The following is a 57,671-nucleotide window of genomic DNA, read 5'->3' on the forward strand; positions in this document are numbered from 1 at the left end:
ATCAGTACGCGGTGATCGAACTCGGCGCCAACCACCAGGGCGAAATCGCCTGGACCGTCAGCCTGACGCGTCCGGAAGCGGCGCTGGTCAACAACCTTGCTGCGGCGCACCTGGAAGGTTTCGGTTCGCTGGCGGGCGTGGCGAAGGCGAAGGGCGAAATCTATACCGGTCTGCCGGAAAATGGCATCGCCATCCTCAATGCCGACAATAACGACTGGCTGAACTGGCAGGCGGTGATTGGCGATCGCAAAGTGTGGCGCTTCTCGCCGAACGCGGCGAACAGCGATTTCACGGCGACCAACGTGCAGATCACCAGCCACGGCACCGAATTTACGCTGCAGACCCCAACCGGCAACGTTGACGTACTGCTGCCGCTGCCGGGACGCCACAACATCGCTAATGCGCTGGCCGCCACTTCGCTGGCGATGGCGGTAGGCGCCGATTTGGCGGCGGTGAAAGCCGGACTGGCGCAGCTGCAGGCCGTTCCGGGACGTCTGTTCCCGATCCGGCTGACCGAGAGCCAGCTGCTGCTGGATGATTCCTATAACGCTAACGTTGGTTCGATGACCGCGGCGGTGCAGGTGCTGTCAGAGATGCCCGGCTTTCGCACGATGGTGGTCGGCGATATGGCAGAGCTTGGCGCGGAGAGCGCGGCCTGCCATCGCGAAGTCGGCGAAGCGGCGAAAGCGGCGGGTCTGGATTGCGTCCTCAGCGTCGGCGCCTTGAGCGCGGATATCAGCCGCGCCAGCGGCGTGGGCGAACATTTTAACGATAAAGCCGCCGTGGTGGCTCGCCTGCGCGAGCTGCTGGCGGAGCACAAAATAATGACCATTTTAGTGAAGGGTTCACGTAGTGCCGCCATGGAAGAGGTAGTACGCGCATTACAGGAGACTGGGACATGTTAGTATGGCTGGCCGAACACTTGGTCAAATATTATTCCGGCTTTAACGTCTTTTCATATCTGACGTTTCGCGCCATCGTCAGCCTGCTGACCGCGCTGTTCATCTCGTTGTGGATGGGCCCGCGCATGATCGCCCGTCTGCAAAAACTCGCCTTTGGCCAGGTCGTACGTAACGACGGCCCGGAGTCTCATTTCAGTAAACGCGGTACTCCGACCATGGGCGGGATCATGATCCTTACCGCGATCACCGTTTCCGTTCTGCTGTGGGCCTATCCATCTAACCCGTACGTCTGGTGCGTACTGACGGTATTAATCGGCTACGGCATCATCGGTTTCGTTGATGATTACCGTAAAGTCGTGCGCAAAGATACCAAAGGCCTGATCGCCCGCTGGAAGTATTTCTGGATGTCGGTGATCGCCCTGGGCGTGGCCTTCGCGCTGTATCTGGCGGGGAAAGATACCCCGGCAACCGAGCTGGTGGTGCCGTTCTTTAAAGACGTAATGCCGCAGCTGGGGCTGTTCTATATCTTGCTGGCCTACTTCGTTATCGTCGGTACCGGCAACGCCGTCAACCTGACCGACGGCCTCGACGGCCTGGCGATTATGCCGACCGTTTTCGTCGCGGCAGGCTTTGCGCTGGTGGCATGGGCCACCGGCAACATGAATTTCGCCAACTACCTGCATATCCCGTATCTGCGCCACGCCGGCGAGCTGGTGATCGTCTGTACGGCGATTGTCGGGGCGGGGCTGGGCTTCCTGTGGTTCAACACCTACCCGGCGCAAGTCTTTATGGGCGACGTCGGTTCACTGGCGCTCGGCGGCGCGTTGGGCATTATCGCCGTGCTGCTGCGTCAGGAGTTCCTGCTGGTGATCATGGGCGGGGTTTTCGTGGTGGAAACGCTGTCGGTTATTCTGCAGGTCGGCTCCTTTAAGCTGCGCGGTCAGCGCATCTTCCGCATGGCGCCGATCCACCACCACTATGAACTGAAAGGCTGGCCGGAGCCGCGCGTTATCGTGCGCTTCTGGATTATTTCGCTGATGCTGGTGCTGATTGGCCTGGCGACGCTGAAGGTACGTTAATCATGGCAGATTATCAGGGTAAAAAAGTCGTCATAATTGGGCTGGGCATGACCGGCCTGTCATGCGTGGACTTTTTCATGGCGCGCGGCGTAACCCCGCGCGTGATGGACACCCGCGTCGCGCCTCCGGGGCTGGATAAATTACCCGAATCGGTCGAATGCCATGTCGGCGGACTCAATGATACCTGGCTGCTGGCGGCGGACCTGATTGTCGCCAGTCCGGGGATTGCGCTGGCCCATCCTTCGCTCAGCGCAGCGGCCGACGCTGGCGTAGAGATCGTTGGCGATATCGAACTGTTCTGCCGCGAAGCGCAGGCGCCGATTATCGCCATTACCGGTTCTAACGGCAAAAGCACTGTTACTACCCTGGTGGGCGAGATGGCGAAAGCCGCTGGAGTTAACGTCGGCGTGGGCGGCAATATCGGCCTGCCGGCGCTGATGTTGCTGGACACCGATCGAGAGCTGTATGTGCTGGAGCTCTCCAGCTTCCAGCTGGAAACCACCTCCAGCCTGCAGGCGGTGGCGGCAACCATCCTCAACGTGACTGAGGACCATATGGACCGCTACCCGCTGGGGCTGCAGCAGTATCGCGCGGCGAAGCTGCGGATTTACGAGAATGCGAAGACCTGCGTGGTGAATGCGGACGATGCGCTCACCATGCCGGTACGCGGGGCGGACGAACGCTGCATTAGCTTTGGCGTCGATGTCGGTGACTACCACCTTAACCGCCAGCAGGGCGAAACCTGGCTGCGCGTTAAAGGTGAGAAAGTCCTCAATGTGAAAGAGATGCCTCTCACCGGTCAGCATAACTACAGCAACGCCCTGGCGGCGCTGGCGCTGGCCGATGCCGCAGGTCTGCCGCGGGCCAGCAGCCTGAAGGCGCTGACCACCTTTACCGGTCTGGCGCACCGTTTCCAGTTGGTGCTGGAACACAACGGCGTACGCTGGATTAACGACTCGAAGGCGACCAACGTCGGCAGCACCGAGGCGGCGCTGAACGGCCTGCAGCTGGACGGCACGCTCTATCTGCTGCTGGGCGGCGACGGCAAGTCCGCTGATTTTACCCCGCTGAAGCGCTACCTCGGCGGCGATCGTATTCGCCTGTACTGCTTTGGTCGCGATGGCGCCGAGCTCGCTGAGCTGCGTCCTGAGGTGGCGGTACAAACTGAGACTATGGAACAGGCGATGCGTCAGATTGCTCCCCTGGTGAAAGCGGGGGACATGGTGCTCCTGTCGCCGGCCTGCGCCAGCCTGGATCAGTTTAAGAACTTTGAACAACGGGGCGAGATGTTTGCCCGTCTGGCGAAGGAGTTAGGTTGATGCGTTTCTCTCTCCCACGCCTGAGAATGCCGCAGCTGAGCCTGCCTCGGCTGAGACTGCCGCGATTGCCGGGGATGTTTATTTTCGCCTGGCTATTCGCTGCGCTGAAAGGCTGGGTGATGGGCTCGCGCCCGAAAGATAACGACAGTCTGGTGATGTATGACCGGATGCTGCTATGGCTGACCTTCGGCCTGGCGGCGATCGGCTTTATTATGGTGACCTCGGCGTCGATGCCGGTCGGACAGCGCCTGGCGAACGATCCTTTCCTCTTCGCCAAGCGTGACGGCCTGTACATTGTGCTGGCCTTCGCGCTGGCGATGATTACGCTACGTCTGCCGATGGATTTCTGGCAGCGCCACAGTACCGCGATGCTGATCGCCTCGATCGTCATGCTGCTGATCGTACTGGTAGTAGGCAGCTCGGTAAACGGCGCATCGCGCTGGATAGCCCTTGGTCCGCTGCGTATTCAGCCGGCGGAGTTCACCAAGCTGTCGCTGTTCTGCTACATCGCCAACTATCTGGTGCGTAAAGCCGACGAAGTGCGTAACAACCTGCGCGGCTTCTTAAAACCGATGGGCGTGATTTTCGTACTGGCCATCCTGCTGCTGGCGCAGCCTGACCTCGGTACCGTGGTGGTCCTGTTCGTCACCACGCTGGCGATGCTGTTTCTCGCCGGCGCGAAGCTGTGGCAGTTCATCGCCATTATCGGCATGGGTATTTCGGCGGTGGTCCTGCTGATCCTCGCCGAACCATACCGTATTCGCCGCGTGACCTCCTTCTGGAACCCGTGGGAAGACCCGTTCGGCAGCGGCTACCAGCTGACCCAGTCGCTGATGGCTTTCGGCCGCGGCGAGATGTGGGGACAGGGCCTCGGCAACTCGGTGCAAAAACTGGAGTATTTACCGGAAGCGCACACTGACTTTATCTTCGCCATTATCGGCGAAGAACTCGGTTATATCGGTGTGGTACTGGCGCTTTTAATGGTATTCTTCGTCGCTTTCCGCGCCATGTCGATTGGCCGTAAAGCGCTGGAGATCGATCATCGCTTTTCCGGCTTCCTCGCCTGTGCGATTGGTATCTGGTTTAGCTTCCAGGCGTTAGTTAACGTCGGCGCGGCGGCGGGGATGCTGCCGACGAAAGGTCTGACGCTGCCGCTGATCAGTTATGGTGGTTCCAGTCTGTTGATTATGTCGACGGCCATTATGTTGTTGTTGCGAATTGATTATGAAACGCGTCTGGAAAAAGCCCAGGCGTTTACACGGGGTGTGCGATGAGCGGTCAGGAAAAGCGGTTGATGGTGATGGCGGGCGGTACCGGCGGGCATGTGTTCCCGGGACTGGCGGTCGCGCACCATTTAATGGACCAGGGCTGGCAGGTTCGCTGGCTGGGTACCGCCGATCGTATGGAAGCGGATTTAGTGCCGAAAAACGGCATCGAAATTGATTTTATCCGCATCTCCGGCCTGCGTGGCAAAGGTATCAAAGCGCAGCTACTGGCGCCGGTGCGTATCTTTAACGCCTGGCGTCAGGCGCGGGCGATCATGAAGCGTTTCCAGCCGGACGTGGTGCTGGGCATGGGCGGCTATGTTTCCGGGCCTGGCGGTCTGGCGGCGTGGTCGCTGGGGATCCCGGTGGTTCTCCACGAGCAAAACGGCATTGCCGGCCTGACTAACAAGTGGCTGGCGAAGATTGCGAAGAAAGTGATGCAGGCGTTTCCCGGCGCGTTCCCGCATGCGGACGTCGTTGGGAACCCGGTGCGCACCGATGTACTGGCGCTGCCGCTGCCAGGTCAGCGTCTGGTTGGCCGTCAGGGGCCGATTCGCGTGCTGGTGGTCGGTGGCTCTCAGGGCGCGCGCGTCCTGAACCAGACGATGCCGCAGGTGGCGGCGAAGCTCGGCGCTACGGTGACCATCTGGCATCAAAGCGGCAAAGGCGGCCAGCAAACCGTGCAGCAGGCCTATGCCGCCGCCGGACAGCCGCAGCATAAAGTGACGGAATTTATTGATGACATGGCCGCGGCGTATGCCTGGGCAGATGTTGTGGTTTGCCGTTCCGGCGCGCTGACGGTTAGCGAAATCGCGGCCGCAGGTTTACCAGCGCTGTTTGTCCCGTTCCAGCACAAAGATCGTCAGCAGTACTGGAATGCGCTGCCGCTGGAGAAAGCCGGCGCGGCGAAAATTCTTGAACAGCCTGAGTTCACGGTAGAGGCGGTTGCCTCTACCCTGGCGAGCTGGGATCGGGAAACCTTGCTGGATATGGCGGAACGAGCGCGTGGCGCTTCGATTCCGGACGCTACCGAGCGGGTAGCAGAAGAGGTCAGCGCCGTAGCTTTGGCGCGCTAATTGCGGTGATTTTCACCGCCCGAATACAGAAGTTGATGGCGTAAAGAATGAATACACAAGATTTGGCAAAACTGCGTTCCATAGTGCCCGAGATGCGTCGCGTTCGGCACATTCACTTTGTCGGCATCGGCGGTGCCGGTATGGGCGGTATTGCCGAAGTGTTGGCTAACGAAGGTTACCAGATCAGCGGCTCCGACCTGGCGCCGAATCCGGTGACCCAGCAGCTGTCGCAGCTTGGCGCCACCATTTATTTCAACCATCGCCCGGAAAACGTGCGTGATGCCAGCGTGGTTGTCGTTTCCAGCGCGATTTCGGCAGATAACCCGGAAATCGTTGCCGCGCATGAGGCGCGTATCCCGGTGATCCGTCGTGCCGAAATGCTGGCGGAACTTATGCGCTTTCGCCACGGGATCGCCATTGCCGGGACCCACGGCAAAACCACCACCACCGCGATGGTATCCAGCATTTACGCCGAGGCCGGGCTGGACCCGACCTTCGTCAACGGCGGACTGGTAAAAGCGGCGGGCGTACATGCCCGTCTTGGCCATAGCCGTTACCTGATCGCGGAAGCGGATGAGAGCGACGCGTCGTTTCTGCATCTGCAGCCGATGGTGGCCATTGTCACCAACATCGAAGCCGATCACATGGATACCTACCATGGCGACTTTGAGAATCTGAAGCAGACCTTTATCAACTTCCTGCACAACCTGCCGTTCTACGGACGCGCGGTGATGTGCGTGGACGATCCGGTGATCCGGGAATTGCTGCCGCGCGTTGGCCGGCAGATCACCACCTATGGTTTTAGCGACGACGCCGACGTGCGCGTCGAGGACTATCGTCAGGTTGGGGCGCAGGGGCATTTCCGCCTGGTACGCCAGGATAAAGCGATCCTGCAGGTGACGCTCAATGCCCCGGGACGCCATAACGCGCTGAACGCGGCGGCGGCCGTCGCCGTGGCGACGGAAGAGGGGATTGACGATCGGGCTATTCTGCGCGCACTGGAGAGCTTCCAGGGAACAGGACGCCGCTTTGATTTTCTTGGCGAGTTTCCGCTGGCCGAAGTCAACGGCAAACCGGGCAGCGCGATGCTGATCGATGATTACGGTCACCACCCGACGGAAGTGGACGCCACCATTAAAGCAGCGCGCGCCGGCTGGCCGGATAAAAACCTGGTGATGGTATTCCAGCCGCACCGTTATACCCGTACCCGCGATCTGTATGATGATTTTGCCAACGTGCTGACCCAGGTGGATGCCCTGCTGATGCTGGACGTATATCCGGCGGGCGAAGCGCCGATCCCGGGCGCCGACAGCCGCTCGCTGTGCCGCACCATTCGAGGTCGCGGGAAAGTGGATCCGATCCTGGTGCCCGATTCGGCCCAGGCCGCGGAGATGCTGGCGTCAGTCCTGACCGGCAACGATTTAGTACTGGTGCAGGGCGCCGGTAACATCGGTAAAATCGCCCGCCACCTGGCTGAAATCAAACTGATCCCGCAAAAAACGGAGGAGGAGCGCCATGGCTGATAAAATCGCGGTGCTTTTCGGTGGAACCTCCGCTGAACGTGAAGTGTCGCTGAATTCAGGCGCGGCGGTGCTGGCCGGGCTGCGTGAAGGCGGGGTGGACGCCCATCCGGTCGACCCGCGCGATGTTGATATTACCCAGCTAAAAAAGCAGGGCTTTAAGAAAGCGTTTATTGCCCTCCACGGCCGCGGCGGGGAAGATGGCACTCTGCAGGGGCTGCTGGAGTTAATCCAGCTGCCTTATACCGGCAGCGGCGTGATGGCTTCGGCGATTTCAATGGATAAACTGCGCAGCAAGTGGCTGTGGCAGGGCGCCGGATTACCGGTCGCGCCGTGGGTGGCGCTGACCCGCGCCCAGTTTGCCGCCGGGCTGTCTACTGACGTCGAACAGCAAATTGCGGCGCTGGGTCTGCCGGTCATCATCAAGCCGAGCCGTGAAGGCTCCAGCGTCGGGATGTCGAAAGTCAGCGAAAGTTGTGATTTAGCAAGTGCATTGGCGTTGGCTTTTCAGCATGATGATGAAGTTTTGGTCGAAAAATGGCTCAGTGGACCGGAATTTACCGTCGCCATAGTCGGTGAAGAAATTTTACCGTCAATACGTATCCAGGCCGCGGGAACCTTCTATGATTATGAGGCGAAGTATCTCTCTGATGAGACGCAATATTTCTGCCCAGGATTTGAAGATCCCGCGCGTGAGTCAGCTATTCAGAACCTGGTGCTTAAAGCCTGGAATGTTCTGGGTTGCAAAGGCTGGGGCCGTATTGACGTGATGCTGGACAGCGATGGCCAGTTTTATCTGCTGGAAGCGAATACTTCCCCGGGCATGACCAGCCATAGCCTTGTGCCAATGGCGGCGCGTCAGGCAGGAATGAGCTTCTCCCAGCTTGTTGTACGAATTCTGGACCTGGCGGGGTGATATGTCGCAGGCTGCGCTGAATACGCGGAACCATGAAGAAGAGGCTTCTTCTTCGCGTCGGAGTAATGGAACGCGGCTGGCAGGGATCGTTTTCCTGCTGGCGGTGCTGTTTACCGTGCTGGTCAGCGGGTGGATGGTTCTTGGCTGGATGGAAGATGCGCAGCGCTTACCGCTGTCGAAGATGGTGGTGACCGGCGAGCGTCACTATACGCGCAATGATGACATCCGTCAGGCGATCCTGGCGCTGGGTTCGCCGGGTACCTTTATGACTCAGGATGTGAACATCATCCAGAGCCAGATTGAACGTCTGCCGTGGATTAAGCAGGCGAGCGTCCGAAAGCAGTGGCCCGATGAATTGAAGATTCATCTGGTTGAATATGTGCCGATTGCGCGCTGGAATGATCAACATATGGTGGATGCAGAAGGAAATGCCTTCAGCGTGCCGGCGGATCGCACCAGCAAACAGAATTTACCGATGTTATACGGTCCCGAAGGCAGCGAGAACGAAGTGCTGCAGGGGTATCGTGACATGGGGCAGGTGCTGGCAAAGGATAAATTCACGTTGAAAGTGGCGGCGATGACCGCCCGTCGCTCCTGGCAGTTGACGCTTAATAATGACATCAAGCTCAACCTTGGCCGTGGCGATACCATGAAACGGCTTCAGCGCTTTATGGAACTCTACCCGGTTCTTCAGCAGCAGGCGCAGACCGACGGCAAACGGATTAGCTACGTTGATTTGCGTTATGACTCGGGTGCGGCAGTGGGCTGGGTACCTGCTCCCGCAGAGGAAACTAATCAACAACAGAATCAGGCACAGGCAGAACAACAATGATCAAGGCGACGGACAGAAAACTGGTAGTTGGACTGGAGATTGGCACCGCCAAGGTGGCCGCTTTAGTAGGGGAAGTTCTGCCCGACGGCATGATCAATATCATCGGCGTGGGCAGTTGCCCATCGCGTGGTATGGATAAAGGCGGTGTGAACGACCTCGAGTCGGTGGTGAAATGCGTACAGCGCGCCATCGACCAGGCTGAACTGATGGCCGATTGCCAGATTTCATCAGTTTATTTGGCACTTTCGGGTAAACATATAAGCTGTCAGAATGAAATCGGGATGGTACCGATTTCGGAAGAAGAAGTGACGCAGGACGACGTCGAGAACGTGGTCCACACCGCGAAGTCGGTTCGCGTTCGCGATGAACATCGTGTCCTGCACGTGATTCCGCAGGAATATGCTATCGACTACCAGGAAGGGATTAAAAACCCGGTAGGGCTGTCCGGCGTGCGTATGCAGGCGAAGGTGCATCTGATCACCTGCCATAACGATATGGCAAAAAACATTGTTAAAGCAGTGGAACGTTGTGGTCTGAAAGTTGACCAACTTATTTTCGCCGGGTTAGCGGCCAGTTATTCGGTATTAACAGAAGACGAACGTGAGCTGGGCGTCTGCGTTGTGGATATCGGCGGTGGTACAATGGATATCGCCGTCTACACCGGCGGCGCATTGCGTCACACCAAAGTGATCCCGTATGCCGGCAACGTGGTGACCAGCGATATCGCCTATGCCTTCGGTACGCCGCCGAGCGATGCCGAAGCGATTAAGGTTCGTCACGGATGCGCATTGGGTTCCATCGTCGGTAAAGACGAAAACGTCGAAGTACCGAGCGTCGGTGGACGTCCTCCGCGTAGCCTGCAGCGTCAGACGTTGGCAGAGGTGATTGAACCGCGCTATACCGAGCTGCTTAACCTGGTCAATGAAGAGATCCTGCAGCTGCAGGAACAGCTCCGCCAGCAGGGTGTTAAACATCATCTGGCGGCAGGGATTGTGTTAACCGGCGGCGCGGCGCAAATTGAAGGTCTGGCGGCCTGTGCGCAGCGCGTGTTCCATACTCAGGTGCGCATTGGCGCGCCGCTGAACATCACCGGTTTAACCGACTATGCCCAGGAGCCGTATTATTCAACGGCGGTGGGGCTGCTGCACTACGGAAAAGAGTCACATCTCAGTGGTGAAGCGGAAGTAGAAAAACGCGTGACGGCCTCAGTGGGCTCGTGGATTAAGCGACTCAACAGCTGGCTGCGAAAAGAGTTTTAATTTTTTAAGAGAACGCAGACAATTAGCGTTCTCAGGCGACAGGCACAAGACGGAGAGAAACTATGTTTGAACCTATGGAACTGACCAACGACGCGGTGATTAAAGTCATCGGCGTCGGTGGCGGCGGCGGTAACGCCGTTGAACACATGGTGCGCGAGCGCATTGAGGGTGTTGAATTCTTCGCGGTAAACACCGATGCGCAGGCGCTGCGTAAGACGGCGGTTGGCCAGACTATCCAGATCGGTAGCGGTATTACCAAAGGTCTGGGCGCGGGCGCGAACCCGGAAGTCGGCCGTAACGCGGCTGATGAAGACCGTGAAGCGCTGCGCGCAGCCCTTGATGGCGCAGACATGGTGTTCATCGCGGCAGGCATGGGCGGCGGTACCGGTACCGGCGCGGCGCCCGTAGTCGCGGAAGTGGCGAAGGATCTGGGGATCCTCACCGTTGCGGTGGTCACTAAGCCGTTTAATTTTGAAGGTAAGAAGCGCATGGCGTTCGCTGAGCAGGGGATCACCGAGCTGTCCAAGCACGTTGACTCACTGATCACCATCCCGAACGACAAGCTGCTGAAGGTCCTGGGTCGTGGAATTTCCCTGCTCGACGCATTCGGCGCGGCAAACGACGTCCTGAAAGGCGCGGTGCAGGGTATCGCCGAACTGATCACCCGTCCGGGTCTGATGAACGTCGACTTCGCGGACGTCCGTACCGTGATGTCTGAAATGGGCTACGCGATGATGGGCTCCGGTGTGGCGAGCGGTGAAGACCGTGCGGAAGAAGCGGCTGAAATGGCTATCTCTTCTCCGCTGCTGGAAGATATCGACCTGTCAGGCGCGCGCGGCGTGCTGGTCAACATTACTGCGGGCTTCGACCTGCGTCTGGACGAGTTCGAAACTGTGGGTAACACCATCCGTGCTTTTGCCTCGGATAATGCGACCGTGGTTATCGGTACCTCTCTGGACCCGGATATGAACGACGAGCTGCGCGTGACCGTAGTGGCGACCGGTATTGGCATGGATAAGCGTCCGGAAATCACCCTGGTAACCAACAAGCAGGTTCAGCAGCCGGTGATGGATCGTTACCAGCAGCATGGTATGTCGCCGCTGACGCAAGAGCAGAAGCCGGCAGCCAAAGTGGTGAACGACAATACGCCGCAAACCGCGAAAGAGCCGGATTATCTGGATATCCCAGCCTTCCTGCGTAAGCAAGCCGATTAAGAATCGACTGGAAGTTGGGCATCTGCGCTCTTTGTGCTAAACTGGCCTCCCGATAGTGGTGTACACTTCGGTTGGATAGGTAAATTGGCGAGATTATACGATGATCAAACAAAGGACTCTTAAACGTATCGTTCAGGCGACTGGCGTCGGTTTGCATACCGGCAAGAAAGTCACTCTGACGTTACGCCCTGCGCCGGCAAATACCGGGGTCATCTATCGTCGCACCGACTTGAATCCACCGGTAGATTTTCCGGCTGATGCCAAATCTGTGCGTGATACCATGCTCTGTACTTGCCTGGTTAATGAGCATGACGTGCGGATTTCTACGGTTGAACACCTGAACGCCGCATTGGCTGGCCTGGGTATCGACAACATTATTGTTGAAGTCGATGCGCCGGAAATCCCGATTATGGACGGCAGTGCGGCTCCGTTCGTTTATCTGTTGCTGGATGCCGGCATTGATGAACTGAACTGCGCCAAGAAATTTGTACGTATCAAAGAGACGGTTCGCGTCGAAGATGGCGACAAATGGGCTGAATTCAAACCGTACAATGGTTTTTCGCTGGACTTCACCATCGATTTTAACCATCCAGCGATTGATGCCAGCACCCAGCGCTATACGCTGAACTTCTCGGTCGATGCGTTCATGCGTCAGATTAGCCGTGCGCGTACCTTCGGTTTTATGCGCGATATCGAATATCTGCAGTCCCGCGGCCTGTGCCTGGGCGGCAGCTTCGATTGTGCCATCGTTGTTGACGATTATCGCGTACTGAACGAAGACGGTCTGCGCTTTGAAGACGAATTTGTTCGCCACAAAATGCTGGATGCGATCGGTGACCTGTTTATGTGTGGTCACAACATTATCGGCGCATTCACGGCGTACAAATCGGGTCACGCGTTGAACAACAAACTGCTGCAGGCGGTTCTGGCAAAACAGGAAGCCTGGGAGTATGTGACCTTCGAAGACGACGCAAAACTGCCAATGGCGTTCCGCGCACCGTCGATGGTTCTGGCGTAAGCCTGACCATTCAGTAAATTCGACTGGTAACCTGGTACTCTCTCCGACCAGGGAGCCAGTCGTTTTTCTTTTATAGCACCCTCCAGTTATTTTCGCTGCGATCCCTGGATAATAATTAGCGTGCGTTCGCTGCTTTATTAAGCGTTTTCGCCGGGCAATCGCCTTCATTCATGCTGCCTCAGGCCGGTATTAATGTTAGTATTTGAGCGCAAAATTATTTCTCAGGGTTGCTTTACCCCGTGGACATCAGGTTGTCCTGCGAAAAACATCAATAAAGAGACAGCCTGAACGACGACGGGTCTAGCAAAGAAAGGTAATGAACGTGAGTGGATTACTGACGCGCTGGCGACAGTTTGGCAGACGGTATTTTTGGCCGCATCTCCTGTTGGGGATGGTCGCGGCCAGCCTCGGCCTGCCTGCGCTAAGCAACGGTCACGAGACCGCGGCGCCAGCGAAGGCGACCGCCAGCAATCACAATCCGAGCAAGGTTAATTTCTCTCAGCTGGCGCTTCTGGAGACGAATCGCCGGCCCAGCTTTACCGTCGACTACTGGCATCAGCACGCTATTCGCACCGTTATTCGTCATCTCTCCTTCGCCATGGCGCCGCAGGCGCTGCCGGTCGCGGAAGAAACTTCCCCGCTGCAGGCTCAGCATCTGGCGCTGCTCGACACCCTCAGCGCGCTGCTGACGCAGGACAGCACGCCGCCGGTGGTGATCCGCCAGGCGGGTTACATCCCTTCTTCATATTCTGCCTTCCGCGTCAGCGCCTGGATAAGCCAGGTGGCGGGGATCCGCGCAGGGCCTCAACGTCTCAGCTGAAAATAACCACGGACCATCCTATTTTTTGTGACTCCGCACCGCGGGGCGTTTGAGATTTTATTATGCTTATCAAAATGTTAACCAAGGTTTTCGGCAGCCGTAACGACCGTACGCTGCGTCGTATGCGCAAAGTCGTCAATATCATCAACGGCATGGAACCGGCGATGGAAAAACTCTCTGATGACGAGCTGAAAGCGAAAACCGCTGAATTCCGCGCGCGCCTGGAAAAAGGCGAAACGCTGGAAAGCCTGATCCCTGAAGCTTTCGCCGTCGTTCGCGAAGCCAGTAAGCGCGTATTCGGCATGCGCCACTTCGACGTCCAGCTGCTGGGTGGTATGGTGCTTAACGATCGCTGCATCGCCGAGATGCGTACCGGTGAAGGTAAAACCCTGACCGCGACCCTGCCGGCGTACCTCAACGCGCTAACCGGCAAAGGCGTTCACGTAGTGACCGTCAACGACTATCTGGCCCAGCGTGACGCCGAAAATAACCGCCCGCTGTTTGAATTCCTGGGCATGACAGTTGGCATCAACATGTCCGGCCTGCCGGCGCCGGCGAAGCGTGAAGCTTACGCTGCCGATATCACCTATGGCACCAACAACGAATACGGCTTCGACTACCTGCGCGACAACATGGCCTTCAGCCCGGAAGAGCGCGTTCAGCGTAAACTGCACTATGCGCTGGTGGATGAGGTGGACTCCATCCTGATCGATGAGGCGCGTACGCCGCTGATCATTTCCGGCCCGGCGGAAGACAGCTCTGAAATGTACCGCAAGGTAAACAAAATCATCCCGCATCTGATCCGCCAGGAAAAAGAGGATTCGGATACTTTCACTGGCGAAGGCCACTTCTCGGTGGATGAAAAAGCGCGTCAGGTTAACCTGACCGAACGTGGTCTGGTGCTGATTGAAGAGCTGCTGGTACAGGAAGGCATTATGGATGAAGGTGAGTCCCTGTACTCTCCAACCAACATTATGCTGATGCACCACGTTACCGCCGCGCTGCGCGCCCATGCGCTGTTCACCCGCGACGTTGACTACATTGTCAAAGATGGCGAAGTTATCATCGTCGATGAGCACACTGGCCGTACGATGCAGGGCCGCCGCTGGTCCGATGGTCTGCACCAGGCCGTTGAGGCCAAAGAGGGCGTGGAGATCCAAAACGAGAACCAGACTCTGGCCTCTATCACCTTCCAGAACTACTTCCGTCTGTACGAGAAGCTGGCGGGGATGACCGGTACAGCCGATACCGAAGCCTTTGAATTCAGCTCTATCTATAAGCTGGATACCGTGGTTGTACCGACCAACCGTCCGATGATCCGTAAAGACATGGCGGATCTGGTCTATATGACCGAAGCGGAAAAAATTCAGGCAATTATCGAAGATATCAAAACTCGTACCGCTGCCGGTCAGCCGGTGCTGGTGGGGACTATCTCGATCGAAAAATCTGAAGTGGTTTCCCGTGAACTGACTAAAGCCGGCATCAAGCACAACGTCCTGAACGCCAAATTCCACGCCAGCGAGGCGGATATCGTCGCCCAGGCGGGCTACCCTTCCGCGGTGACCATCGCCACCAACATGGCGGGTCGTGGTACCGATATTATGCTCGGCGGTAGCTGGCAGGCGGAAGTCGCTGCGCTGGAAAACCCAACGCCAGAGCAGATTGAGAAAATCAAAGCCGACTGGCAGGTACGCCACGATGCGGTACTGGCCGCAGGCGGTCTGCACATCATCGGTACCGAGCGTCATGAATCTCGCCGTATCGATAACCAGCTGCGCGGCCGTGCTGGTCGTCAGGGGGATGCCGGTTCTTCCCGCTTCTACCTGTCAATGGAAGATGCCCTGATGCGTATCTTCGCCTCCGATCGCGTGTCTGGCATGATGCGTAAACTGGGAATGAAACCGGGTGAGGCGATTGAGCACCCGTGGGTCACCAAGGCGATCGCCAACGCCCAGCGTAAAGTGGAAAGCCGTAACTTCGATATCCGTAAGCAGCTGCTGGAATATGATGATGTGGCCAACGACCAGCGCCGGGCGATCTACACCCAGCGTAACGAGCTGCTGGACGTGTCTGACGTCAGCGAAACCATCAACAGCATCCGCGAAGACGTCTTTAAGGCGACGATCGATGCCCATATTCCGCCGCAGTCGCTGGAGGAGATGTGGGATATCGAAGGTCTGCAGGAGCGTCTGAAAAACGACTTCGACCTCGACCTGCCAATCAAAGAGTGGCTGGATAAAGAGCCGGAGCTGCATGAAGAGACCCTGCGCGAACGTATTCTGCAGAGCGCGGTAGAAACCTACCAGCGTAAAGAAGAAGTGGTCGGCGCCGAGATGATGCGCCACTTCGAGAAAGGCGTGATGCTGCAGACTCTGGATTCGCTGTGGAAAGAGCACCTGGCGGCGATGGATTACCTGCGCCAGGGTATCCACCTGCGCGGCTATGCGCAGAAAGATCCGAAGCAGGAGTACAAGCGCGAATCGTTCTCAATGTTTGCCGCGATGCTGGAGTCACTGAAGTATGAAGTGATCAGCACCCTGAGCAAAGTCCAGGTGCGGATGCCGGAAGAAGTCGAGGCGATGGAACAGCAGCGTCGTGAAGAGGCCGAGCGCCTGGCGCAGATGCAGCAGCTCAGCCATCAGAGCGATGATGAAGCCGCAGCCCAGGATCTGGCGGCGCAAACCGGCGAACGTAAAGTGGGCCGTAACGATCCGTGCCCGTGCGGCTCCGGCAAAAAGTACAAACAGTGCCACGGCCGTCTGAGCTAAGGTCTGATAAAACAAACAAAGGCGCAGAGTTCTGCGCCTTTTTTATGGAGCGCATTCAATGAAAAAACTGCAAATCGCCGTCGGGATAATTCGCAATCCGCAAGGCGAAATCTTTATTACCCAGCGCGCCGCCGATGCCCATATGGCGAATAAGCTGGAGTTCCCGGGCGGGAAAATTGAATCTGATGAGACGCCTGAGCAGGCGCTAATCCGCGAACTGCAGGAGGAGGTTGGGATTACGGTCACCGCCTCTTCGCTCTTTGATAAGCTGGAGTATCAGTTCCCCGATCGCCATATTACGCTGTGGTTTTTCCTCGTGGAAAGTTGGCAAGGCGAGCCGTGGGGTAAAGAAGGGCAGCCGGGTCGGTGGATGGCGGGACCAACGTTGGATCCGGCGGCGTTTCCTCCGGCGAATGAACCGGTTATCAGCAAACTTATCGCCCAGGGCTGAGCCCCGGGTCGCGAGGCTAACCCGCCAGGCGCCGGGTTAGCTTGCCATCAAATCAGGGTTGCTGCTCGCTCCAGTCATCGCTATCGGAGAGATCCCCCGCGCTGGGGATGCGCTTCTCTTCCGCAGCCCATTCTCCCAGATCGATCAGTTGGCAGCGCTTGCTACAGAACGGACGAAACGGACTCTGCTCGCCCCACACCACAGTTTTGCCGCAGGTCGGGCAGTTGACGATAGTCTCTTCTGACATGTTATCTCCTTAACAGCAGGCCAGTTCAAAATCAAAGCGCTCCGGCACGATCCCATATTCACTGTCCAGCGCCAGGAAACGGATGGCGAAACGGCTCTTATGGCCGGAAATTTGCGGATAAAGCTGGTGAGCCAGATCGAGACGCAGGCGCAGCAGATCGGCATCTTCGCCATTATCCTGATAAAAGCCGTTGAGGCTGGTCTGTTTGCGGAACAGCGCGGAGTTGCGGATAAGATCGAGGATCAGGCTCAGGGACTGGACCAGCGGATCGAGGCTGGCAAGCCAGCTGGCCACCTGCTCATCGCGATGCGCCTGTGGCATATGGAGCCAGATATGCAGGGTCGGTAAATCGAAGCTGCAGCAGCCGCCAGGAATACTCAGGCGCTGACGCACCAGCGCAATCAGGCGATCTTCACGCAGAAACTGACCAATGCGCGGCGCGGCCATCAGGGTGCTGGAGGACTGCTTCAACTGGTGGCGCAGCTCGTTAATGCGCTCCTGATCGACGCCCGGCACTTCTGCCCATGACTGGAGCTTACGCTGCTGGCGTTCCAGCTCTTTAACCAGGTCAGTGCGCACCTCGCCGCGCTCCAGGACATCCAGCAGATCGCCGGCGTTACGGAAAAAATGGAGCGCATCGGCATGGCTGGCAATCTGCGGACGGAAAGCCATCTGCTGGATCAGAAATTCGATGCGCAGCCAGGTGCGCATTTTCTCATTAAGAGGATGTTCAAACAGAACGGGGGTATGCATTACGAGTTTTCCTGTGAGGCGGCCTGCGATGCCAGCGTTAAATACTTTTCGTGCAGGCGGGCAACATCCGATGCCACTGCATCCGGCGTGCCAGTGTTTTCAATAACATCGTCCGCGACGGCCAGGCGCTGCTGGCGCGTGGCCTGGGCGGCAAGAATATGTTCAGCATGTTCGCGGCTGACCTTATCGCGCAGCATGGTGCGTTCGATTTGCGTCTCTTTCGGCACATCGACGACCAGTACGCGATCGGCCTGGCCGGACAGGCGGTTTTCGACCAGCAAAGGTACGACCCAGAGGAGATAAGGGGAGGTGGCGGCCTGCATCTGGCGGCGCGTTTCCTGCTGAATCAGCGGGTGCAACAGCGCATTGAGCCAGGCTTTTTCCTCCACGTGAGCAAAAATTTTTTCCCGCAGCAGGCGGCGGTTCAGCGTGCCGTCGGGGGCAATCATCTGTGGTCCAAAGTGGCCGACAATGGCCTGGAGCGCCGGGGTACCGGGCTCGACCACCTGACGGGCGATAACATCGGCATCGATAACCTTAACCCCAAGCTGCGCGAAGGCGTCGGCGACCGTACTTTTACCGCTGCCGATCCCGCCTGTTAACGCGACTGTGTACCCCATATCTTCTGACCCTGAAACGGATTGCTCGTATTTTTTGCAGGCAGACAGCGATGACTGGCAGCGCGCCGGGGAGGCGACAGTGAGCATGTCGTGAGGACCCCGCGCCAACCGGGATCGCCGTCCGCTATACTGTTTGTTTTAATCAAGCAAATCAAATGGTTAAAAACAATACTCCGGCAGGGGAAGGCATAGGCGCCTTTTTCTCCATTCACCAGGTAAATTTATACGATTGTAGCGTAAAAAAAGTGAAAATCGCAGTCTTGCGCGGGCCTGATTCGCGCGTATGATAACGTCACTGGAGTTGTGCTCTCACATTCATGCCATTAACCCCAGGAATTCGCACATGCGTATTGAAGAAGATCTGAAGCTTGGTTTCAAAGACGTTCTTATCCGCCCGAAACGCTCTACCCTCAAAAGCCGTTCTGATGTTGAGCTGGAACGTGAATTCACCTTTAAACATTCAGGCCTGACCTGGTCCGGCGTGCCGATTATTGCGGCTAACATGGATACCGTCGGCACCTTCAGCATGGCTAAAGCGCTGGCCACTTTTGGTATTCTGACCGCGGTACATAAGCACTACACCGCTGAAGAATGGCTGGCGTTTACCCAGGGCGCATCCGCAGACGTACTCAAGCATGTGATGGTTTCCACCGGCACGTCCGATGCGGATTTCGAAAAAACCCAGCAGATCCTCTCTCAGAACCCACAGCTGAATTTTGTGTGTATCGACGTCGCCAACGGCTACTCCGAGCACTTTGTACAGTTCGTGGCGAAGGCGCGCGAAGCCTGGCCGCAAAAAACTATCATCGCCGGGAACGTGGTCACCGGTGAAATGTGCGAAGAGCTGATCCTCTCCGGCGCCGATATCGTCAAAGTTGGCATCGGCCCGGGATCCGTCTGCACCACCCGCGTTAAGACCGGGGTCGGCTATCCGCAGCTCTCCGCCGTGATTGAGTGTGCCGATGCGGCGCACGGCCTTGGCGGCCAGATCATCAGCGACGGCGGTTGCACCATGCCGGGCGATGTGGCGAAAGCCTTCGGCGGCGGCGCTGATTTCGTGATGCTTGGCGGCATGCTGGCGGGCCATGAAGAGAGCGGCGGAACCATCGTTGAAGAAAACGGAGAGAAATTCATGCTGTTCTACGGCATGAGCTCCGAGTCGGCGATGACCCGCCATGTGGGCGGTGTCGCGAAATACCGCGCGGCGGAAGGCAAAACCGTTAAGCTGCCTTTGCGTGGACCAGTGGAGAATACCGCACGTGATATTCTCGGCGGCCTGCGTTCTGCCTGCACCTACGTTGGCGCCTCGCGTCTGAAAGAGCTGACCAAGCGTACGACCTTTATCCGCGTTCAGGAACAAGAGAACCGGGTATTCAATAGCCTGTAATCGGCTGCACTGGCGCCTGCGTGGCGCCAGTGTTTCTCATCCTCCCACCCCGCCAATGGCATCGCCCAGGTGAAAAACGGGCAAATACATTGCCACCACCAGAATCCCGACCAGCGAGCCGGTTATCACCAGCATCATGGGTTCAAGATGCGCAGCCAGACTATCGGCTCGCTGATAGGTTTGCTCGCGATGATGATGCGCCAGGTTTTCCAGCATCTGATCCAGCGCTCCCGCGCTTTCCCCCGTGCGGATGAGCTGCAGGCACAGCGGTGTAAAACCGCCGCAGCGGCTTAACGCCTGCCAAATCGGCTCCCCCTGAACGATCAGCGCGCGGGCCTGTGCCAGACGCTGGCGCCATAGCGGGCACGACAGGGACTCTTCAACGCTTTGCAGCCCCTGCAGAAAGCTAATACCGGCGCTTTGGGTTAACGCCAGGATGGTGAAGATCAGGCTCAGCTGTTGTCCGCCGATCAGGGAGCCAATGAGAGGGAGCGCGTTAAGCAACCGCTGGCGGCGCAGCAACCAGTCGCTGCGCCGCCGGATCAGCTGGTTGAGCAGCAGCGGGCTCAGCAGCGAGGCCAGCAGCAGCGGCCAGCCGCGACTTAGCATGTCGCCTGCCGCAACGACCATCCGCGTCAACAGCGGTAACGGCGTACTGAACGTCTGGTAGATGGCGGTGAACTCGGGCAGGACAAAATAGAGCATCCCCAGCACCACCAACAGCGCCAGAGAGAGCACGATCAGCGGGTAGCGCAGCGCTTTTTTGACTTTGCTGGCGAGCCGCTGCTGCTCCTGCTGCTGATTCGCCAACTGCAGGCAGCAGATATCGAGCTTGCCCGTCAGTTCGCCGGTGCTAATCATCGCCAGATATAGTGGCGGAAAAGCCTGGGGCCACTGCGCCAGCGCGGCAGAGAACGCCACGCCCTGGGCCAGCTCGCGGCCTAGCGCCTCAAGCAGCGCCTGCCACTGGGCATGCGACTGCTGCTGCGCCAGCAGCGATAACCCTTCCGCCAGCGGCAGGCCGGCCTGCAGCAGGGTCGCCAGCTGGCGGATCGTTTCGCAACTGTAGCGCGGGTGCCAGAGGCTCTGCTTCACCGCACAGCGGCGTACGGCCAGCGGTATGACTCGCTGCTGTTGAAGGTGCTGCAGGACCTCCAGACGCTTGGTTTGCCATAGCATCCCCTGACAGGGGGCGCCCTGCACATCAATACCGCGCCAGCGCCAGAGACGCTTAGTCGCCATGGGGGATCCCCAGCACCCGCACCACCTCTTCGAGGCTGGTCAATCCCTGTTCGATAGCCTGACAGCCGCTTTCAAAAAGCGTCATCATCCCTGTGGCTCGCGCCAGAGATTCAATCTCAATGGCGTTAAGTCCCTGGACTATCCCCTGGCGTAGCCCGGGGGTAACAGGCAGCACTTCGAACAGCGCCAGCCGGCCGTAATATCCGTGGTAACAATGTTCGCAGCCCGCTGCCTGCCAGCGTGGCAGCGGGCGGGGCCACAGGCTGTGCGGCAGGTCGGCGGCGCTGCCGGCATTACGCCGACAGTGGGGACACAGCTTGCGGACCAGACGCTGGGCGATGACCAGCGAGAGCGCAGAGGAAATCATCCAGCGGGCGATGCCCATTTGCTGCAGGCGGGTCAGGGTTTCACTGGTGGAATTGGTGTGCAGGGTGGATAGCACCAGATGACCGGTCTGGGCGGCTTTGAGCGCGATTTCAGCGGTCTCGGCATCGCGGATCTCGCCCACCATGACAATATCCGGATCCTGGCGTAACAGGGCGCGCAGCACACTGTGAAAAGTGAGTCCGGCGCGGGGATTGATTTGCGTCTGGTTCATCCCGGCGATGGGGATCTCCAGTGGATCCTCCACGCTACAGATATTCACTTGCTCACGGTTTCTGGCCTGCAGGGCGCTGTAGAGGGTCACCGTTTTCCCGCTTCCGGTTGGGCCGGTGACCAGCAGCAGACCCTGCGGCTGGTTCAGCGCCTGGCGAAAGGCCGCCAGCTGGGAGGATGAGAGTCCGAGTGCTTCCAGATCCAGCGCCTGGTCAACCTGATGGAGAAGGCGCAGGACAATCTTTTCGCCATAGCGGCAGGGCAGAGTGGCGATGCGAAAAGAGAGCGGTCGTCCCGCAAGATTCAGCGCGAACTGGCCATCCTGCGGTAAACGGTGCTCGGCGATATCGAGACTGGCCAGGACCTTGAGTCGCGCGATAACCGGTGCGGCCAGTTCGGTAGCCAGCAACGGTAGGGCGTGAAGGACGCCATCGACCCGCAGGCGGATGCGTAAGTGCGTTTCCGTGGGCTCGATATGAATATCAGACGCCCGCTGACGCAGGGCCTGTTCGAGGATCTGGTTGACCCGTTCGGCGATATTTTCCGGCCCGTCGTTCTGCGCCAGTTGCGCCTGCTTTTCCTGGGCCTGCAGACGCTTATCCATCTGCTCCTGGCTCCAGCATTCAATGTCGATCCGCTTTTGCGTCGCGAAGCGTAGCGCCTCCATTAACTCCGCCGGCGGGGTATTAACCACCGCAATAGAGATTGTCTGTTCATCGCTATGCAGCAGCATGGCGTGGTAGCGACGGCAGAGAGGGATCAGCTGTTCTGTTTTCATGCATTCGCCCTCACTTCACCCGGAAAACGTCTTCGCAGGCCTGCTGAAGCGCGCTATTGCCGGTGATGGTGCAGACGCGCTGCCAGCCGGTGACGCCCTCGGCATTGTCCCAGGTCGGCGTCAGGGTGACCCCCAGTCCGTTCAGACTCTCCTGACCGGTGAGGGTGACGACCCCTTTGGCCACGCTCATGGCGGAGAGGTAGCGCGTGGTTGTCGGCGAGGGAATGCCGTTGCTGCCGCCGTCGCATGGCGTTAGGCCGCCATGATCGAGCGCGCAAAGTTCGATGGCTGTCCGGTAAGGGACAAAGGTCTGCAGCAGGTCGGTGAGGGCGGCTTTACGCAGGTAGTTCTGGTAGGCCGGGATGCCGATGGCGCTAAGAATGGCGATGATTCCGATAACCACCATCAGTTCAATCAGGGTAAAACCTCGTTGTTTATCCATAAGTCGCTCCTTGTTGTGACAGGAGCACTGTGAAGGGATTGAGGGGCGCAGGCGAGGGGGCGAAAACGATCCGGGAAAGCGGGTTCCAGGGTTTTTATCTGGATTTCATGGTGAGCACGGGCGACTGCGAGGCGGGCCGCAAATTCAGGCCTTCACGCCCGGAAGCGTGAAGGCCTGTTGCTCAGCGGAAGCGCATCGACAGGTCGAGCGCCTGCACATGTTTGGTCAGGGCGCCGACGGAAATATAGTCGACGCCGGTATCGGCGAATTCGCGGATGGTGTCAAAGGTAACGTTGCCGGAGACCTCCAGCGCCGCCTGGCCTGCGGTAATTTTCACCGCCTCGCGCATCAGGTCGGTGGTGAAGTTATCGAGCATAATGATATCGGCCCCGGCTTTTAACGCCTGCTCCAGTTCATCCAGGGTTTCCACTTCCACTTCCACCGGCACATCAGGATGCAGCCAGAACGCCTTTTCCACTGCCTGACGGATCGATCCGGAGGCGATAATGTGGTTTTCTTTAATCAGGAACGCGTCGAACAGGCCCAGTCGATGGTTGGCGCCGCCGCCGCAGAGTACCGCGTATTTCAGCGCGGTACGCAGCCCTGGCAGCGTTTTGCGCGTATCCAGCAGTTGGGTTTTGGTGCCGGCGAGCAGGTCGACATAGCGACGGACGACGCTGGCGACGCCGGAGAGGGTTTGCACAAAGTTCAGCGCCGTGCGTTCGCCGGTGAGCAGAATACGCGACGGGCCTTCCAATTCGAACAGCGGCTGGTCGGCTTTGACCGCATCGCCGTCGGCCACGTGCCAGGTGATATTCACGTCGTCACCGGCGAGCTGAATAAAGACCTCTTCCACCCAGCGTTTGCCACAGAAGACGCCATCTTCACGAGTAATGACCACCGCATGGGAGCGTGCATCCTGCGGCAATAATTGCGCGCTAATATCGTTGTTGGCGTCGACTTCGCCGCCCAGATCTTCCCGCAGGGAGTGTGCGACAGCATCGGTAATATCGAGATTAATACGTTCCAGCAGCACGTCACGGCGGCGGTCGGGGTTGTAACGACGAGGCGACATGATAAAGCTCCAGATAGATAAGATTCAGAAGTGGGAAACATGCTAACCTGAACGACGTTTCAGTACCATACACACTTCATCCTTTGGGCCGGCGTGTGGCCCGGAAGCATGAGTTCGCGAAAGGAGATCCCGCATGCAGTTGAACGAGGGGTGGTTGGTCGGCGCGCGTCGGGTTCCCTCGCCGCACCATGACTGCCGTCCGGATGAAGAGACCCCTTCCTTACTGGTGGTGCATAACATTAGCCTGCCACCGGGGGAATTTGGTGGTCCGTGGATTGATGCGCTGTTCACTGGTACCCTGGATCCGCACGCGCATCCTTTCTTTGCCGAGATTGCTCATCTGCGCGTTTCGGCGCATTGTCTGATTCGCCGTGATGGCGAAATCGTGCAGTATGTGCCTTTCGATAAGCGGGCGTGGCATGCGGGCGTCTCCTGTTATCAGGGACGCGAACGCTGCAATGACTTTTCCATCGGCATAGAGCTGGAAGGCACCGATACTCTGGCGTATACCGACGCGCAGTACCGGCAGCTGGCGGCGGTGACGGATCTGCTGATCGCGCTTTATCCGGCTATCGCCGAAAACATTGCGGGCCACAGCGATATCGCGCCCGTGCGGAAAACCGATCCAGGACCGGCCTTTGACTGGATAAAATACCGTGCGCTGCTCAGCGCCCCGTCAGAAAAGGAGACCTCATGACGCTGTTTACGACGCTGTTGGTGCTTATCGCCGAACGGCTGTTTAAGCTGGGCGAACACTGGCAGCTTGATCATCGGCTGGAGGTGGCGTTTCGCCGGATAAAACATTTCTCGTTACCGGGCACGCTGCTGATGACGCTGGTGGCTGTCGCGGTCGTGTATATCATTCAGCGTCTGCTGCAGGGGCAGCTGTTTAACATACCGCTGCTGGTGTTCTGGATTTTACTGGGCCTGCTATGCATTGGCGCCGGCAAAGTTCGGCTGCACTACCATGCCTATCTGAAAGCGGCGTCGCGCAATGACAGTCGCGCCTGCGATGCCATGGCCAGCGAGCTGACGCTGATTCACGGCGTGCCGCCGGGCTGTGATGAGCGTGAGTACCTTAGCGAACTGCAAAATGCGCTGCTGTGGATTAACTATCGATACTATCTGGCGCCGCTTTTCTGGTTTGTCGTGGGGGGTGCCTGGGGCCCGCTGACGCTTATCGCCTACAGCGTACTGCGCGCCTGGCAGACATGGCTGGCGCGCTACCAGACGCCGCACCACCGGTTGCAGTCCGGGATCGATGGTATCCTGCATATTGTGGACTGGCTGCCGGTGCGTCTGGTGGGGGTGGTCTATGCCCTGGTGGGCCATGGTGAAAAAGCGCTCCCGGCGTGGTTTGCTTCGCTGGGCGACCGCCATTCGTCGCAGTATCAGGTGTTGACCCGCCTGGCGCAGTATTCCCTGGCCCGTGAGCCGCACGTGGATAAAGTAGCGACGCCGAAGGCTGCGGTATCGATGGCTAAGAAGACTTCGCTGGTGGTAGTGGTGATTATGGCGCTGCTGACGATTTACGGTACCCTGGTTTAACGGCCTGAGCCCGCGCGCTGCCTGCCACGATGTACGTACCTGCGGGGCTTTTGTTGCCTGATGGCGGCTTCGCCTGACCCGGCCTGGAGAACCCGCGCCAGCGGGTAACATTCCGAACCGCTACAGCGTATCCGCCGGTGGAATACCGAAGTCGGGCATCCCGTCTTCCCGCCAGCTGACCAGCTTTAACCGCGTATGGCGATTGGGATCATACAGCGGGTCGCCTTCTATCTCGGTGTAATTCCGCGCGTGATACACCAGCACATCTTCCCCTTCCGGCGTTTGGGTAAAACTATTATGACCTGGGCCATACTGGCGGTTTTCATAGCTGGTGCGGAACACCGGCTGCGGAGCTTTATGCCAGTTTCCCGGCTGCAGCGGATCGGCCTGCCGGTCGATCCATAACAACCCCATGCAGTAGTTTTCATCGGTGGCGCTGGCGGAATAGCTGATAAATAGCTTATCGCCATGCATCAGTACCGCAGGCCCTTCGTTGACCTTAAATCCCCGGCACTCCCAGTCGAACTCCGGCTTGCTCAGCATGACCGGCTCGCCTTTTAACGTCCACGGGTTAGCCATTTCGGCGAGATACAGGTTTGAGTTGCCTTCGATATGCGGGGATTTTTGCGCCCACAGATACCAGCGTTTCCCCTGATGGGTAAAAGTGGTGGCATCGAGGGCGAAGGTATCGAAAGGCGTGACCACCTGGCCTTTTTCCTGCCAGCGGCCGGTCAGCGGATCGCTGTCAGCGCACTCGAGAACGAACATGCGATGCTGGAACATCCCCAGCGCATCCAGATCGTGAGTATGGGTGGCGGCAAAATAGATATACCACTTACCGTCTATTTCATGCAGCTCCGGCGCCCAAATCAGTTGGCTCATCGGCCCGCTTTGCGGCGCGCGCCAAACCACGACCGGCTCAGCATCGCGTAATCCTTCAAGGGTTACCGCGCGCCGGATCTCCAGCCGGTCGTATTCCGGCACCGAGGCAATAAAGTAGTAGTGGCTAAGATGGCGCAGGATAAAGGGGTCTGCACGCTGTTCAATAAAGGGGTTTGGCCAGTTGTTCATCAGGCTTTCCTTACGTGTTCACTGGTTTTCAGTTCCTGGTATTCGTTCAGCTCGCTGTAGTTGCTGCGGCGCTTCTCCAGATCGCTCTGAATCTGGCGCATCAGGGTACGGTCAACCTTCAGCAGGCGCACCACGCCGGCGGTGATCAGATAGCCGACGCCGGGAATGACTGAGAATAGCAGCACGATACCGTTCAGCGCGGAGGCGCTTTGCGCTTTCGCGCCGGCGTCGTAGCCGTACCATGACAGCAGGAAACCGACCATTGCCCCGGCGACCGCCAGGCCGACCTTCAGGAAGAACAGATTACCGGAGAAGCTGATACCGGTGATGCGCTTGCCGGTTTTCCATTCGCCGTAGTCATCAACGTCGGACATTAGCGACCAGTGTAGCGGGGAAGGGATTTGATGCAGAATGTTGAGCAGGAAGTAGAGCACCATAATCAGCGTGGTGGCGTGTGGATTAAAGAAATAGAAGGCGCAGGAGAACACGGCCAGCACGATATTGGTCCAGAAGAAAACCTGCAGTTTGCACCAGCGGTCGGTCAGGACTTTCGCCAGCATGCTGCCAATCATCATCCCAACTACGCCGAGGCTGATAAACAGGGTGGCAAAATGGGTGCTTTGTCCCATCACCCAGGTGACGTAGTACATGGTGGCGGCCATGCGGATAAAGCCCGGACAGACGTTGCACAGCGTGAGCAGCAGGATGCGCACCCACTGGTCATTTTTCCAGACGTCTTTCAGATCTTTTTTCAGTTCGTCATTCGTCTGCACCGCCGGGCGGATACGTTCGCGCACGGTGGCGAAGCAGAACAGGAACATACACATACCGATAAAGGCCAGCACGGTCATCGCCATCTGGTAGCCCTTCGCTTTATCGGCGCCGCCGAACCAGTCGGCCATTGGCAGCAGCGTCAATGACAGCAGGAGCGTGGCGATACCCACCATGACGAAACGATAAGACTGGCAGGCAACACGCTCTTTCGGATCGGCGGTCATCACCGTTCCCAGCGAGCAGTAGGGAATATTAATCGCGGTATAGGTAATCGACAGCAGAAAGTAGGTCACAAACGCATAGATGACTTTGCTATTGTAGGTCCACTCAGGAGTGGTGAACATCAGGACGCTGAACAGGGCGTAGGGGAAGGCGATCCACAGCAGCCATGGACGAAAGCGACCATATTTACTACGGGTGCGGTCGGCAAGAGCGCCCATGATAGGGTCGGTTACCGCATCGATGACTCGCACCGAGAGCAGAAGTACGCCGACCAGCGCCGGCGCCAGTCCGAATATATCAGTGTAAAAATAGTTCACAAACAGCATGATGGCGCCAAAGATAATATTGCATCCGGCATCACCCATCCCGTAACCAATCTTTTCTCTTATTGAAAGCGTGTTCTCTGCCATGTGCGGTCTCTCCGTTGCAGTATGGAGAGAATTATTGGCTGCGGTTGGCAGAAATACGTTGCAGGAACTCGTTGACGATATGGATAAATAAGCTATGGAGGGGAAAGTGTGAAGCAGATAACAATGCTCTGCACCCATTATTCAGGGGAGGGCGCAGAGCAAAGTGAAGTATTGATGAGATGTATTATTGTGCTTTTATGGTGGCGGCGGCTTTCTCTTTAAACAGGTAGCCCACGCCCAGCACCGCAATCCATACCGGGATCAGCCAGACGGAAATCGCCATCCCCGGGGTCATCAGCATAATCACCAGCACCGCCGCCATAAACAGCAGGCACAGCCAGTTGCCCAGCGGATAGAAGAGGGCCGGGAAACGCGTGACCACGCCCTGCTGCTTTTTGGCGCGACGGAATTTCATATGCGCGAGGCTGATCATCGCCCAGTTGATGACCAGGGCTGAGACCACCAGCGCCATCAGCAGACCGAAAGCAGATTCAGGCGCCAGGTAGTTGATCAGCACGCACAGCGCAGTGACCAGGGCCGAGACGAGAATGGTATTCACCGGCACGCCGCGTTTGTCGACGCTGAGCAGCGCTTTTGGCGCGTTGCCCTGCTGAGCAAGGCCGAACAGCATACGGCTGTTGCAGTACACGCAGCTGTTATAAACCGACAGCGCTGCCGTCAGCACCACCACGTTCAGAGCGTTTGCCACCAGCGTATCGCCAAGTTCATGGAAGATCAGGACGAACGGACTGGTGTCCGCGGTGACGCGGGTCCACGGCAGCAGGGAGAGCAGCACCGCCAGCGAACCAACATAGAAGATCAGAATACGGTAAATAACCTGATTGGTGGCTTTAGGAATGCTTTGCTCCGGATTATCCGCTTCCGCGGCGGTGATCCCCACCAGCTCCAGGCCGCCAAAGGAGAACATGATGATCGCCATCATCATCACCAGCCCGTAAAAGCCGTGCGGCAGGAAGCCCCCCTGGTCCCACAGGTTACGTACCGTCGCCTGCGGGCCGCCGTTGCCGCTGAACAGCAGCCAGCCGCCGAACAAAATCATCGCTACTACGGCGACCACTTTGATAATCGCGAACCAGAATTCCATTTCACCGAACACTTTGACATTGGTCAGGTTAATGGCGTTGATTGCGATGAAGAAGACCGCCGCCGAGGCCCAGGTAGGGATTTCCGGCCACCAGAACTGGATATATTTGCCAACGGCGGTCAGTTCCGCCATGGCCACCAGGACATACAGTACCCAGTAGTTCCAGCCGGAGGCGAAGCCGGCAAAACCGCCCCAGTATTTGTAAGCAAAGTGGCTAAATGAGCCGGCCACCGGCTCTTCCACCACCATTTCGCCCAGCTGACGCATGATCAGGAAAGCGATAAAACCGGCGATAGCGTAACCAAGAATGATACCCGGGCCGGCGGACTGAATGACGGACGCGCTCCCCAGAAACAGGCCGGTGCCGATAGCCCCGCCCAGCGCGATGAGCTGAATGTGACGGTTTTTCAGGCCGCGCTTCAGCCGATCGCCGTGCTGTTGACCTTCCATATGAAACCTCGTGTGTGGTTATTTTTTGTGTACGTCATCCGTCAGGTTGCTGCTTCACTGCTGTCCCTGCCTGAAAGCATAGCCAGCGAAAATTTGGGCGAAGTGGCCCACTTTTTACCTGAGTGATGGCGCGCACATATTGTTGTGTTTGTGTATTTTGGAACTTCCGTTTCTGTATTGTTTTGTTTACGGAAGGCTGTGTGGTAATTCCGAAAAAGGCCTTTCGTCTCCGGCAGAATAGTGGTAAGCGCGTTTGAATGCACCTGCTTTATGAAGGGATGATGACGATGTGTCTAAAAAGACATCAATAGTCACAATCTGTCGTATTTTGATGCATGCTGCTTTGTCATTTTTTATTCACTGTAAATGACTCTATATTCATTTATTGCAGCGTTGAATCGGTTCAGAAAGCGTTATTTTTCGTTTCTATAAAGTTAAGGCTACCTCTTTGTGAGTAAACGTAACATTTGTGCAAGGTTACATTTCTGAAATGTTATTTCTGTAAGGTTGTTAAAATGTCCCGGGTTTACTGATTTCAATCAAAACCTGTATGGACAGAAGGTGAATACTTTGTTACTTTAGCGCTACGAACTTTAAATTGGTAAGACCAATTGACTCCGGGCTAATGGCAGAGACAGGGAATATGGCCTACAGCAAAATCCGCCAACCAAAATTATCCGATGTGATAGAGCAGCAGCTGGAGTTTCTGATTCTTGAGGGGACCTTGCGCCCCGGTGAAAAACTCCCGCCAGAACGCGAACTGGCTAAACAGTTCGACGTTTCCCGCCCCTCGCTGCGTGAGGCGATTCAACGCCTCGAAGCCAAGGGCTTGTTGCTTCGTCGTCAGGGAGGTGGAACGTTTGTTCAGAGCCGCCTGTGGCAGAGCTTCAGCGATCCGCTGGTTGAGCTGCTGTCCGATCACCCTGAATCCCAATTCGATTTGCTTGAGACCCGTCACGCGCTGGAAGGCATCGCGGCCTATTACGCGGCGCTGCGCAGCAATGATGAGGATCGCGACCGTATCCGTGAGCTGCATCAGGCTATTGAACGCGCTCAGCAGTCGGGCGATTTGGACGCTGAGTCCGGCGCCGTCGTCCAGTATCAAATCGCCGTCACCGAGGCGGCACACAATGTGGTGTTGCTTCATCTGCTAAGGTGTATGGAGCCGATGTTGGCGCAAAACGTGCGTCAGAACTTTGAATTGCTGTATGCCCGGCGGGAAATGCTCCCGTTGGTCAGCAACCATCGCACTCGCATTTTCGAGGCGATAATGGCCGGGGAGCCGGAGCAGGCGCGTGAAGCGTCGCACCGTCACCTGGCGTTCATTGAGGAAATTTTGCTGGATCGTAGTCGTGAGCAGAGCCGTCGAGAGCGCTCACTGCGTCGTTTACAGCAACGAAAGGACGAGAACTCCGGTTCTTAAGCGCCATTTTTAGAGCGCGGCAACTAAACGCAGAACCTGTCTTATTGAATTTTTGGTTGTTCCAGCGTGAAGAACGAAGAGTTCAATGGGACAGGTTCCAGATTAATCAACGATTAGATAGATAAGGAATACCCCCATGTCAGAACGTTTACACAATGACGTGGATCCGATCGAAACTCGCGACTGGCTACAGGCGATCGAATCGGTCATCCGTGAAGAAGGTGTTGAGCGCGCTCAGTATCTGATTGACCAACTCCTTTCTGAAGCCCGTAAAGGCGGAGTGAAGGTTGCTGCAGGCGCTTCCGCCGGCAACTACGTCAACACTATTGCCGTTGAAGATGAGCCGGAATACCCGGGCAATCTGGATCTGGAACGTCGTATTCGTTCTGCGATTCGCTGGAACGCCATCATGACCGTTCTGCGCGCGTCGAAAAAAGATCTCGAACTGGGCGGCCACATGGCGTCCTATCAGTCTTCCGCGACCTTCTACGAAGTCTGTTTCAACCACTTCTTCCGTGCGCGCACTGAGAAAGATGGCGGCGATCTGGTGTACTTCCAGGGTCACATCTCTCCGGGCGTATATGCACGTGCGTTCCTGGAAGGCCGTCTGACCGAAGAGCAGATGGACAACTTCCGCCAGGAAGTTCACGGCAAGGGTCTGTCCTCTTATCCGCACCCGAAACTGATGCCGGAATTCTGGCAGTTCCCGACCGTATCCATGGGTCTGGGGCCGTTGGGCGCTATCTATCAGGCCAAATTCCTGAAATATCTGGAACACCGCGGTCTGAAAGACACCTCCGAACAAACCGTTTACGCCTTCCTGGGCGACGGCGAGATGGATGAGCCGGAATCAAAAGGCGCTATCACCATCGCCACCCGTGAAAAACTGGACAACCTGGTCTTCGTCATCAACTGCAACCTGCAGCGTCTGGACGGCCCGGTCACCGGTAACGGCAAAATCATTAACGAACTGGAAGGCATCTTCGGTGGTGCTGGCTGGAACGTTATCAAGGTTATCTGGGGCGGCCGTTGGGATGAGCTGCTGCGTAAAGACACCAGCGGTAAGCTGATTCAGCTGATGAACGAAACCGTTGACGGCGACTACCAGACCTTCAAATCCAAAGACGGCGCTTACGTTCGTGAGCACTTCTTCGGCAAATATCCGGAAACCGCTGCCCTGGTCGCTGACTGGACTGACGAGCAGATCTGGGCTCTGAACCGCGGTGGTCACGATCCGAAGAAAGTCTACGCTGCATTGAAGAAAGCGCAGGAGACCAAAGGTCAGCCGACCGTGATCCTGGCGCATACCATTAAAGGTTATGGTATGGGCGATACCGCTGAAGGTAAGAACATCGCGCACCAGGTTAAGAAAATGAACATGGACGGTGTTCGCTACGTCCGCGATCGTTTCAATGTGCCGGTGGCGGATGCCGATCTCGAAAAACTGCCGTACGTAACCTTCCCGGAAGGTTCCGAAGAGCACACTTACCTGCACGCTCAGCGTCAGAAGCTGAACGGCTATCTGCCGACTCGTCAGCCGAAGTTCACTGAGAAACTCGAGCTGCCGACCCTGGCCGACTTCAGCGCGCTGCTGGAAGAGCAAAACAAAGAAATCTCTACCACTATCGCTTTCGTTCGCGCCCTGAACGTGATGCTGAAGAACAAGTCGATCAAAGATCGTCTGGTGCCGATCATCGCCGACGAAGCGCGTACCTTCGGTATGGAAGGTCTGTTCCGTCAGATCGGTATTTACAGCCCGAACGGCCAGCAGTATACCCCGCAGGACCGTGAGCAGGTTGCTTACTACAAAGAAGACGAGAAAGGCCAGATTCTGCAGGAAGGGATCAACGAGCTGGGCGCAGGCGCATCCTGGCTGGCTGCTGCGACCTCTTACAGCACCAACAACCTGCCGATGATCCCGTTCTACATCTACTACTCGATGTTCGGCTTCCAGCGTATCGGCGATCTGTGCTGGGCGGCTGGCGATCAGCAGGCTCGCGGCTTCCTGATTGGCGGGACTTCCGGTCGTACTACCCTGAACGGCGAAGGTCTGCAGCACGAAGATGGTCACAGCCACATTCAGTCGCTGACTATCCCGAACTGTATCTCTTACGACCCGGCGTACGCCTATGAAGTGGCTGTCATCATGCATGATGGTCTGGTCCGTATGTACGGCGAAGCGCAAGAGAACGTTTACTACTACATCACTACGCTGAACGAAAACTACCACATGCCGGCCATGCCGGAAGGCGCCGAGGAAGGTATCCGTAAAGGTATCTACAAACTCGAAACCATCGAAGGTAGCAAAGGTAAAGTTCAGCTGCTGGGCTCCGGTTCTATCCTGCGTCACGTGCGTGAAGCAGCGCAGATCCTGGCGAAAGACTACGGCGTGGGTTCCGACGTGTATAGCGTTACCTCCTTCACCGAACTGGCGCGTGATGGCCAGGATTGCGAACGCTGGAACATGCTGCACCCGCTGGAAACCCCGCGCGTGCCGTATATCGCTCAGGTAATGAACGACGCTCCGGCAGTGGCATCCACTGACTATATGAAACTGTTCGCTGAGCAGGTTCGTACTTACGTACCGGCTGATGATTACCGCGTACTGGGTACCGATGGCTTCGGTCGTTCCGACAGCCGTGAAAACCTGCGTCACCACTTCGAAGTCGATGCTTCCTATGTGGTCGTAGCAGCGCTGGGCGAACTGGCTAAACGTGGTGAAATCGATAAGAAAGTGGTGGCTGACGCTATCGCGAAATTCGACATCGATGCAGAAAAAGTTAACCCGCGTCTGGCGTAAGAGGTAAAAGAATAATGGCTATCGAAATCAAAGTACCGGACATCGGGGCTGATGAAGTTGAAATCACCGAGATCCTGGTCAAAGTTGGCGACAAAGTAGAAGCTGAACAGTCGCTGATCACCGTAGAAGGCGACAAAGCCTCTATGGAGGTCCCGTCTCCGCAGGCTGGCGTCGTGAAAGAGATTAAAGTCTCCGTCGGCGACAAAACCGAGACTGGCAAACTGATTATGATTTTCGATTCCGCCGAGGGTGCAGCCGCCGCTGCACCTGCGCAGGAAGAGAAGAAAGAAGCCGCTCCGGCCGCCGCTGCTCCAGCGGCTGCCGCGGCAGCGAAAGAAGTTCACGTCCCGGATATCGGCGGCGATGAAGTCGAAGTCACCGAGATCATGGTTAAAGTGGGCGACACCATCGCCGCTGAGCAATCCCTGATCACCGTAGAAGGCGATAAAGCCTCTATGGAAGTTCCGGCGCCGTTCGCCGGTACCGTCAAAGAGATCAAAATCAATACCGGCGATAAAGTTTCCACCGGCTCCCTGATTATGATCTTCGAAGTGGCGGGCGCTGCGCCTGCAGCCGCTCCGGCACAGGCTGCCGCGCCGGCTGCTGCGGCTCCGGCTGCCGCAGCAGGCGTGAAAGATGTTAACGTCCCGGACATCGGCGGCGACGAAGTTGAAGTCACCGAAGTGATGGTTAAAGTCGGCGATAAAGTCGCGGCGGAACAGTCCCTGATCACCGTAGAGGGCGACAAAGCCTCTATGGAAGTTCCGGCGCCGTTCGCGGGTACCGTTAAAGAGATCAAAATCAGCACCGGCGATAAAGTCAAAACCGGTTCCCTGATCATGGTCTTCGAAGTGGAAGGCGCTGCGCCTGCCGCCGCTCCGGCTCAGGCTGCTGCCCCGGCACCAGCTGCTGCCCCGGCTCAGGCCGCTAAGCCTGCCGCTGCGCCGGCTGCGAAAGCAGAAGGTAAAAGCGAATTCGCTGAAAACGATGCCTACGTTCACGCGACCCCGCTGATTCGCCGCCTGGCGCGCGAGTTCGGTGTTAACCTGGCGAAAGTGAAAGGCACCGGCCGTAAAGGTCGTATCCTGCGCGAAGACGTTCAGGCCTACGTGAAAGACGCGGTTAAACGCGCTGAATCCGCACCGGCGGCTGCCGCTGGCGGCGGTATCCCGGGCATGCTGCCGTGGCCGAAGGTTGACTTCAGCAAGTTTGGCGAAGTCGAAGAAGTGGAGCTGGGTCGTATCCAGAAAATCTCTGGCGCCAACCTGAGCCGTAACTGGGTGATGATCCCGCACGTTACCCACTTCGACAAAACCGATATCACCGATCTGGAAGCGTTCCGCAAGCAGCAGAATGCCGAAGCTGAGAAGCGTAAACTGGACGTGAAATTCACTCCAGTGGTCTTCATCATGAAAGCGGTTGCCGCTGCGCTTGAGCAGATGCCGCGCTTCAACAGCTCGCTCTCCGAAGATGGTCAGCGCCTGACGCTGAAGAAATACATCAACATCGGTGTGGCGGTGGATACCCCGAACGGTCTGGTGGTTCCGGTCTTCAAAGACGTGAACAAGAAGAGCATCACCGAGCTGTCTCGTGAATTGACCACCATCTCGAAGAAAGCGCGCGATGGCAAACTGACGGCTGGCGAAATGCAGGGCGGTTGCTTCACCATCTCCAGCATCGGCGGCCTGGGTACCACCCACTTCGCGCCGATTGTTAACGCGCCGGAAGTGGCCATCCTCGGCGTGTCTAAGTCCGCGATGGAGCCGGTATGGAATGGTAAAGAGTTTGTGCCGCGCCTGATGCTGCCGATCTCTCTGTCCTTCGACCACCGCGTCATCGACGGTGCTGATGGTGCCCGCTTCATTACCATCATTAACAACACCCTGAGCGACATTCGCCGCCTGGTGATGTAATCGAAAAAGCCGGCCTGACGGCCGGCTTTTTTCTGATAACCTCAGGCTGTTGGGGATTATCAGCAACAAAGGACAAAATCGTTTGCCGTTTGTTGTTTAAAAATTGTTAACAATTTTGTAAAATACACGCGGATAGAACGTCCCGGTGGACTTGGGCGTAAGAATAATAGCGTCAGACCCGCCGGATATAAATTACAGAGGTCATGATGAGTACTGAAATCAAAACTCAGGTCGTGGTACTTGGGGCAGGCCCCGCAGGTTACTCTGCAGCCTTCCGTTGCGCTGATTTAGGTCTGGAAACCGTCATCGTAGAACGTTACAGCACCCTCGGTGGTGTTTGTCTGAACGTGGGTTGTATCCCTTCTAAAGCGCTGCTGCACGTGGCAAAAGTTATCGAAGAAGCGAAAGCGCTGGCCGAACACGGCATCGTTTTCGGCGAACCGAAAACTGACATTGACAAGATCCGCACCTGGAAAGAAAAAGTCATCACTCAGCTGACCGGTGGTCTGGCTGGCATGGCCAAAGGTCGTAAAGTGAAGGTGGTTAACGGTCTGGGTAAATTTACCGGCGCTAACACCCTGGAAGTGGAAGGCGAAAACGGCAAAACCGTGATCAACTTCGACAACGCTATCATCGCGGCGGGTTCCCGTCCGATTCAGCTGCCGTTTATCCCGCATGAAGATCCGCGCGTATGGGACTCCACCGACGCGCTGGAACTGAAATCTGTACCGAAACGCATGCTGGTGATGGGCGGCGGTATCATCGGTCTGGAAATGGGTACCGTATACCATGCGCTGGGTTCAGAGATTGACGTGGTGGAAATGTTCGACCAGGTTATCCCGGCTGCCGACAAAGACGTGGTGAAAGTCTTCACCAAACGCATCAGCAAGAAATTTAACCTGATGCTGGAAACCAAAGTGACTGCCGTTGAAGCGAAAGAAGACGGTATTTACGTTTCCATGGAAGGTAAAAAAGCACCGGCGGAAGCGCAGCGTTACGACGCAGTGCTGGTCGCTATCGGCCGCGTACCGAATGGTAAAAACCTCGATGCAGGTAAAGCGGGCGTGGAAGTTGACGATCGCGGCTTCATCCGCGTTGACAAACAAATGCGCACCAACGTGCCGCACATCTTTGCTATCGGCGATATCGTCGGTCAGCCGATGCTGGCGCACAAAGGTGTCCATGAAGGCCACGTTGCCGCAGAAGTTATCTCCGGTCTGAAACACTACTTCGATCCGAAAGTGATCCCATCCATCGCCTACACTGAACCAGAAGTGGCATGGGTCGGTCTGACCGAGAAAGAAGCGAAAGAGAAAGGCATCAGCTACGAAACCGCCACCTTCCCGTGGGCTGCTTCCGGCCGTGCTATCGCTTCTGACTGCGCAGACGGTATGACCAAACTGATCTTCGACAAAGAGACCCACCGTGTTATCGGCGGCGCGATTGTCGGCACCAACGGCGGCGAGCTGCTGGGTGAGATCGGCCTGGCTATCGAGATGGGCTGTGACGCTGAAGACATCGCCCTGACCATCCACGCTCACCCGACTCTGCACGAGTCCGTTGGCCTGGCGGCGGAAGTGTTCGAAGGCAGCATCACCGACCTGCCAAACGCCAAAGCGAAGAAAAAGTAACTTTTTCTTTCAGGAAAAAAGCATAAGCGGCTCCGGGAGCCGCTTTTTTTATGCCTGATGTTTAGAACTATGTCACTGTTCATAAACCGCTACACCTCATACATACTTTGAAAATAGTCACTCAGTAAACTTATAGGTAGTTAATGATATCGATGAGGTGTGAGATGAAACGCTTTTTAACCACAGCGCTGGTCGCTGCAACGTTTTTTACCGGTGTGGCTTGCGCCGCTGACGCCAACATTCCCTGGGCGGACAACAGCGGCGGTACGGAAACGACCCACATTGCGGCGATGGGCCAGGATCTGAATGCCCAGCATCAGCAGGTGACGAAGACCAATGAAGGGGTATGGGCGGCGAATTCCGGTAGCATCAGCGCTGACGAAGCGGCATTATCCAGTACAAAACCAGCCTTTGCCGGCGATCCTTCTCTGATGCCTCACCAGGGCTAAGTGAATGAAAACGCCCGGTTGCGTGAGTGCAACCGGGCGTTTTTTTTAAGGTTCTGCCACCTGCCAGCCGGCGTCAGCGTCGGGGGTAAAGCGCGTTATCTCCTGTGCCTTTGCGGCGCTCTCTTCACCGAGATTGGCCTGATAGACCCTATCCTGTTGATCGATCATAAAGCTCATCACGCCGGTTTCACCCCAGGCTATCGGCCAGGCCAGCAAGGCGACGCTCTGGTCATCGCGACCGGCGATAATTCGAAAGCGATAGCCATGGTAGCCGCTACCGGGCACCGTCGGGCTAAAGGCCGGACCGAGCGGGCTTGGCGCTTCGCCCGGCGAAGTTGGCCAGTACAAGCCATCTTTTTTGCCTTCGCTACTGATGATTTTCTGCGCCCAGCGGTGGTTCAGATGATAATAGTCCTGCTGGGCATCAACATAGGCATGCATGGCGGCGATCGCCGAAAGCTCATTGCGGCCGATGGCGCGGGTGAGGATCTCCTCTTCGCCAGCGGCCATATCAAAGCGCCATCCCTCAGACGTTTTTACGATAGGCACGGGCAGACGCCATGCCTCGCTACCGACATCGAGCCAGGCTTTGTCACCCTGCAGGATGATGACATGTTTCACCTGCCAGTCGCGTTGAAAGCGATCGACGGCGGCAGGGTCGATCCCGTCCGTGGGTAAAAACTGCTGCCAGTTATCGCCGAGTACTTCGCTCAGCGCGGCTTCATTAGGCTGGCTGATCGCTTCGGCCAGCGCAGCTGCGGCCTGTTCCGGCGTGGCAAACTGCTGTTGGGCGAAGGCGGCAAGCGGCGACAGCATTAACGTAAACAGGGCAACGGATAATGGGTTTCTCATTCTGCTCATCCTTAGCGGCGACGCAGTTCATGGTGTTCGGAAAGACGTTCTCTGGCGCCATCGCGTAACTCGCGGTTTACGCCGGAAAACTGGCGGCTCTGCAGTCCTCGTTCCTGCTGCGCTTGCCAGGAGGGGGCGCGGCTTTCGTTGCCGCTAAGGGCGTTGGCGCGCAGATGGCTGAGCGTCTGCTGACGCTGGGCTGGCGTGGCGGACTGGAACTGCTGCCGGCGCTGCTGCTGCTGAGGTGTGCGGTTCTGCTCGTGGCTCCTGGCGGCTTCTCGACGCTGCTGTTGCTGCGGCGTGGGGTTTTTCAGCTGCGTTTTTGCCGCCTCGCGACGCTGCTGTTGGGTCGGCGTACTGTCGTAACCGCGGTAATTACTGCGTTGGGTGGCTTGCTTCAGCTGCGCCGAGGCCGCCTGACGCTGGGCGTCGCGTGAGGTGTTGTTTGCCGCCAGATTGCCCGCTGTGGCCGTCGGTACGTTATGCTGCAGCTGGGTCATCGCTGCCTGGCGCTGCGCTTCGCGATCGACTGGCGCATGTTGGGTCGTGCTCAGTCCGCCGGAAACGTTGGTCTGATGGAAGCGCTGAGCTACCGTATTATCGGGATACGGTGTGTGTCCGCGATAGGCAGGATTGTGCTGCCAGTTAACCTGGTTTCCCGGCAGGTTTTCTCCTGTTATATGATTGAAATTATTTACATTAATATTGATGTTATCGCCATTATGCGAGTAATCGCCGTGGTGGTAGTCGTCATCGTGATGGTGATGGTCATCATCATCCCAGTCGATACTGCTGAACAGCGCCCAGGTGGTGGCCACGCCGAGGCTGTACCCGAAGCCTTTGACGAAGCTATCGGTAAATTGCTCCCCGGGAGGGGGCGGCAGATAGACCGGCGGATAGGCGCTGTTCGGCCAGGTACCATAGACGGTGGAGGGGTTATAGCTGGGAACATAGACCACCTGTGGATTGGTCGGCTCTATTTTAATGACCTGCGTGGGCGCAGGCGCCGCTGTGTGGGCGGTTGCGGTTGCTGCCGTGCTGCTGCTGGCTGAAACCGGTGCGGCAGGGGTGACAATCACTTTCTGCTGCGTTGTGGATTTCAGCGTCCCGGTTTGTTGGGCAATGGCGCGCAGGCGCTGCACTGAATCCATCACATCATGCGGCTGGGCCAAAAACGCATTGCCAAGATTTTCCACCCAGGGCGGATTCTCGCCCATCATCGCCAGCAGGGCAGGGAAAGCGACAAGAGATTTGACGCTAGGGTCCCACGGCTGGCTGGCAACCGCCTGCACGGCCGCATCCCCTTTCATCGCGGGGTTATCCTGGGACCACTGGACCGCCTGCAGGACGTTGTCGGGATAAGTGGAGGCCATCAACACCTGCGACAGCAGACTGTCCGGGTAGAGCGCGATAGGGGCGACCCACTGATCAATTTGCGCCTGGGTGTAAGTGGCGGCCACCGGCTGTGTCGTCGACGCTGCGGGCGCTGGAGCTTGCTGCGCAGGCGGTTCAGCGATCGTCGCTGGGGTTCGGCTTTGCACATAGAGTGTTCCTGCCGCCGCGAGTAAGCCAGCGCTACAGAGCAGGGCGATAATATGGGGGTTGAACGGCAGTGACATGGAAACTCCTGACCCAAAAAGTAACCCATCTCGCTAAAGTATCTGCGAAAACGGCGCGTTTGCTGAGTATAAGTAAGCGGTATGGCTTTTTATTGATTATTGTTGGGATCGGCCCGTGGCGTTGTACGCGGAAAGGAATTTTTGTCGTGGGATTTGAACAGAAAGCCTGCAATATCCTGCCCTTAACGATTCAGCTAAATTTTAATGTTGCTTTTTTGTAAACAGATTAACACCTTTCAAAAATCCTGCTATGCTGCCGACGCGGTATCGGGCATTTACCCTACAAACTGCTGTCTCACAGGAGCGTGAAGAAAATCGCCCAGCCACTAAATCCTTCAAGATGCGTCACGCGGCAAGCTAAGCCAGGACAGAGGCAGATTGATTGAAGACGTGTAGGCCGCATTATGACAATGAGAGCGAGGAGAACCGTCGTGCTAGAAGAATACCGTAAGCACGTAGCTGAGCGTGCCGCCATGGGGATTGTTGCCAAACCCTTAGATGCAACCCAAATGGCCGCGCTGGTAGAACTGCTGAAAAACCCGCCTGCGGGCGAAGAAGAATTCCTGTTAGACCTGCTGATTAACCGTGTACCGCCGGGCGTCGACGAAGCCGCCTATGTTAAAGCTGGATTCCTTGCCGCGATCGCCAAAGGCGAAGCGACCTCCCCCCTGGTTACCCCTGAAAAAGCCGTTGAACTGCTGGGCACCATGCAGGGCGGTTACAATATCCATCCGCTGATCGATGCGCTGGACGACGCGAAACTGGCGCCGATTGCCGCGAAAGCGCTCTCCCACACCCTGCTGATGTTCGATAACTTCTACGACGTGGAAGAGAAAGCTAAAGCGGGTAACGAGCATGCTAAACAGGTTATGCAATCCTGGGCTGACGCCGAATGGTTCCTGAACCGTCCGCAGCTGGCAGAGAAAATCACTGTTACCGTCTTCAAGGTCACCGGCGAAACGAACACCGATGATCTCTCTCCGGCGCCGGATGCGTGGTCGCGCCCAGACATCCCGCTGCATGCGCTGGCAATGCTCAAAAACCCCCGCGAAGGCATTGAGCCGGATCAGCCGGGCGTGGTTGGCCCAATCAAACAGATCGAAGCCCTGCAGCAGAAAGGCTACCCGCTGGCCTACGTCGGCGACGTGGTCGGGACCGGTTCTTCACGTAAATCCGCCACCAACTCGGTGCTGTGGTTTATGGGCGACGATATCCCGAACGTGCCGAACAAGCGCGGCGGCGGCCTGTGTCTGGGCGGTAAAATCGCGCCAATTTTCTTCAACACCATGGAAGATGCGGGCGCGCTGCCTATCGAAGTTGATGTGTCTAACCTGAACATGGGCGACGTAATCGACGTTTACCCGTTCAAAGGCGAAGTGCGTAACCACGAGACCAACGAACTGCTGGCCAGCTTCGAGCTGAAAACCGATGTGCTGATCGACGAAGTGCGCGCCGGCGGCCGTATTCCGCTGATCATCGGTCGCGGTCTGACCACCAAAGCGCGTGAAGCGCTGGGCCTACCGCACAGCGATGTCTTCCGTCAGGCGAAAGACGTGGCGGAAAGCACCCGCGGCTTCTCGCTGGCGCAGAAAATGGTTGGCCGCGCCTGCGGCGTTGCCGGTATCCGTCCGGGCGCTTATTGCGAACCGAAAATGACCTCCGTCGGTTCTCAGGACACCACCGGTCCAATGACCCGTGATGAGCTGAAAGACCTGGCGTGCCTGGGCTTCTCTGCAGACCTGGTGATGCAGTCCTTCTGCCACACCGCGGCCTACCCGAAGCCGGTTGACGTTACCACGCACCACACTCTGCCGGACTTCATCATGAACCGCGGCGGTGTTTCTCTGCGTCCGGGCGATGGCGTGATTCACTCCTGGTTGAACCGCATGCTGCTGCCGGATACCGTGGGTACCGGCGGTGACTCCCACACCCGTTTCCCAATCGGCATCTCCTTCCCGGCAGGCTCTGGTCTGGTGGCCTTCGCCGCCGCGACCGGCGTGATGCCGCTGGATATGCCGGAATCGGTGCTGGTGCGTTTCAAAGGTAAAATGCAGCCGGGGATCACCCTGCGTGACCTGGTCCACGCCATCCCGCTGTACGCCATCAAGCAGGGCCTGCTGACCGTGGAGAAGAAAGGTAAGAAAAACATCTTCTCTGGTCGCATCCTCGAGATCGAAGGTCTGCCGGATCTGAAAGTCGAGCAGGCGTTCGAGTTGACCGATGCCTCGGCGGAGCGTTCTGCCGCCGGCTGCACCATCAAGCTGAATAAAGAGCCGATCGTTGAGTATCTGAACTCCAACATCGTTCTGCTGAAGTGGATGATCGCCGAAGGCTACGGCGACCGCCGTACCCTGGAGCGTCGTATCCAGGGCATGGAAAAATGGCTGGCGGATCCGCAGCTGCTGGAAGCCGATGCTGACGCGGAATACGCGGCAGTGATCGACATCGATCTGGCGGATATTAAAGAGCCGATTCTGTGCGCGCCGAACGATCCGGACGATGCCCGCCTGCTGTCTGATGTGCAGGGCGAGAAGATCGACGAAGTGTTCATCGGCTCCTGCATGACCAACATCGGCCACTTCCGTGCCGCCGGTAAGCTGCTGGATAGCCACAAAGGCCAACTGCCGACTCGCCTGTGGGTGGCGCCGCCAACCCGTATGGATGCCGCGCAGCTGACCGAAGAAGGCTACTATAGCGTGTTTGGTAAGAGCGGGGCGCGTATCGAAATCCCTGGCTGTTCCCTGTGTATGGGTAACCAGGCGCGCGTGGCCGACGGCGCGACGGTGGTTTCCACCTCTACCCGTAACTTCCCGAACCGTTTAGGTACCGGCGCTAACGTCTATCTGGCCTCTGCCGAACTGGCAGCGGTGGCTTCGCTGCTCGGCAAACTGCCGACGCCGGAAGAGTACCAGACCTTCGTGGCGCAGGTGGATAAGACGGCGGAAGATACCTACCGTTATCTGAACTTCAACCAGCTGGATCAGTACACTGAAAAAGCTGACGGCGTGATCTTCCAGACCGCGGTGTAAACCATTCGGTCAGCTCGGCTGACCGTTTGGCGATAAACTCTCCAATGCCCGGTGAACATTGCATCACCGGGCATTTTTATTTCCAAACCTCCCGCCCGCTACGCTTTTTTTCTTTCTGTCTGCTGCGATAATTACTGCATGGGTACAGTGCAGCGGTGACGCATTGCCCTTGCAGAGGAAAAGACTATGGATTACGAATTTCTGCGCGATATTACCGGAGTGGTAAAGGTGCGAATGTCGATGGATCACGAGGCGATTGGCCACTGGTTCAACGAGGAGGTGAAAGGCAATCTTGCTCTGCTGGACGAAGTGGAGCAGGCTGCGCGCACCGTGAAGGGCAGCGAGCGTTCCTGGCAGCGTGCCGGGCATGAATATACGCTGTGGCTGGATGGCGAAGAGGTGATGATCCGCGCCAATCAGCTGGAGTTTTCCGGCGACGAAATCGAGGAGGGGATGAGCTACTACGACGAAGAAAGTCTCTCTCTGTGCGGTGTTGAGGATTTCCTGCAGGTAGTCGCCGCCTATCGTGAGTTTATGCAGCAGCGTTAATGACGCCTTTTATGTCGGGTGGCGCAGAACTACAGGCCCGGCAAGCAAAAGCGCCGCCGGGCATTCCATAGATTACACGGCAGGAATATTGCGGCCGTAGTAAATCTCGCGCATCTCTTTCCATAGCAGGTCGGTAATGACCTTGCGCTCTTCGGCAGTCAACTCTTCCGGTCGGGTATGGAACATGTAGTGCTTAAGGTCGAACTCCTTGAGCAACATTTTGGTATGGAAGATATTTTCCTGATAAACGTTGACGTCGACCATGTCATACAACGACTTCATATCGTCGGACATAAAGTTCTGAATCGAATTGATTTCATGATCGATAAAATGCTTCATCCCATTGATATCGCGGGTAAAGCCGCGCACGCGGTAGTCAATGGTCACAATGTCCGATTCCAGCTGGTGAATCAGATAGTTCAGCGCTTTAAGCGGGGAAATGACGCCGCACGTTGAAACTTCGATATCGGCGCGGAAGGTGCACAGGCCGCCCTCCGGATGGCTCTCCGGGTAGGTATGCACGCAGATATGGCTCTTATCGAGATGGGCGACCACGGTTTCCGGTAGCGGGCCAGGATGTTCGGTCTGGTCAATCAGCTTGGGATCGACAGGCTCTTCGCTGACCAGAATGGTCACGCTGGCGCCCTGGGGTTCATAATCCTGACGGGCGATATTCAGGATATTGGCGCCAATAATAGAACAGGTTTCTGTCAGGATCTCCGTCAGGCGATTGGCATTATAGAGTTCGTCGATATAGGCGATGTAGCCGTCGCGCTCTTCTGCCGTTTTGGCGTAACAGATATCGTAGATACAAAAACTCAGGCTTTTGGTCAGGTTGTTAAAGCCGTGCAGCTTCAATTTTTTCAATTTAGTTCACCCCCTTATTTCGCGTCACGGTGCGGACAGAGCATCATGCAGATATTGTGGTAAGGCGAAGGCCGCCGTATGGATTGCCGGATTGTAGTAACGGCAGGTCAGGTTGGCTTTGTGAAAGCGCGCCTGAATGATTTCGCTGGAGAGATGGCGCAGCGCCTCATTGTCGCTCGCCCAGGCAAAGGTCATGATCCCGCCGTAATAGGTTGGAATTGCCGCCTGGTAGAAGCTGACGTCGCGAAAATAGTGGCTTAGCTTGCGATGGCTGCCTACCGCTTCATCCTGTTGCAGGAAGCAGACGCCATTCTGGGCAACAAAGATCCCACCCGGGTTCAGGCAGCGTTTGCAGCCTTCATAAAAAGCCGAGGTGAACAGGCTTTCTCCCGGGCCGATAGGGTCGGTACAGTCCGAAATGATCACGTCAAACGTTTGCGTCGTCTGATTAACAAAATTGACGCCATCATCAATCACCAGCGTAAAGCGCGGATCGTCATAGGCGCCGGCGTTATGGTTCGGCAGGTACTGGCGGCAGAATGAAACTACCCCGGCGTCGATTTCCACCATGGTGATGGTTTCGATGCTACGGTGACGAGAGACTTCGCGCAGCATCGCGCCATCGCCGCCGCCAATGATCAACACATGCTTCGCGTTGCCGTGAGCCAGCAGCGGCACATGGGTCATCATTTCGTGATAGATGAACTCGTCGCGTTCGGTGGTTTGTACGACGCCATCCAGCGCCATCACCCGGCCAAAGGCGCGGTTATCAAAGATGATCAGATCCTGATGATCGGTTTTTTCGTGGTACAGCACGTTATCAACGCTAAAATACTGACCAAAATGGTCATGCAGCGTTTCATGCCACAGTGGATTATCGGCCACGATAAGGCTCCTCCTTCGTTAACATCTGTTACACCCGTAAAACGAGTGCAACATCATAGACAACTATAGATGAGGATGCACGGCGGTTATTGCAGCAATGAGGCAGGAATAACAGCCACCGCCCCGGAAGGGCGGTGGAGAGGATGAGGCTATTTTGCCGGCTCGGGTTGGCTATCTACTATCCGCACGGAATAAACCATGGTGGCGCCTGGCGGGATTTTTGGCGGTAATCCTTTACTGCCATAGGCCTTTTCAGGCGGGACGACGAGCGTCACGGAGCCGTGGTTCTGTAGACGCTTCAGCGGTTCGCGAAACACCGGGGGATAGGCATCCAGCTTTTGCGTAAGCGCCTGATCTTTCGCTTCCATATCGTTGATCACCGTCCCGTCCGTCAGCATCTCTTTGATCACCACGGTAACCAGGTCGTTACCGCTTATTTTTCCTTTACCCGGGTAATCGATGCGGCTGTAGACGCCCTCTTTAAAGACCACATCTTTTTTGCGCGCAAACGCCTGCTGATATTTCTTGCCGGCACTGATGTTTTTCTGCTCTATTTTATTCAGGTTCTGAAAAACCTGCTGCGACACATCAAACAGCGCCTTGTTACGTTCCTGCTCTCCGAGACGAAGCTGGCCGCGAAAGGCATCTTCGATGCCCTGCAGCACCAGGCCTGCGTCGACGGTAACTCCCTGAGTGCGACGGGTGGTAAGGACGTTGAGCGCCTCGCTTCCCATCGAGGCGCCGATCGCATAAGCCTGCTGTTCTCCCGATGCGCTGAGTTTGGCAGCGGCGCTCTCGCCGCTGCGCGTTTTGGACTGTACAGAAAGCTGCGTTCTCAGCAGTTCGATTTCATCTTCTTTCATCCGTAGCTGGGCGTTGTCTTTATCCGCCTGCAGGCGATAGGCTGCCACTATGGCCGCCATCTCTGGTGGCTCATTTTTTGGCGCAGCGGCGTCGTTAGCGGGGCCATGCGGCACTTTATCCGCGGCGGCCAGCCGGGTGGACAGTGATTGTTTATCGGCGTTAAGGGCTTTGACCTGATCGAGGGCAGCCTGCTGCGTCTTTTCCGCAGCGGCGAGGCGAATAGTCAGCGACTGCTTATCGGCGTTAAGGGCCTTAACCTGCTCAAGGACGGCCTGTTTCTCTTTTTCCGCGGCGGCCAGCCGGGTCGCCAGCGGCTGTTTGTCAGCGTTAAGCGCTTTAGCCTGGTCAAGAGCGGCCTGCTGCGCCTTCTCCGCAGCGGCGAGGCGAATAGTCAGCGACTGCTTATCGGCGTTAAGGGCCTTAACCTGCTCGAGGACGGCCTGTTTCTCTTTTTCCGCGGCGGCCAGCCGGGTCGCCAGCGGCTGTTTGTCAGCGTTAAGCGCTTTGACCTGCTCAAGAGCGGCCTGTTTCTCTTTTTCCGTTGTGGCCAGTTGGGTCATTAGCGCGTGTTTATCTTTATTAAGCGTGGTAAAGCTGGCGCTGAGGCGTTTATTTTCAGCTTCGGCTTGCTGAATCTGCGTCGTTAATTGCTGGATCTGCTGACGCGCCGCGGCCTGGCTTTGCTGTAGATTATTATTCTGCACAACGCCTGCTTTTTTTATTAATGCCTCTTTTTCTGCAGTAGCGGCGCTTAAGGCGACCTGTAATTCATTAATTCTCTTATTCAACGCCGCTTGCTCATTCGCTCCGGCAGTATCCGTTTGCGGCGTAGCGGCAAGCTGTTTTTTTAATTGCTGTATAAGCTTATCTTTTTGTGCAATCGCCGCCTGCTGGCTGGTGATTCTTTTTTGTAATTGTGAAGTGTTGGTACCGGTTTTTTTATTATCTGCGCTCTGGCGGCTTTCTTGTGTTTGTTTTGCGCTTGCGGCATCGTTTTTTTCTTGCGCCTGAGATTGCTGGGTTTGCTGTTGGGCGTAATCAAGAAAGGCCGGCGCGGCGCCGGCGGTGAAGGGGGTTGAAAGCGCCAGCGCAGCGACGAGCATCAGCAGGGGCGCGTTGAGGGTCAGCGTGGCGGCTCTGTTCATGGCTGTTTGCTTTCACCACGCTGTACCAGGCTATCGATCAGCGTTTTCTGGATATCGGCGCACAGTTTGATGGATTTAAACTGATACATGGAGTCAATGCCAAGCCGGGTAGGATCCGCCACTTTCTCGCGCACGCTATTGTATTGTGACGCCGCGCGCACTAAAGCGTTAAAGTCATTGCTGAGTTTAGTGGCTTGCTGTGGGTTAACCTCTTTTAGCGAATCCAGCGCCTGGCGACAGGATTCAATGCGCGCTTGTTCGCTGGCCGCCCGCTCCTGCTCTGCCTGCTGCTGTGACGTCAGCGGCGTGGCGATCGGTTTAACCGGCTGGCGGGAAGAGGTATTGCTACAGCCGGCTACTAACAGCGCGGCGAGTGGGATAACACGAAATGTCAGCGAGATATTCACAATTTCAGTCCATGAAGTAGGTATATTTTTACCGGATTCTAGAAGGGTGCTTTTTATTTTGCAATATATGAATAATGATATTTTATTAGTTTTTTAGTCATTCTTCATTATTATGGGTTTACTTTATTTGGCAAATTGATAGGTTCGCAATTAAATAAGGTTTGTTTATATACAATAATAAATATAAATATTTAAAGGGGGAAATTGAAATGCTAAAGGCGCGGAGCGTTACCGCCCGCGCAGGGAATTATTTAACGTAAGCCAGCAGGCTGAGCGAATCGCGGGCCAGCGCTTTACATTTTTTCGCCGTCGGAATGTTAATGCCGCTAAGATCGCGATAGCTGTCTTCGCCAAGCGCTTTCATGTTGTAGCTGTCATAGTTGCTCAGGTCCCACTGGTTCTGTTGGGCAAAGAACACCAGCGCGCGACGGATCTGCGTGTTGGGCAGGTTCTGGTAGCCACAGTCGTTTTTCAGAAACACAAAAACCGCGGTTAAATCAGCCATATCTTCCGCTTCGGATTCGCTGAGCGCGTAGCTGTTGGCGGAGAGAGCAAGCAGGCTGCCGAGTACCATTGTTCTGAAAAGCGTCTTCATTTTTTCTACCATTAGATCACCGACGCTTCAAATTAGCATACTTCTTTACACAGCGCCGATCTTTATTCTTACTCTTCTGCTTGACCTTCCCGTTACGGTAGGGTTTAAGCTCAAATATTCGCCCGCAGAATAAAAGGATGTGAATATGCAACGTCGAGACTTCCTCAAACTGACCGCCGCGGTCGGCATGGCCAGCGCATTGCCGTTATGGAGCCGGGCGGTCTTTGCCGCCAGTCGCCCGGCTCTGCCGATACCGTCGCTGTTAGCCGCCGATGCGCGCAACCGCATCGCGCTCAGGATCCAGGCGGGCAAAACGCGGTTTGGCGCCCTGAATGCCACTACCTGGGGCTACAACGGGTCGCTGCTGGGCCCTGCGCTGCAGTTGACGCAGGGGAAGACCGTCACGGTGGATATTACTAACCAGCTGGCGGAAGAGACCACGCTGCACTGGCATGGTCTGGAGGTACCGGGCGAGGTCGACGGGGGGCCACAGGGGGTTATCGCGCCGGGTGCCACCCGCACGGTAAGCTTCACGCCAACGCAGCGGGCGGCGACCTGCTGGTTTCATCCGCATCAGCATGGAAGCACCGGCCGGCAGGTGGCGATGGGCCTGGCCGGCCTGGTGCTGATCGAGGATGAAGAGAGCGGGCGCCTGCTGCTGCCTAAGCAGTGGGGAATCGATGATGTGCCGGTGATCGTCCAGGATAAGAAGTTCACCGCCGCCGGCGAGATCGACTATCAGCTGGATGTGATGAGCGCCGCCGTCGGCTGGTTTGGCGATACGCTACTGACCAATGGGGCCCTCTATCCCGAACATGCCGCGCCGCGCGGCTGGCTGCGCCTGCGCTTGCTGAACGGCTGTAATGCCCGTTCCCTCAATTTTGCCACCAGCGATAAGCGCCCGCTGTACGTAGTGGCCAGCGATGGCGGTCTGTTGGCCGAGCCGGTCAAGGTCGATGAATTGCCGGTCTTGATGGGGGAACGCTTTGAGGTGCTGGTGGACACCAGCGACGGTAAACCTTTCGATCTGGTGACCCTGCCGGTGAGCCAGATGGGCATGGCGATTGCGCCTTTTGATAAACCACAGCCGGTACTGCGCGTCCAGCCGCTGGTCATTCCCGCCTCCGGCAAGCTGCTGGATACTCTGGCCGCTCTCCCGGCGTTACCGTCCCTGACGGGGCTGACGCAGCGTCAGCTCCAGCTGTCGATGGATCCGATGCTCGACCGGATGGGCATGCAGGCGCTGATGGAGAAGTATGGCGACCAGGCGATGGCCGGAATGGATCACGGCATGATGGGGCATGGCGACATGAGCGACATGGGGAATATGCATCACGGCGACATGAGCATGAACCACGGATCCGGCATGGAGCATGGCATGTCGTCAGGCGAGGGCTTTGATTTCCATAACGCCAACCGCATCAACGGCAAAGCCTTCGACATGAATGAGCCGATGTTTGCCGCCGCCAGAGGCCAGTATGAGCGCTGGGTGATTTCTGGTAAGGGCGACATGATGTTGCATCCGTTCCATATCCACGGCACCCAGTTCCGTATCCTCAGCGAAAACGGCAAGCCGCCAGCGGCGCATCGTCGCGGCTGGAAAGACACCGTTCGTGTGGAAGGGGACGTGAGTGAAGTATTAGTGAAGTTTGATCATCCGGCGCCGAAGGAGTTTGCCTATATGGCACACTGCCACCTGCTGGAACATGAAGACACCGGGATGATGTTGGGGTTCACGGTTTAAGTCTCTGCGACCTGCTGCCATCCCCAACGGGAAGAAGGACGGAACACCAAAAAAAACGGCAACTTTCGTTGCCGTTTTGCGTTTTATTTGGCGTCATCCGGGAGCGCATAGGCGACAATATAATCGCCCATTTTGGTACCGAACGAGCCGTGACCGCCGGCAGAGATGACAACATACTGTTTGCCATTCACTTCGTAGGTCATCGGAGTCGCCTGACCGCCGGCTGGCAGACGGGCTTCCCACAGCTTCTCGCCGTTGCTCATATTGTACGCGCGCAGGTAGTTATCTGCAGTCGCGCCGATGAACAGGACGTTACCGGCCGTGGAGATCGGACCGCCCAGCATCGGCATCCCCATGGTAAACGGCAGTTTAACCGGCATCGGGAACGGCAGGCTGTCCTGCGGAGTACCGATACGTTTTTTCCATACCACTTCGTTGGTTTTCAGATCCAGGGCGGAGATATACCCCCAGGCCGGCTGTTTGCACGGCAGGCCGAACGGCGACAGGAACGGGTTCAGCGTTACGCCGTACGGGACGCCGTACTGCGGCTGCACGCCGGACTCGGTACCAGAGCCTTTCGCATCTTTCGGCGGCTCCATCGGATTGCCTGGCCCGCGCGGGATCAGTTTTGAGACGAAAGGCAGCGCCATCGGGTTGGCGATAGCCACCTGACGGTTCGGATCGACGGAGATACCGCCCCATTCAAACATCCCCAGGTTACCCGGGAACACCAGCGTGCCCTGCTCAGACGGCGGGGTGAAGATACCTTCATAGCGCAGCTGGTGGAAGATCACGCGGCACACCAACTGGTCGAACATAGTGGCGCCCCACATGTCCGCGCCGGTCAGATCTTTCTTCGGACGGAAGCTCAGATCGGAGAAGGGCTGGGTTTTGGTAACGTAATCACCTTTGGCAGCGCCCTGCGGTACTGGTTTTTCCGGCGCCGGGACCACCAGCTCGCCGTTACGACGATCCAGCACGAAGATGTTGCCGGTTTTCGCCGGGGCATAGATGACCGGTACGGTTTTGCCGTTGACCTCAATATCAGCCAGCGTCGGCTGGGAAGGCATGTCCATATCCCACAGATCGTGATGGACGGTCTGATAGCTCCAGGCCAGCTTACCGGTGGTGGCGTTCAGTGCCACAATCGAGCTGGCATAACGCTCTTGCTCCGGCGTACGGTTGCCGCCCCAGATGTCCGGAGTGGTCACGCCCATCGGCAGATAGACCAGATCCAGCTTAGCGTCGTAGGCGGCAGGCGCCCATGAGTTCGGCGAGTTGAGCGTGAAGTGATGTTCATCGCTCGGGATGGCGTTCGGATCTTTCGCACCCGGATCGAAGGCCCACAGCAGTTTACCGGTATTCACATCAAAGCCGCGGATCACGCCTGACGGCTCGCGGGTAGAGAAGTTATCGGTGACCGCGCCGGCAATCACGATGGTTTTATCGGTGATGATCGGCGGTGAAGTGGGTTCATACATGCCCGGCGTGGTGACCGGCATGTTGGTCTGCAGATTGAGAATACCTTTATTAGCAAAGGTTTCGCACAGCTTACCGTTGTCGGCGTTTACCGCGAACAGGCGACCATCGTTCACCGGCAGGATAATGCGGCGCGGACAGTCGGCGACGACGTCGGCAGGGGCGTTATCCGCTTTCGCTTCGTGATAAGAAACACCGCGGCAGGTGACGTGCTGGAACGACGGATCGGCGTTCAGCTGCGGGTCAAAATGCCACTTCTCTTTACCGGTGGCGGCGTCCAGCGCAAACAGGCGCTGGTGAGCGGTACACAGGAAGAGCGTATCGCCGACTTTAATCGGCGTCACTTCGTTAGTGATTTCACCCGGATCGTTCGGCTGTTTCAGGTCGCCGGTGCGGAACACCCAGGCTTCCTTCAGGTTCTTCACGTTATCGGCGTTAATCTGCTTCAGCGGGGAGAAGCGCTGGCCTTCCTGGTTACGGCCATAGGCCGGCCAGTCGCCGTCGGCGACGGTGGAAATCGGTGCGGCCGGCGTAGCGTCGGCGCTCAGGGTGCCGTTGACTTCCTGCGGGTCGTTAAAACCAGCCCAGGTCAGCATGCCGCCGCTGATCAGCAGGGCGACGACCAGCGCGCCAACGGCGCCAGCGGAAGGCACCGGCAGACGACGCCAGACAAAGGGCAGGATCAGCCAGATGCCAAAGAAGACGAGGATATCGCTACGCGGCGTCAACGCCCAGAAGTCGAAACCAACTTCCCAGACGCCCCAGATCATGGTCGCCAGCAGCAGCGCGGCGTACAGCCACAGCGCAGCGCGCTTGCCGCGGAACAGCATTACGGTCACGCCCAGCATCACCAGCCCGGCGATAGGGTAGTACCAGGAGCCGCCAAGCACGACCAGCCATGCCCCGCCGATTAATAGATAGAGGCCGCAGAACGCTGCAAATAGCGCAGTCAGCGTCACCAGGAGCCTTGATTGTTGAGACTTTGTTTCAGCCATAAAAAGTTACTCATGTGTTTGTTAAATTTTTTAACTGCAATTAATTATAGGATTTAACAAGTGTGATCGGAATCACAAATATGGCTTTATTAATCCCTGCACCGAAGATTTCTTTTTGCTGGTATACTGGATGGCTTGCCGGTCATCGTCGGGGCGAAAGCAGCGGCTTTGATGATTTATATTTAGAATCAAATGGTTAGTATTATGAAACATACTGTAGAAGTGATGATCCCGGAATCCGAGATCAAAGCGCGTATCGCGGAACTGGGTCGTCAAATCAACGAACATTATCAGAACAGCGGCAGCGAAATGGTGCTGGTGGGGCTGCTGCGCGGCTCGTTTATGTTCATGGCAGACCTGTGCCGTGAAGTGCAGGTGCCGCATGAAGTCGATTTTATGACCGCCTCCAGCTACGGCAGCGGCATGTCCACCACTCGTGATGTGAAAATCCTTAAAGATCTGGATGAAGACATCCGTGGTAAAGACGTTCTGATCGTGGAAGACATCATCGACTCCGGCAATACCCTGTCTAAAGTTCGCGAAATCCTCAGCCTGCGCGAGCCGAAATCGCTGGCCATTTGTACGCTACTTGATAAACCCAGCCGCCGCGAAGTGAACGTCCCGGTTGAATACGTCGGTTTCGCGATTCCGGATGAGTTCGTGGTGGGCTACGGTATCGACTATGCTCAGCGCTACCGCCATCTGCCGTATATCGGCAAAGTCACCCTGCTGGACGAGTAAGGTGATATCCCACTCTGGACAGCGCACGCCGCGCTCTCCAGGGTGGCGAAGTCTGAAGGCTATCTGTGGTTGATGTGCTTGATCTTGAGGTTGGAGATCCCGTGGCGATAGCGCTGTTCGAGGGTTTCCCTGCTCACAGCGGTGACATCCAGATCGCGCAGCAGTCCGTCGTGAATCCCGTAAGCCCAGCCGTGGATGGTCACCTTCTGTCCGCGCTTCCACGCGGATTGCATAATCGTCGAATGTCCCAGATTGTACACCTGTTCCATCACGTTCAGTTCACAAAGGGTATCCAGACGGCGCTCCTCTGGCATTTCACCGAGCAGCGAGCTGTGCTTAAACCAGATATCGCGGATATGCAGCAGCCAGTTGTCGATAAGCCCCAGCTCCGGGTTCTCCACCGCCGCCTGCACGCCGCCGCAGCCGTAGTGGCCGCAGATAATAATGTGCTCGACTTCCAGGACATCGACGGCATACTGCACCACCGACAGACAATTGAGATCGGTGTGGATCACCAGGTTCGCTACGTTACGATGCACGAACAGTTCGCCAGGCTCCAGGCCGGTGAGTCGCTCAGCGGGAACGCGGCTGTCCGAACAGCCAATCCACAGGAAGCGCGGTTTCTGCGTCTGCGACAGTTTCTCAAAAAAGCCGGGGTCCTCTTCCACCAGCATTTTTGACCATAGTGCATTGTTGCTGATGAGTGTATCTATATCATTCATGGACGTTATCGGCCTGTAACCAAGTAAGTGCGTTGCGCTAATATAGGGTAAGCTCACCTTTTTTAAAACCATCTTAACCCGTGATACTTCAGGCTGCAGATGCGTTGGCGGCGTCAGCGCCGGTCCAGCGCAAACGTGAGTCAGGCGGGTTAATGACGTGTCACGACACGAGAAGAGATATTTAATGACCATTGCTCTGGAATTAAAACAGCTCAAAAAAACCTATCCCGGCGGGGTTCAGGCGCTGCGGGGGATCGACCTGCAGGTCGAAGCGGGGGATTTTTATGCCCTGCTGGGCCCGAACGGGGCCGGAAAATCCACGACCATCGGCATCATCAGCTCGCTGGTGAACAAAACCTCTGGTCAGGTCAATGTCTTTGGCTACGATCTGGAGAAAGACGTCGTCAATGCCAAGCGCCAGCTTGGCCTGGTGCCGCAGGAGTTTAACTTCAACCCGTTCGAAACCGTGCAGCAGATCGTCGTTAACCAGGCGGGCTACTACGGCGTTGAGCGTAAAGAAGCCCTTTCCCGCAGTGAAAAGTATTTAAAACAGCTCGACCTGTGGGAAAAACGCAACGAACGCGCGAGGATGCTCTCCGGCGGGATGAAGCGCCGTCTGATGATCGCCCGCGCGTTGATGCATGAGCCGAAGCTGCTGATCCTCGACGAACCGACCGCCGGCGTCGATATTGAACTGCGTCGCTCGATGTGGGGCTTTCTCAAGGATCTCAACGATCGCGGAACCACCATTATCCTGACCACCCACTATCTCGAAGAGGCCGAAATGCTATGTCGCAACATCGGCATCATCCAGCACGGCGAGCTGGTGGAAAACACCTCGATGAAAGCGCTGCTGTCGAAGCTGAAGTCAGAGACCTTTATTCTTGACCTCGCGCCAAAAAGCCCGGTGCCGAAGCTCGAAGGCTATCAGTACCAGCTGGTCGATACCTCGACGCTGGAAGTGGAGGTTCTGCGTGAGCAGGGAATTAACAGCGTCTTCGCGCAGCTGAGCGCCCAGGGGGTGCAGGTACTGAGTATGCGTAACAAAGCCAACCGTCTGGAAGAGCTGTTTGTCACGCTGGTGCATGAGCGAAAAGGAGAATCAGCATGATGCAGCTTTATTGGGTCGCGCTGAAAAGCATCTGGACCAAAGAGATCCACCGTTTTATGCGCATCTGGGTGCAGACGCTGGTGCCGCCGGTGATCACCATGACCCTGTATTTCGTGATCTTTGGCAACCTGATCGGCTCGCGTATTGGTGAGATGCATGGTTTTACCTATATGCAGTTTATCGTCCCGGGCCTGATCATGATGGCGGTGATCACTAACGCTTACGCCAACGTCGCTTCATCCTTCTTCAGCGCCAAGTTTCAGCGCAATATTGAAGAGCTGCTGGTGGCGCCAGTGCCGACGCATGTGATTATCGCCGGCTACGTGGGCGGCGGGGTAGCGCGAGGACTGTGCGTAGGTATCCTGGTGACCGCGGTGTCGCTATTCTTTGTGCCGTTCCAGGTTCACTCCTGGCTGTTTGTCGCCCTGACGCTGCTCCTCACCGCGGTGCTGTTCTCGCTGGCCGGGCTGCTGAACGCGGTGTTTGCCAAGACCTTTGATGACATTAGCCTGATCCCGACCTTTGTGCTGACGCCGCTGACCTATCTCGGCGGGGTGTTCTACTCGCTGACCCTGCTGCCGCCGTTCTGGCAGGGGCTGTCGCATCTGAACCCCATCGTCTACATGATCAGCGGTTTTCGCTTCGGCTTCCTCGGTATCAACGACGTCCCGCTGGCGACCACCTTCGCCGTGCTGGTGGTGTTCATTGTCGCCTTCTATCTGCTGTGCTGGTCGTTAATTCAGCGCGGTCGCGGCCTGCGTAGCTGATACTCATCATGGTTAGCGCTTCCTGAAGTAAATATGCGAAGCGCTAACCGCTTATCTTTGACTCCCATCACCGATACGTCATCTTCACCTTGCTACATTATTCGCTGGCTAAGGAGGGAAGCATGCTCGGATGGGTCATTACCTGTCACGATGAGCTGGCGCAGGAGATGCTGGATCGTCTTGAACAAAAGTTTGGTCCGCTGGCCCAGTGCCGGGCGGTCAATTACTGGCGCAATCTCAGCAGCAATATGTTGAGCCGGATGATGTGCGATGCGCTGCATGCCACCGACTCCGGGGACGGGGTCATTTTTCTCACTGACAAAACCGGTGCGGCGCCTTATCGGGCCGCGGCGCTGATGAGTCACAAACATACCCACTGCGAAGTGATCTCCGGCGTCAGCTATCCACTCCTTGAGCGAATGTATCTCCTGCGAGGCACGTTAAGCAGCGTGGCGTTTCGCCAGGCGATCGTCAGCGCGGGCGGGCCGATGGTGAGCAGCCTGTGGCATCAGCAGCAGAAGAACCCCCCGTTCCGGTTGCGCCATGATGCCTGGGGAAATTAAGCAGCGGGACAGATACCGCTTTTGTTACAATAACCGCCGTTGATGGTATAACGGTTTGATGCGTATGCTTGCCCGATTTTTGACCCTGCTTCTTTTCCTGACCTCACTCAGCGCCTCCGCCAGCCTGCTTAGCCAGCAGGGCAAGGCTGTGCGCTATATGCAAACCACCGAAGACGCGGTCATCTGGGCGCAGGTGGGAAACCATGTGGTCAGCGTCGGCAATGTTCGTGCCGGGCAGATCCTCGCAGTCGTCCCGACGGCGGCTGACTACTATGAGTTTCGTTTCGGCTTTGGCACCGGGTTTATTGATAAAGGGCATCTCGAGCCGGTGCAGGGCAAGCAGCGGGTGGAGGACCGTCTGGGGGATCTTAATAAACCGCTGAGTAACCAAAATTTACTCACCTGGAAAGATACACCGCTCTATGACGCTCCCTCGGTAAGCAGCGCGCCGTTCGGCACGCTGGCCAACAATCTGCGCTATCCGATCCTCAGCAAGCTGAAGGACCGGCTCAATCAGACCTGGTTTCAGATCCGCATTGGCGACCGGCTGGCGTGGGTCAGTAGTCTGGACGCGCAGGAGGATCACGGTATTCCCGTGCTGACCTATCACCATATTCTGCGCGATGAAGAGAACACCCGTTTTCGTCATACGTCGACCACCACCTCGGTTCGCGCCTTCACGAATCAGATGACCTGGCTGCGCGATCAGGGCTATACCACGCTGACCCTGTATCAGCTGGAAGGCTATGTGCGTAATAAAATCAATCTCCCGGCGCGGGCGGTGGCGATCACTTTCGATGATGGCTTGAAATCGGTGAACCGCTACGCCTATCCGGTGCTGAAACAGTACGGTTTCCATGCCACCGCGTTTATTATCTCCTCGCGTATTAAGCGCCATCCGCAGAAGTGGGATCCGAAATCCCTGCAGTTTATGAGCATTTCCGAGCTATGCCAGATCCAGGACGTCTTTGATATTCAGTCGCATACTCACTTCCTGCATCGGGTTGACGCCGGCCGGCGGCCGATTTTATTCAGTCGCAATTACCATAATATTCTGTTTGATTTCGCCCGCTCGCGCCGGGCGCTGAGCCAGTTTAATCCGCACGTTCTCTACCTTTCCTATCCCTTCGGCGGCTATAACGCTACGGCGGTGCAGGCGGCGAATGACGCCGGGTTTCATATGGCGGTAACGACGGTGCGTGGGAAGGTGAAGCCGGGGGACAATCCGTTTCTGTTAAAGCGGTTATATATCTTACGCACGGATTCGCTGGAGACGATGTCGCGGCTGATCAGTAACCAGCCGCAGGGGTAATACCGACGCTGCGCCTGAGCGCAGCGTCGCGGCCATCAGGCGACCTGTA

General features: G+C 56.9%; 51 protein-coding genes and 1 pseudogene (2 of these 52 cut by a window edge). 31 read left to right on the forward strand and 21 right to left on the reverse strand.

What is annotated here, in order from left to right; all coding sequences use genetic code 11:
* The 14 genes from murF to mutT all read left to right on the forward strand — a co-directional run.
* A protein-coding gene (gene murF / locus DR88_RS22120; protein WP_004147073.1) for a UDP-N-acetylmuramoyl-tripeptide--D-alanyl-D-alanine ligase crosses the window boundary here: on the forward strand, positions 1-905 show its 3' portion. 454 nt of this gene lie to the left of the window's left edge; 905 of the gene's 1,359 nt are visible here — the last part of the coding sequence; the start codon falls outside the window, past its left edge; the stop codon is at positions 903-905.
* Positions 899-1,981, forward strand: coding sequence for a phospho-N-acetylmuramoyl-pentapeptide-transferase (gene mraY, locus DR88_RS22115; protein WP_002888562.1), 1,083 nt, complete (start codon positions 899-901; stop codon positions 1,979-1,981). The genes murF and mraY overlap by 7 nt, the downstream gene beginning before the upstream one ends.
* Before the next feature lie 2 nt (positions 1,982-1,983).
* Positions 1,984-3,300 (forward strand): UDP-N-acetylmuramoyl-L-alanine--D-glutamate ligase, encoded by a 1,317-nt coding sequence (gene murD / locus DR88_RS22110; protein WP_004147075.1) that lies wholly within the window; start codon positions 1,984-1,986, stop codon positions 3,298-3,300.
* Entirely contained in the window at positions 3,300-4,574 is a 1,275-nt protein-coding gene (gene ftsW, locus DR88_RS22105) for a cell division protein FtsW (RefSeq protein ID WP_002888565.1), read from the forward strand. Before murD ends, ftsW begins: the two co-directional genes overlap by 1 nt.
* A complete protein-coding gene (gene murG / locus DR88_RS22100; RefSeq protein WP_002888566.1) occupies positions 4,571-5,641 on the forward strand; it encodes an undecaprenyldiphospho-muramoylpentapeptide beta-N-acetylglucosaminyltransferase in 1,071 nt (356 codons plus the stop codon). The genes ftsW and murG overlap by 4 nt, the downstream gene beginning before the upstream one ends.
* A 47-nt stretch (positions 5,642-5,688) precedes the next feature.
* A complete protein-coding gene (gene murC, locus DR88_RS22095) occupies positions 5,689-7,164 on the forward strand; it encodes a UDP-N-acetylmuramate--L-alanine ligase (protein WP_004145947.1) in 1,476 nt (491 codons plus the stop codon).
* Entirely contained in the window at positions 7,157-8,077 is a 921-nt protein-coding gene (locus DR88_RS22090; RefSeq protein ID WP_002888623.1) for a D-alanine--D-alanine ligase, read from the forward strand. Before murC ends, DR88_RS22090 begins: the two co-directional genes overlap by 8 nt.
* Before the next feature lies 1 nt (position 8,078).
* Positions 8,079-8,909, forward strand: a complete 831-nt coding sequence (ftsQ, locus tag DR88_RS22085; RefSeq protein WP_002888624.1) for a cell division protein FtsQ — start codon at positions 8,079-8,081, stop codon at positions 8,907-8,909.
* The gene (ftsA, locus tag DR88_RS22080) at positions 8,906-10,168 is read left to right on the forward strand and encodes a cell division protein FtsA (protein WP_002888625.1); all 1,263 of its coding nucleotides are present in this window, start codon (positions 8,906-8,908) and stop codon (positions 10,166-10,168) included. Before ftsQ ends, ftsA begins: the two co-directional genes overlap by 4 nt.
* A gap of 62 nt (positions 10,169-10,230) precedes the next feature.
* The gene (gene ftsZ, locus DR88_RS22075; RefSeq protein ID WP_002888628.1) at positions 10,231-11,382 is read left to right on the forward strand and encodes a cell division protein FtsZ; all 1,152 of its coding nucleotides are present in this window, start codon (positions 10,231-10,233) and stop codon (positions 11,380-11,382) included.
* A 100-nt stretch (positions 11,383-11,482) separates the two neighbouring features.
* Positions 11,483-12,400: a UDP-3-O-acyl-N-acetylglucosamine deacetylase gene (gene lpxC, locus DR88_RS22070; RefSeq protein ID WP_025860643.1), complete on the forward strand. Its 918-nt coding sequence runs from the start codon at positions 11,483-11,485 to the stop codon at positions 12,398-12,400.
* Positions 12,401-12,722: 322 nt separating this feature from the next.
* On the forward strand, positions 12,723-13,220 hold the full coding sequence (gene secM / locus DR88_RS22065) for a secA translation cis-regulator SecM (RefSeq protein WP_002888635.1): 498 nt from the start codon (positions 12,723-12,725) through the stop codon (positions 13,218-13,220).
* A gap of 62 nt (positions 13,221-13,282) precedes the next feature.
* Positions 13,283-15,988, forward strand: a complete 2,706-nt coding sequence (secA, locus tag DR88_RS22060; RefSeq protein WP_002888638.1) for a preprotein translocase subunit SecA — start codon at positions 13,283-13,285, stop codon at positions 15,986-15,988.
* Positions 15,989-16,046: 58 nt separating this feature from the next.
* Positions 16,047-16,439 (forward strand): 8-oxo-dGTP diphosphatase MutT, encoded by a 393-nt coding sequence (mutT, locus tag DR88_RS22055; protein WP_002888641.1) that lies wholly within the window; start codon positions 16,047-16,049, stop codon positions 16,437-16,439.
* A gap of 52 nt (positions 16,440-16,491) precedes the next feature.
* Here the strand turns inward: mutT and yacG are convergent, their stop codons facing one another.
* From yacG to coaE, 3 genes are read right to left on the reverse strand one after another with little or no spacing between them, the layout of a single operon-like run.
* The gene (gene yacG / locus DR88_RS22050; RefSeq protein ID WP_002888644.1) at positions 16,492-16,686 is read right to left on the reverse strand and encodes a DNA gyrase inhibitor YacG; all 195 of its coding nucleotides are present in this window, start codon (positions 16,684-16,686) and stop codon (positions 16,492-16,494) included.
* 9 nt (positions 16,687-16,695) lie between these two features.
* Entirely contained in the window at positions 16,696-17,439 is a 744-nt protein-coding gene (gene zapD, locus DR88_RS22045) for a cell division protein ZapD (protein WP_004178596.1), read from the reverse strand.
* A complete protein-coding gene (gene coaE, locus DR88_RS22040) occupies positions 17,439-18,059 on the reverse strand; it encodes a dephospho-CoA kinase (RefSeq protein WP_002888649.1) in 621 nt (206 codons plus the stop codon). Before coaE ends, zapD begins: the two co-directional genes overlap by 1 nt.
* Positions 18,060-18,402: 343 nt before the next feature.
* On the opposite strand from coaE, the gene DR88_RS22035 reads away from it, so the two are divergent.
* The gene (locus DR88_RS22035) at positions 18,403-19,446 is read left to right on the forward strand and encodes a GMP reductase (protein ID WP_004145938.1); all 1,044 of its coding nucleotides are present in this window, start codon (positions 18,403-18,405) and stop codon (positions 19,444-19,446) included.
* A 36-nt stretch (positions 19,447-19,482) separates the two neighbouring features.
* On the opposite strand, the gene hofC is transcribed toward DR88_RS22035, so the two are convergent.
* From hofC to nadC, 4 genes are all read right to left on the reverse strand, one after another.
* Entirely contained in the window at positions 19,483-20,688 is a 1,206-nt protein-coding gene (hofC, locus tag DR88_RS22030; RefSeq protein WP_004147085.1) for a protein transport protein HofC, read from the reverse strand.
* A complete protein-coding gene (gene gspE, locus DR88_RS22025) occupies positions 20,678-22,063 on the reverse strand; it encodes a type II secretion system protein GspE (RefSeq protein ID WP_004147086.1) in 1,386 nt (461 codons plus the stop codon). The genes hofC and gspE overlap by 11 nt, the downstream gene beginning before the upstream one ends.
* A 10-nt stretch (positions 22,064-22,073) precedes the next feature.
* Positions 22,074-22,505: a prepilin peptidase-dependent pilin gene (gene ppdD / locus DR88_RS22020; protein WP_002888683.1), complete on the reverse strand. Its 432-nt coding sequence runs from the start codon at positions 22,503-22,505 to the stop codon at positions 22,074-22,076.
* 181 nt (positions 22,506-22,686) lie between these two features.
* Positions 22,687-23,580: a carboxylating nicotinate-nucleotide diphosphorylase gene (nadC, locus tag DR88_RS22015; protein ID WP_002888684.1), complete on the reverse strand. Its 894-nt coding sequence runs from the start codon at positions 23,578-23,580 to the stop codon at positions 22,687-22,689.
* A 133-nt stretch (positions 23,581-23,713) separates the two neighbouring features.
* On the opposite strand from nadC, the gene ampD reads away from it, so the two are divergent.
* Both ampD and ampE read left to right on the forward strand, forming a co-directional pair.
* Complete coding sequence (ampD, locus tag DR88_RS22010) at positions 23,714-24,277, forward strand: 1,6-anhydro-N-acetylmuramyl-L-alanine amidase AmpD (RefSeq protein ID WP_002888692.1); 564 nt, start codon at positions 23,714-23,716, stop codon at positions 24,275-24,277.
* Positions 24,274-25,128, forward strand: coding sequence for a beta-lactamase regulator AmpE (gene ampE, locus DR88_RS22005; RefSeq protein WP_004177406.1), 855 nt, complete (start codon positions 24,274-24,276; stop codon positions 25,126-25,128). Before ampD ends, ampE begins: the two co-directional genes overlap by 4 nt.
* Before the next feature lie 120 nt (positions 25,129-25,248).
* Here the strand turns inward: ampE and DR88_RS22000 are convergent, their stop codons facing one another.
* The 3 genes from DR88_RS22000 to aroP form a co-directional block, all read right to left on the reverse strand.
* The gene (locus DR88_RS22000) at positions 25,249-26,199 is read right to left on the reverse strand and encodes a glycoside hydrolase family 43 protein (protein WP_004147088.1); all 951 of its coding nucleotides are present in this window, start codon (positions 26,197-26,199) and stop codon (positions 25,249-25,251) included.
* On the reverse strand, positions 26,199-27,605 hold the full coding sequence (locus DR88_RS21995; protein WP_004145929.1) for a glycoside-pentoside-hexuronide (GPH):cation symporter: 1,407 nt from the start codon (positions 27,603-27,605) through the stop codon (positions 26,199-26,201). The genes DR88_RS22000 and DR88_RS21995 overlap by 1 nt, the downstream gene beginning before the upstream one ends.
* Before the next feature lie 184 nt (positions 27,606-27,789).
* Positions 27,790-29,160 carry an aromatic amino acid transporter AroP gene (gene aroP, locus DR88_RS21990; RefSeq protein WP_004147090.1) on the reverse strand — a complete coding sequence of 457 codons (1,371 nt, stop codon included), beginning with the start codon at positions 29,158-29,160 and terminating at the stop codon, positions 27,790-27,792.
* A gap of 643 nt (positions 29,161-29,803) precedes the next feature.
* Here aroP and pdhR point away from each other — a divergent pair.
* The 5 genes from pdhR (at position 29,804) to DR88_RS21965 (ending at position 37,376) form a co-directional block, all read left to right on the forward strand.
* On the forward strand, positions 29,804-30,583 hold the full coding sequence (gene pdhR / locus DR88_RS21985) for a pyruvate dehydrogenase complex transcriptional repressor PdhR (protein WP_002888699.1): 780 nt from the start codon (positions 29,804-29,806) through the stop codon (positions 30,581-30,583).
* Positions 30,584-30,719: 136 nt separating this feature from the next.
* Entirely contained in the window at positions 30,720-33,383 is a 2,664-nt protein-coding gene (gene aceE, locus DR88_RS21980; RefSeq protein WP_002888700.1) for a pyruvate dehydrogenase (acetyl-transferring), homodimeric type, read from the forward strand.
* Positions 33,384-33,397: 14 nt separating this feature from the next.
* Positions 33,398-35,296 (forward strand): pyruvate dehydrogenase complex dihydrolipoyllysine-residue acetyltransferase, encoded by a 1,899-nt coding sequence (gene aceF / locus DR88_RS21975; RefSeq protein ID WP_004147092.1) that lies wholly within the window; start codon positions 33,398-33,400, stop codon positions 35,294-35,296.
* A gap of 206 nt (positions 35,297-35,502) precedes the next feature.
* Positions 35,503-36,927, forward strand: coding sequence for a dihydrolipoyl dehydrogenase (lpdA, locus tag DR88_RS21970; protein WP_002888731.1), 1,425 nt, complete (start codon positions 35,503-35,505; stop codon positions 36,925-36,927).
* Between the two features lie 164 nt (positions 36,928-37,091).
* Positions 37,092-37,376 carry a hypothetical protein gene (locus DR88_RS21965; RefSeq protein WP_002888732.1) on the forward strand — a complete coding sequence of 95 codons (285 nt, stop codon included), beginning with the start codon at positions 37,092-37,094 and terminating at the stop codon, positions 37,374-37,376.
* Positions 37,377-37,421: 45 nt separating this feature from the next.
* Here DR88_RS21965 and DR88_RS21960 read toward each other — a convergent pair whose 3' ends face one another.
* Positions 37,422-38,228: a DUF2950 family protein gene (locus tag DR88_RS21960; protein ID WP_009309253.1), complete on the reverse strand. Its 807-nt coding sequence runs from the start codon at positions 38,226-38,228 to the stop codon at positions 37,422-37,424.
* A gap of 11 nt (positions 38,229-38,239) precedes the next feature.
* On the reverse strand, positions 38,240-39,847 hold the full coding sequence (locus DR88_RS21955; RefSeq protein WP_004147095.1) for a DUF3300 domain-containing protein: 1,608 nt from the start codon (positions 39,845-39,847) through the stop codon (positions 38,240-38,242).
* A gap of 431 nt (positions 39,848-40,278) precedes the next feature.
* Between DR88_RS21955 and acnB the strand changes: the two genes are divergently transcribed.
* Positions 40,279-42,876 (forward strand): bifunctional aconitate hydratase 2/2-methylisocitrate dehydratase, encoded by a 2,598-nt coding sequence (gene acnB, locus DR88_RS21950; protein ID WP_002888735.1) that lies wholly within the window; start codon positions 40,279-40,281, stop codon positions 42,874-42,876.
* A 186-nt stretch (positions 42,877-43,062) separates the two neighbouring features.
* On the forward strand, positions 43,063-43,425 hold the full coding sequence (gene yacL / locus DR88_RS21945) for a protein YacL (protein WP_002888737.1): 363 nt from the start codon (positions 43,063-43,065) through the stop codon (positions 43,423-43,425).
* Between the two features lie 72 nt (positions 43,426-43,497).
* Here the strand turns inward: yacL and speD are convergent, their stop codons facing one another.
* The 6 genes and pseudogenes from speD to DR88_RS21920 form a co-directional block, all read right to left on the reverse strand.
* Positions 43,498-44,292, reverse strand: coding sequence for an adenosylmethionine decarboxylase (gene speD / locus DR88_RS21940; protein WP_002888739.1), 795 nt, complete (start codon positions 44,290-44,292; stop codon positions 43,498-43,500).
* Positions 44,293-44,316: 24 nt separating this feature from the next.
* Complete coding sequence (gene speE / locus DR88_RS21935) at positions 44,317-45,177, reverse strand: polyamine aminopropyltransferase (RefSeq protein ID WP_002888741.1); 861 nt, start codon at positions 45,175-45,177, stop codon at positions 44,317-44,319.
* Between the two features lie 149 nt (positions 45,178-45,326).
* Positions 45,327-46,100: an FKBP-type peptidyl-prolyl cis-trans isomerase gene (locus DR88_RS31820; protein WP_306174558.1), complete on the reverse strand. Its 774-nt coding sequence runs from the start codon at positions 46,098-46,100 to the stop codon at positions 45,327-45,329.
* 261 nt (positions 46,101-46,361) lie between these two features.
* Positions 46,362-46,601: pseudogene (locus DR88_RS31825) on the reverse strand (peptidylprolyl isomerase); the annotation flags it as partial.
* A 581-nt stretch (positions 46,602-47,182) separates the two neighbouring features.
* Complete coding sequence (locus DR88_RS21925; protein WP_004191979.1) at positions 47,183-47,593, reverse strand: YuaE family lipoprotein; 411 nt, start codon at positions 47,591-47,593, stop codon at positions 47,183-47,185.
* Between the two features lie 247 nt (positions 47,594-47,840).
* Positions 47,841-48,188 (reverse strand): YacC family pilotin-like protein, encoded by a 348-nt coding sequence (locus DR88_RS21920; protein ID WP_002888808.1) that lies wholly within the window; start codon positions 48,186-48,188, stop codon positions 47,841-47,843.
* Between the two features lie 145 nt (positions 48,189-48,333).
* On the opposite strand from DR88_RS21920, the gene cueO reads away from it, so the two are divergent.
* The gene (gene cueO, locus DR88_RS21915) at positions 48,334-49,932 is read left to right on the forward strand and encodes a multicopper oxidase CueO (RefSeq protein WP_004147105.1); all 1,599 of its coding nucleotides are present in this window, start codon (positions 48,334-48,336) and stop codon (positions 49,930-49,932) included.
* A gap of 83 nt (positions 49,933-50,015) precedes the next feature.
* On the opposite strand, the gene DR88_RS21910 is transcribed toward cueO, so the two are convergent.
* Entirely contained in the window at positions 50,016-52,406 is a 2,391-nt protein-coding gene (locus DR88_RS21910) for a glucose/quinate/shikimate family membrane-bound PQQ-dependent dehydrogenase (protein WP_002888816.1), read from the reverse strand.
* Positions 52,407-52,486: 80 nt separating this feature from the next.
* Between DR88_RS21910 and DR88_RS30325 the strand changes: the two genes are divergently transcribed.
* A complete protein-coding gene (locus tag DR88_RS30325) occupies positions 52,487-52,606 on the forward strand; it encodes a hypothetical protein (protein ID WP_012542835.1) in 120 nt (39 codons plus the stop codon).
* Between the two features lie 4 nt (positions 52,607-52,610).
* The gene (hpt, locus tag DR88_RS21905; protein WP_002888819.1) at positions 52,611-53,147 is read left to right on the forward strand and encodes a hypoxanthine phosphoribosyltransferase; all 537 of its coding nucleotides are present in this window, start codon (positions 52,611-52,613) and stop codon (positions 53,145-53,147) included.
* Between the two features lie 59 nt (positions 53,148-53,206).
* On the opposite strand, the gene can is transcribed toward hpt, so the two are convergent.
* A complete protein-coding gene (gene can, locus DR88_RS21900) occupies positions 53,207-53,869 on the reverse strand; it encodes a carbonate dehydratase (protein ID WP_002888821.1) in 663 nt (220 codons plus the stop codon).
* Between the two features lie 184 nt (positions 53,870-54,053).
* On the opposite strand from can, the gene DR88_RS21895 reads away from it, so the two are divergent.
* From DR88_RS21895 to DR88_RS21880, 4 genes are all read left to right on the forward strand, one after another.
* Positions 54,054-54,980, forward strand: a complete 927-nt coding sequence (locus tag DR88_RS21895) for an ABC transporter ATP-binding protein (RefSeq protein ID WP_002888823.1) — start codon at positions 54,054-54,056, stop codon at positions 54,978-54,980.
* The gene (locus DR88_RS21890; protein WP_002888827.1) at positions 54,977-55,747 is read left to right on the forward strand and encodes an ABC transporter permease; all 771 of its coding nucleotides are present in this window, start codon (positions 54,977-54,979) and stop codon (positions 55,745-55,747) included. Before DR88_RS21895 ends, DR88_RS21890 begins: the two co-directional genes overlap by 4 nt.
* Before the next feature lie 122 nt (positions 55,748-55,869).
* On the forward strand, positions 55,870-56,310 hold the full coding sequence (locus tag DR88_RS21885; RefSeq protein WP_004177394.1) for a PTS sugar transporter subunit IIA: 441 nt from the start codon (positions 55,870-55,872) through the stop codon (positions 56,308-56,310).
* A 58-nt stretch (positions 56,311-56,368) separates the two neighbouring features.
* Complete coding sequence (locus tag DR88_RS21880; protein ID WP_004147109.1) at positions 56,369-57,622, forward strand: polysaccharide deacetylase family protein; 1,254 nt, start codon at positions 56,369-56,371, stop codon at positions 57,620-57,622.
* A gap of 35 nt (positions 57,623-57,657) precedes the next feature.
* On the opposite strand, the gene panD is transcribed toward DR88_RS21880, so the two are convergent.
* Positions 57,658-57,671, reverse strand: the final stretch of a protein-coding gene (panD, locus tag DR88_RS21875; protein ID WP_002888834.1) for an aspartate 1-decarboxylase. It continues 367 nt past the right edge of the window; the window shows 14 of its 381 coding nt (coding positions 368-381); its start codon lies beyond the right edge, outside the window; the stop codon is at positions 57,658-57,660.

The organism is Klebsiella pneumoniae, assembly GCF_000742135.1.
GTDB classification, from domain to species: Bacteria; Pseudomonadota; Gammaproteobacteria; order Enterobacterales; family Enterobacteriaceae; genus Klebsiella; species Klebsiella pneumoniae.

Bases quoted from the DNA above. Each gene is read 5' to 3' on its own strand.
- mraY (WP_002888562.1), top strand. From the start codon at position 899: ATGTTAGTATGGCTGGCCGAACACTTGGTCAAATATTATTCCGGCTTT.
- murD (WP_004147075.1), top strand. From the start codon at position 1,984: ATGGCAGATTATCAGGGTAAAAAAGTCGTCATAATTGGGCTGGGCATG.
- ftsW (WP_002888565.1), top strand. From the start codon at position 3,300: ATGCGTTTCTCTCTCCCACGCCTGAGAATGCCGCAGCTGAGCCTGCCT.
- murG (WP_002888566.1), top strand. From the start codon at position 4,571: ATGAGCGGTCAGGAAAAGCGGTTGATGGTGATGGCGGGCGGTACCGGC.
- murC (WP_004145947.1), top strand. From the start codon at position 5,689: ATGAATACACAAGATTTGGCAAAACTGCGTTCCATAGTGCCCGAGATG.
- DR88_RS22090 (WP_002888623.1), top strand. From the start codon at position 7,157: ATGGCTGATAAAATCGCGGTGCTTTTCGGTGGAACCTCCGCTGAACGT.
- ftsQ (WP_002888624.1), top strand. From the start codon at position 8,079: ATGTCGCAGGCTGCGCTGAATACGCGGAACCATGAAGAAGAGGCTTCT.
- ftsA (WP_002888625.1), top strand. From the start codon at position 8,906: ATGATCAAGGCGACGGACAGAAAACTGGTAGTTGGACTGGAGATTGGC.
- ftsZ (WP_002888628.1), top strand. From the start codon at position 10,231: ATGTTTGAACCTATGGAACTGACCAACGACGCGGTGATTAAAGTCATC.
- lpxC (WP_025860643.1), top strand. From the start codon at position 11,483: ATGATCAAACAAAGGACTCTTAAACGTATCGTTCAGGCGACTGGCGTC.
- secA (WP_002888638.1), top strand. From the start codon at position 13,283: ATGCTTATCAAAATGTTAACCAAGGTTTTCGGCAGCCGTAACGACCGT.
- mutT (WP_002888641.1), top strand. From the start codon at position 16,047: ATGAAAAAACTGCAAATCGCCGTCGGGATAATTCGCAATCCGCAAGGC.
- yacG (WP_002888644.1), bottom strand. From the start codon at position 16,686: ATGTCAGAAGAGACTATCGTCAACTGCCCGACCTGCGGCAAAACTGTG.
- zapD (WP_004178596.1), bottom strand. From the start codon at position 17,439: ATGCATACCCCCGTTCTGTTTGAACATCCTCTTAATGAGAAAATGCGC.
- coaE (WP_002888649.1), bottom strand. From the start codon at position 18,059: ATGGGGTACACAGTCGCGTTAACAGGCGGGATCGGCAGCGGTAAAAGT.
- DR88_RS22035 (WP_004145938.1), top strand. From the start codon at position 18,403: ATGCGTATTGAAGAAGATCTGAAGCTTGGTTTCAAAGACGTTCTTATC.
- hofC (WP_004147085.1), bottom strand. From the start codon at position 20,688: ATGGCGACTAAGCGTCTCTGGCGCTGGCGCGGTATTGATGTGCAGGGC.
- gspE (WP_004147086.1), bottom strand. From the start codon at position 22,063: ATGAAAACAGAACAGCTGATCCCTCTCTGCCGTCGCTACCACGCCATG.
- ppdD (WP_002888683.1), bottom strand. From the start codon at position 22,505: ATGGATAAACAACGAGGTTTTACCCTGATTGAACTGATGGTGGTTATC.
- nadC (WP_002888684.1), bottom strand. From the start codon at position 23,580: ATGTCGCCTCGTCGTTACAACCCCGACCGCCGCCGTGACGTGCTGCTG.
- ampD (WP_002888692.1), top strand. From the start codon at position 23,714: ATGCAGTTGAACGAGGGGTGGTTGGTCGGCGCGCGTCGGGTTCCCTCG.
- ampE (WP_004177406.1), top strand. From the start codon at position 24,274: ATGACGCTGTTTACGACGCTGTTGGTGCTTATCGCCGAACGGCTGTTT.
- DR88_RS22000 (WP_004147088.1), bottom strand. From the start codon at position 26,199: ATGAACAACTGGCCAAACCCCTTTATTGAACAGCGTGCAGACCCCTTT.
- DR88_RS21995 (WP_004145929.1), bottom strand. From the start codon at position 27,605: ATGGCAGAGAACACGCTTTCAATAAGAGAAAAGATTGGTTACGGGATG.
- aroP (WP_004147090.1), bottom strand. From the start codon at position 29,160: ATGGAAGGTCAACAGCACGGCGATCGGCTGAAGCGCGGCCTGAAAAAC.
- pdhR (WP_002888699.1), top strand. From the start codon at position 29,804: ATGGCCTACAGCAAAATCCGCCAACCAAAATTATCCGATGTGATAGAG.
- aceE (WP_002888700.1), top strand. From the start codon at position 30,720: ATGTCAGAACGTTTACACAATGACGTGGATCCGATCGAAACTCGCGAC.
- aceF (WP_004147092.1), top strand. From the start codon at position 33,398: ATGGCTATCGAAATCAAAGTACCGGACATCGGGGCTGATGAAGTTGAA.
- lpdA (WP_002888731.1), top strand. From the start codon at position 35,503: ATGAGTACTGAAATCAAAACTCAGGTCGTGGTACTTGGGGCAGGCCCC.
- DR88_RS21965 (WP_002888732.1), top strand. From the start codon at position 37,092: ATGAAACGCTTTTTAACCACAGCGCTGGTCGCTGCAACGTTTTTTACC.
- DR88_RS21960 (WP_009309253.1), bottom strand. From the start codon at position 38,228: ATGAGAAACCCATTATCCGTTGCCCTGTTTACGTTAATGCTGTCGCCG.
- DR88_RS21955 (WP_004147095.1), bottom strand. From the start codon at position 39,847: ATGTCACTGCCGTTCAACCCCCATATTATCGCCCTGCTCTGTAGCGCT.
- yacL (WP_002888737.1), top strand. From the start codon at position 43,063: ATGGATTACGAATTTCTGCGCGATATTACCGGAGTGGTAAAGGTGCGA.
- DR88_RS31820 (WP_306174558.1), bottom strand. From the start codon at position 46,100: ATGGCGGCCATAGTGGCAGCCTATCGCCTGCAGGCGGATAAAGACAAC.
- DR88_RS21920 (WP_002888808.1), bottom strand. From the start codon at position 48,188: ATGAAGACGCTTTTCAGAACAATGGTACTCGGCAGCCTGCTTGCTCTC.
- cueO (WP_004147105.1), top strand. From the start codon at position 48,334: ATGCAACGTCGAGACTTCCTCAAACTGACCGCCGCGGTCGGCATGGCC.
- DR88_RS21910 (WP_002888816.1), bottom strand. From the start codon at position 52,406: ATGGCTGAAACAAAGTCTCAACAATCAAGGCTCCTGGTGACGCTGACT.
- DR88_RS30325 (WP_012542835.1), top strand. From the start codon at position 52,487: ATGGCTTTATTAATCCCTGCACCGAAGATTTCTTTTTGCTGGTATACT.
- hpt (WP_002888819.1), top strand. From the start codon at position 52,611: ATGAAACATACTGTAGAAGTGATGATCCCGGAATCCGAGATCAAAGCG.
- can (WP_002888821.1), bottom strand. From the start codon at position 53,869: ATGAATGATATAGATACACTCATCAGCAACAATGCACTATGGTCAAAA.
- DR88_RS21895 (WP_002888823.1), top strand. From the start codon at position 54,054: ATGACCATTGCTCTGGAATTAAAACAGCTCAAAAAAACCTATCCCGGC.
- DR88_RS21890 (WP_002888827.1), top strand. From the start codon at position 54,977: ATGATGCAGCTTTATTGGGTCGCGCTGAAAAGCATCTGGACCAAAGAG.
- DR88_RS21885 (WP_004177394.1), top strand. From the start codon at position 55,870: ATGCTCGGATGGGTCATTACCTGTCACGATGAGCTGGCGCAGGAGATG.
- DR88_RS21880 (WP_004147109.1), top strand. From the start codon at position 56,369: ATGCGTATGCTTGCCCGATTTTTGACCCTGCTTCTTTTCCTGACCTCA.